Origin of the sequence: Rhizobium sp. CB3060, from assembly GCF_025200735.1 — a bacterium.
Lineage (GTDB): Bacteria > Pseudomonadota > Alphaproteobacteria > Rhizobiales > Rhizobiaceae > Rhizobium.
On the sequence record NZ_CP104159.1, the window covers coordinates 1,151,485 to 1,208,005 of the forward strand.

At 59.0% G+C, this 56,521-nt stretch carries 57 protein-coding genes (1 of these 57 cut by a window edge); 33 read left to right on the forward strand and 24 right to left on the reverse strand.

What is annotated here, in order from left to right:
* Positions 1-817, forward strand: partial view of a DUF72 domain-containing protein gene (locus N2601_RS24700; protein WP_260304016.1) — the 3' portion only. It extends 104 nt beyond the left edge of the window; only the last 817 of its 921 coding nucleotides appear in the window; the start codon falls outside the window, past its left edge; its stop codon occupies positions 815-817.
* 91 nt (positions 818-908) lie between these two features.
* Positions 909-1,193 (forward strand): DUF1236 domain-containing protein, encoded by a 285-nt coding sequence (locus tag N2601_RS24705; RefSeq protein ID WP_260304017.1) that lies wholly within the window; start codon positions 909-911, stop codon positions 1,191-1,193.
* Between the two features lie 126 nt (positions 1,194-1,319).
* On the opposite strand, the gene N2601_RS24710 is transcribed toward N2601_RS24705, so the two are convergent.
* Together N2601_RS24710 and N2601_RS24715 are read right to left on the reverse strand one after the other, a co-directional pair.
* Positions 1,320-1,565, reverse strand: a complete 246-nt coding sequence (locus N2601_RS24710; RefSeq protein ID WP_260304018.1) for a hypothetical protein — start codon at positions 1,563-1,565, stop codon at positions 1,320-1,322.
* Positions 1,566-1,695: 130 nt separating this feature from the next.
* Complete coding sequence (locus N2601_RS24715; protein ID WP_260304019.1) at positions 1,696-2,553, reverse strand: SDR family oxidoreductase; 858 nt, start codon at positions 2,551-2,553, stop codon at positions 1,696-1,698.
* Between the two features lie 220 nt (positions 2,554-2,773).
* On the opposite strand from N2601_RS24715, the gene N2601_RS24720 reads away from it, so the two are divergent.
* Positions 2,774-3,211 (forward strand): PPC domain-containing DNA-binding protein, encoded by a 438-nt coding sequence (locus tag N2601_RS24720; protein ID WP_260304020.1) that lies wholly within the window; start codon positions 2,774-2,776, stop codon positions 3,209-3,211.
* Positions 3,212-3,321: 110 nt separating this feature from the next.
* Here the strand turns inward: N2601_RS24720 and N2601_RS24725 are convergent, their stop codons facing one another.
* The 5 genes from N2601_RS24725 to N2601_RS24745 all read right to left on the reverse strand — a co-directional run bounded on the left by N2601_RS24725 (position 3,322) and on the right by N2601_RS24745 (position 8,799).
* A complete protein-coding gene (locus N2601_RS24725) occupies positions 3,322-4,068 on the reverse strand; it encodes an ATP-binding cassette domain-containing protein (protein ID WP_104826969.1) in 747 nt (248 codons plus the stop codon).
* Positions 4,061-5,125, reverse strand: coding sequence for an ABC transporter permease subunit (locus N2601_RS24730; RefSeq protein ID WP_260304021.1), 1,065 nt, complete (start codon positions 5,123-5,125; stop codon positions 4,061-4,063). Before N2601_RS24730 ends, N2601_RS24725 begins: the two co-directional genes overlap by 8 nt.
* Before the next feature lie 107 nt (positions 5,126-5,232).
* Positions 5,233-6,222, reverse strand: coding sequence for an ABC transporter substrate-binding protein (locus N2601_RS24735; RefSeq protein WP_260304022.1), 990 nt, complete (start codon positions 6,220-6,222; stop codon positions 5,233-5,235).
* 230 nt (positions 6,223-6,452) lie between these two features.
* Positions 6,453-7,865 carry an ROK family protein gene (locus N2601_RS24740; RefSeq protein ID WP_260304023.1) on the reverse strand — a complete coding sequence of 471 codons (1,413 nt, stop codon included), beginning with the start codon at positions 7,863-7,865 and terminating at the stop codon, positions 6,453-6,455.
* Positions 7,858-8,799 (reverse strand): tagatose-bisphosphate aldolase, encoded by a 942-nt coding sequence (locus tag N2601_RS24745; RefSeq protein WP_260304024.1) that lies wholly within the window; start codon positions 8,797-8,799, stop codon positions 7,858-7,860. Before N2601_RS24745 ends, N2601_RS24740 begins: the two co-directional genes overlap by 8 nt.
* 227 nt (positions 8,800-9,026) lie before the next feature.
* Between N2601_RS24745 and N2601_RS24750 the strand changes: the two genes are divergently transcribed.
* Both N2601_RS24750 and N2601_RS24755 read left to right on the forward strand, forming a co-directional pair.
* Entirely contained in the window at positions 9,027-9,941 is a 915-nt protein-coding gene (locus N2601_RS24750; RefSeq protein WP_445945013.1) for a sugar-binding transcriptional regulator, read from the forward strand.
* Between the two features lie 184 nt (positions 9,942-10,125).
* Positions 10,126-11,160 carry a LacI family DNA-binding transcriptional regulator gene (locus N2601_RS24755; RefSeq protein WP_260304025.1) on the forward strand — a complete coding sequence of 345 codons (1,035 nt, stop codon included), beginning with the start codon at positions 10,126-10,128 and terminating at the stop codon, positions 11,158-11,160.
* Positions 11,161-11,178: 18 nt separating this feature from the next.
* Here the strand turns inward: N2601_RS24755 and N2601_RS24760 are convergent, their stop codons facing one another.
* Both N2601_RS24760 and N2601_RS24765 read right to left on the reverse strand, forming a co-directional pair.
* Complete coding sequence (locus N2601_RS24760; protein WP_260304026.1) at positions 11,179-12,132, reverse strand: alpha/beta hydrolase; 954 nt, start codon at positions 12,130-12,132, stop codon at positions 11,179-11,181.
* 23 nt (positions 12,133-12,155) lie between these two features.
* Positions 12,156-13,304, reverse strand: coding sequence for a Gfo/Idh/MocA family protein (locus N2601_RS24765; RefSeq protein ID WP_260304027.1), 1,149 nt, complete (start codon positions 13,302-13,304; stop codon positions 12,156-12,158).
* Positions 13,305-13,483: 179 nt separating this feature from the next.
* On the opposite strand from N2601_RS24765, the gene N2601_RS24770 reads away from it, so the two are divergent.
* From N2601_RS24770 to N2601_RS24855, 18 genes are all read left to right on the forward strand, one after another.
* Positions 13,484-14,818 (forward strand): ABC transporter substrate-binding protein, encoded by a 1,335-nt coding sequence (locus N2601_RS24770; RefSeq protein ID WP_260304028.1) that lies wholly within the window; start codon positions 13,484-13,486, stop codon positions 14,816-14,818.
* A gap of 91 nt (positions 14,819-14,909) precedes the next feature.
* Positions 14,910-15,752, forward strand: coding sequence for a carbohydrate ABC transporter permease (locus tag N2601_RS24775; protein WP_445945039.1), 843 nt, complete (start codon positions 14,910-14,912; stop codon positions 15,750-15,752).
* Positions 15,749-16,585: a carbohydrate ABC transporter permease gene (locus N2601_RS24780; RefSeq protein WP_260304030.1), complete on the forward strand. Its 837-nt coding sequence runs from the start codon at positions 15,749-15,751 to the stop codon at positions 16,583-16,585. Before N2601_RS24775 ends, N2601_RS24780 begins: the two co-directional genes overlap by 4 nt.
* 4 nt (positions 16,586-16,589) lie before the next feature.
* Positions 16,590-17,408, forward strand: a complete 819-nt coding sequence (locus N2601_RS24785) for a sugar phosphate isomerase/epimerase family protein (RefSeq protein ID WP_260304031.1) — start codon at positions 16,590-16,592, stop codon at positions 17,406-17,408.
* 10 nt (positions 17,409-17,418) lie between these two features.
* Positions 17,419-18,495 carry a Gfo/Idh/MocA family protein gene (locus N2601_RS24790; protein WP_260304032.1) on the forward strand — a complete coding sequence of 359 codons (1,077 nt, stop codon included), beginning with the start codon at positions 17,419-17,421 and terminating at the stop codon, positions 18,493-18,495.
* Positions 18,495-19,313 carry a sugar phosphate isomerase/epimerase family protein gene (locus tag N2601_RS24795; RefSeq protein ID WP_260304033.1) on the forward strand — a complete coding sequence of 273 codons (819 nt, stop codon included), beginning with the start codon at positions 18,495-18,497 and terminating at the stop codon, positions 19,311-19,313. The genes N2601_RS24790 and N2601_RS24795 overlap by 1 nt, the downstream gene beginning before the upstream one ends.
* Entirely contained in the window at positions 19,313-20,140 is an 828-nt protein-coding gene (locus N2601_RS24800; RefSeq protein ID WP_260304034.1) for an alpha/beta fold hydrolase, read from the forward strand. The genes N2601_RS24795 and N2601_RS24800 overlap by 1 nt, the downstream gene beginning before the upstream one ends.
* Positions 20,137-20,862: a ribulose-phosphate 3-epimerase gene (locus N2601_RS24805; RefSeq protein WP_260304035.1), complete on the forward strand. Its 726-nt coding sequence runs from the start codon at positions 20,137-20,139 to the stop codon at positions 20,860-20,862. The genes N2601_RS24800 and N2601_RS24805 overlap by 4 nt, the downstream gene beginning before the upstream one ends.
* The gene (locus N2601_RS24810) at positions 20,859-21,842 is read left to right on the forward strand and encodes an ROK family protein (RefSeq protein ID WP_260304036.1); all 984 of its coding nucleotides are present in this window, start codon (positions 20,859-20,861) and stop codon (positions 21,840-21,842) included. Before N2601_RS24805 ends, N2601_RS24810 begins: the two co-directional genes overlap by 4 nt.
* Positions 21,843-21,975: 133 nt before the next feature.
* Entirely contained in the window at positions 21,976-22,860 is an 885-nt protein-coding gene (locus N2601_RS24815; protein WP_260304037.1) for a dihydrodipicolinate synthase family protein, read from the forward strand.
* 27 nt (positions 22,861-22,887) lie between these two features.
* On the forward strand, positions 22,888-23,547 hold the full coding sequence (locus N2601_RS24820; RefSeq protein WP_260304038.1) for a GntR family transcriptional regulator: 660 nt from the start codon (positions 22,888-22,890) through the stop codon (positions 23,545-23,547).
* A gap of 50 nt (positions 23,548-23,597) precedes the next feature.
* Positions 23,598-24,929, forward strand: coding sequence for an ABC transporter substrate-binding protein (locus N2601_RS24825; RefSeq protein WP_104826989.1), 1,332 nt, complete (start codon positions 23,598-23,600; stop codon positions 24,927-24,929).
* A complete protein-coding gene (locus N2601_RS24830; RefSeq protein ID WP_260304039.1) occupies positions 24,929-25,858 on the forward strand; it encodes a carbohydrate ABC transporter permease in 930 nt (309 codons plus the stop codon). Before N2601_RS24825 ends, N2601_RS24830 begins: the two co-directional genes overlap by 1 nt.
* An 8-nt stretch (positions 25,859-25,866) precedes the next feature.
* Positions 25,867-26,682, forward strand: coding sequence for a carbohydrate ABC transporter permease (locus tag N2601_RS24835; protein ID WP_260304040.1), 816 nt, complete (start codon positions 25,867-25,869; stop codon positions 26,680-26,682).
* A gap of 167 nt (positions 26,683-26,849) precedes the next feature.
* On the forward strand, positions 26,850-27,092 hold the full coding sequence (locus tag N2601_RS24840) for a hypothetical protein (protein WP_260304041.1): 243 nt from the start codon (positions 26,850-26,852) through the stop codon (positions 27,090-27,092).
* Positions 27,093-27,492: 400 nt separating this feature from the next.
* Complete coding sequence (locus N2601_RS24845; protein ID WP_104826995.1) at positions 27,493-28,437, forward strand: substrate-binding domain-containing protein; 945 nt, start codon at positions 27,493-27,495, stop codon at positions 28,435-28,437.
* A gap of 70 nt (positions 28,438-28,507) precedes the next feature.
* Entirely contained in the window at positions 28,508-29,491 is a 984-nt protein-coding gene (locus tag N2601_RS24850; RefSeq protein ID WP_104826996.1) for an ABC transporter permease, read from the forward strand.
* Positions 29,492-29,494: 3 nt separating this feature from the next.
* Entirely contained in the window at positions 29,495-30,262 is a 768-nt protein-coding gene (locus tag N2601_RS24855) for an ATP-binding cassette domain-containing protein (protein ID WP_260304042.1), read from the forward strand.
* Positions 30,263-30,324: 62 nt separating this feature from the next.
* Here N2601_RS24855 and N2601_RS24860 read toward each other — a convergent pair whose 3' ends face one another.
* Positions 30,325-30,672: a helix-turn-helix domain-containing protein gene (locus tag N2601_RS24860; protein ID WP_260304043.1), complete on the reverse strand. Its 348-nt coding sequence runs from the start codon at positions 30,670-30,672 to the stop codon at positions 30,325-30,327.
* A gap of 544 nt (positions 30,673-31,216) precedes the next feature.
* Positions 31,217-32,203 carry an AraC family transcriptional regulator gene (locus N2601_RS24865; protein WP_260304044.1) on the reverse strand — a complete coding sequence of 329 codons (987 nt, stop codon included), beginning with the start codon at positions 32,201-32,203 and terminating at the stop codon, positions 31,217-31,219.
* A 561-nt stretch (positions 32,204-32,764) separates the two neighbouring features.
* Here N2601_RS24865 and N2601_RS24870 point away from each other — a divergent pair.
* The 3 genes from N2601_RS24870 to N2601_RS24880 are packed head-to-tail and all read left to right on the forward strand — an operon-like array spanning position 32,765 to position 36,482.
* The gene (locus tag N2601_RS24870; protein ID WP_260304045.1) at positions 32,765-34,261 is read left to right on the forward strand and encodes a sugar ABC transporter ATP-binding protein; all 1,497 of its coding nucleotides are present in this window, start codon (positions 32,765-32,767) and stop codon (positions 34,259-34,261) included.
* Positions 34,262-34,277: 16 nt separating this feature from the next.
* Positions 34,278-35,348, forward strand: a complete 1,071-nt coding sequence (locus N2601_RS24875; protein WP_260304046.1) for an ABC transporter permease — start codon at positions 34,278-34,280, stop codon at positions 35,346-35,348.
* A gap of 39 nt (positions 35,349-35,387) precedes the next feature.
* Complete coding sequence (locus tag N2601_RS24880) at positions 35,388-36,482, forward strand: ABC transporter substrate-binding protein (protein ID WP_260304047.1); 1,095 nt, start codon at positions 35,388-35,390, stop codon at positions 36,480-36,482.
* 123 nt (positions 36,483-36,605) lie between these two features.
* On the opposite strand, the gene N2601_RS24885 is transcribed toward N2601_RS24880, so the two are convergent.
* The 9 genes from N2601_RS24885 to N2601_RS24925 form a co-directional block, all read right to left on the reverse strand.
* Positions 36,606-37,832, reverse strand: coding sequence for a dihydrolipoamide acetyltransferase family protein (locus N2601_RS24885; RefSeq protein WP_260304048.1), 1,227 nt, complete (start codon positions 37,830-37,832; stop codon positions 36,606-36,608).
* A 3-nt stretch (positions 37,833-37,835) separates the two neighbouring features.
* The gene (locus N2601_RS24890) at positions 37,836-38,849 is read right to left on the reverse strand and encodes an alpha-ketoacid dehydrogenase subunit beta (RefSeq protein ID WP_260304049.1); all 1,014 of its coding nucleotides are present in this window, start codon (positions 38,847-38,849) and stop codon (positions 37,836-37,838) included.
* Positions 38,850-38,851: 2 nt separating this feature from the next.
* Complete coding sequence (locus N2601_RS24895) at positions 38,852-40,084, reverse strand: 3-methyl-2-oxobutanoate dehydrogenase (2-methylpropanoyl-transferring) subunit alpha (protein ID WP_260304050.1); 1,233 nt, start codon at positions 40,082-40,084, stop codon at positions 38,852-38,854.
* Between the two features lie 65 nt (positions 40,085-40,149).
* Positions 40,150-41,277: an acyl-CoA dehydrogenase family protein gene (locus N2601_RS24900; RefSeq protein WP_104827006.1), complete on the reverse strand. Its 1,128-nt coding sequence runs from the start codon at positions 41,275-41,277 to the stop codon at positions 40,150-40,152.
* Between the two features lie 305 nt (positions 41,278-41,582).
* Positions 41,583-42,593: a LacI family DNA-binding transcriptional regulator gene (locus N2601_RS24905; RefSeq protein WP_104827007.1), complete on the reverse strand. Its 1,011-nt coding sequence runs from the start codon at positions 42,591-42,593 to the stop codon at positions 41,583-41,585.
* Between the two features lie 133 nt (positions 42,594-42,726).
* The gene (locus N2601_RS24910) at positions 42,727-43,059 is read right to left on the reverse strand and encodes a hypothetical protein (RefSeq protein WP_260304051.1); all 333 of its coding nucleotides are present in this window, start codon (positions 43,057-43,059) and stop codon (positions 42,727-42,729) included.
* On the reverse strand, positions 43,056-43,943 hold the full coding sequence (locus N2601_RS24915) for an NAD(P)-dependent oxidoreductase (protein WP_260304052.1): 888 nt from the start codon (positions 43,941-43,943) through the stop codon (positions 43,056-43,058). Before N2601_RS24915 ends, N2601_RS24910 begins: the two co-directional genes overlap by 4 nt.
* A complete protein-coding gene (locus N2601_RS24920; protein ID WP_260304053.1) occupies positions 43,940-44,422 on the reverse strand; it encodes a gluconokinase in 483 nt (160 codons plus the stop codon). Before N2601_RS24920 ends, N2601_RS24915 begins: the two co-directional genes overlap by 4 nt.
* Positions 44,423-44,450: 28 nt before the next feature.
* On the reverse strand, positions 44,451-45,209 hold the full coding sequence (locus N2601_RS24925; protein WP_260304054.1) for an SDR family oxidoreductase: 759 nt from the start codon (positions 45,207-45,209) through the stop codon (positions 44,451-44,453).
* 99 nt (positions 45,210-45,308) lie between these two features.
* Here N2601_RS24925 and N2601_RS24930 point away from each other — a divergent pair, with 99 nt between their 5' ends.
* The 4 genes from N2601_RS24930 to N2601_RS24945 all read left to right on the forward strand — a co-directional run bounded on the left by N2601_RS24930 (position 45,309) and on the right by N2601_RS24945 (position 49,576).
* Positions 45,309-46,256, forward strand: coding sequence for a 2-hydroxyacid dehydrogenase (locus N2601_RS24930; RefSeq protein WP_260304055.1), 948 nt, complete (start codon positions 45,309-45,311; stop codon positions 46,254-46,256).
* A 10-nt stretch (positions 46,257-46,266) separates the two neighbouring features.
* A complete protein-coding gene (locus N2601_RS24935; RefSeq protein ID WP_260304056.1) occupies positions 46,267-47,298 on the forward strand; it encodes an L-idonate 5-dehydrogenase in 1,032 nt (343 codons plus the stop codon).
* Positions 47,299-47,357: 59 nt separating this feature from the next.
* Positions 47,358-48,248 (forward strand): SMP-30/gluconolactonase/LRE family protein, encoded by an 891-nt coding sequence (locus tag N2601_RS24940; RefSeq protein ID WP_260304057.1) that lies wholly within the window; start codon positions 47,358-47,360, stop codon positions 48,246-48,248.
* A gap of 359 nt (positions 48,249-48,607) precedes the next feature.
* Positions 48,608-49,576, forward strand: coding sequence for an MBL fold metallo-hydrolase (locus N2601_RS24945; protein ID WP_260304058.1), 969 nt, complete (start codon positions 48,608-48,610; stop codon positions 49,574-49,576).
* A 152-nt stretch (positions 49,577-49,728) separates the two neighbouring features.
* On the opposite strand, the gene N2601_RS24950 is transcribed toward N2601_RS24945, so the two are convergent.
* The gene (locus tag N2601_RS24950) at positions 49,729-50,562 is read right to left on the reverse strand and encodes a sugar phosphate isomerase/epimerase family protein (RefSeq protein ID WP_260304059.1); all 834 of its coding nucleotides are present in this window, start codon (positions 50,560-50,562) and stop codon (positions 49,729-49,731) included.
* Positions 50,563-50,789: 227 nt separating this feature from the next.
* On the opposite strand from N2601_RS24950, the gene N2601_RS24955 reads away from it, so the two are divergent.
* Together N2601_RS24955 and N2601_RS24960 are read left to right on the forward strand one after the other, a co-directional pair.
* A complete protein-coding gene (locus tag N2601_RS24955; RefSeq protein ID WP_260304060.1) occupies positions 50,790-51,719 on the forward strand; it encodes a sugar ABC transporter substrate-binding protein in 930 nt (309 codons plus the stop codon).
* Positions 51,720-51,922: 203 nt separating this feature from the next.
* Positions 51,923-52,957: a sterol desaturase family protein gene (locus N2601_RS24960; RefSeq protein WP_260304061.1), complete on the forward strand. Its 1,035-nt coding sequence runs from the start codon at positions 51,923-51,925 to the stop codon at positions 52,955-52,957.
* A 344-nt stretch (positions 52,958-53,301) separates the two neighbouring features.
* On the opposite strand, the gene N2601_RS24965 is transcribed toward N2601_RS24960, so the two are convergent.
* The 3 genes from N2601_RS24965 to N2601_RS24975 form a co-directional block, all read right to left on the reverse strand.
* Complete coding sequence (locus tag N2601_RS24965; protein WP_283053806.1) at positions 53,302-53,874, reverse strand: nucleotidyl transferase AbiEii/AbiGii toxin family protein; 573 nt, start codon at positions 53,872-53,874, stop codon at positions 53,302-53,304.
* A 123-nt stretch (positions 53,875-53,997) separates the two neighbouring features.
* A complete protein-coding gene (locus tag N2601_RS24970; protein WP_104827035.1) occupies positions 53,998-54,267 on the reverse strand; it encodes a hypothetical protein in 270 nt (89 codons plus the stop codon).
* Positions 54,268-54,462: 195 nt separating this feature from the next.
* Positions 54,463-55,488 carry a LacI family DNA-binding transcriptional regulator gene (locus tag N2601_RS24975; RefSeq protein ID WP_260304063.1) on the reverse strand — a complete coding sequence of 342 codons (1,026 nt, stop codon included), beginning with the start codon at positions 55,486-55,488 and terminating at the stop codon, positions 54,463-54,465.
* Positions 55,489-55,700: 212 nt separating this feature from the next.
* On the opposite strand from N2601_RS24975, the gene N2601_RS24980 reads away from it, so the two are divergent.
* On the forward strand, positions 55,701-56,018 hold the full coding sequence (locus tag N2601_RS24980) for a MocE family 2Fe-2S type ferredoxin (protein WP_260304064.1): 318 nt from the start codon (positions 55,701-55,703) through the stop codon (positions 56,016-56,018).
* Positions 56,019-56,521: the final 503 nt, after the last annotated feature.

Here is a 56,521-nt window from a genome sequence, read left to right on the forward strand (position 1 = left end):
CTATGCCTCGCGGCAATTCCCTTCCATTGAAATCAACGGTACCTTCTACGGCCTGCAGCGCCCCGACGTCTTTGCCAGGTGGCGCGATGAGACGCCCGACGATTTCGTCTTTGCGGTAAAAGGCTCCCGTTACATCACCCATCTGCGCCGGCTTCGCGATGTCGAAACCCCGCTCGCCAATTTCATCGCCTCCGGGGTGCTACGCCTGGGAGCAAAGCTCGGACCAATCCTCTGGCAGTTTCCAGCGCGACAGCGTTTCGATCCCGATCTCTTTTCCGCTTTCATGAGAATGCTGCCGAAAGACACAGCCGCTGCAGCGAGGCTTGCCACGCGGCACGACGAACGGCTGAACGGTCGGGACTGGCTGAAGGCCGATGGCGAAAGACCTATCCGCCACGCATTCGAAATCCGCCACGAGAGCTTCGTCGACGCGGATTTCATCGACCTGCTTCGCGAGCATGAAATCGGGCTCGTTTGCGCCGACACGGTCGAATGGCCGCTGCTGATGGATGTGACGGCCGACTTCGTCTATTGCCGCCTCCATGGCTCCGAAGAGCTTTATGTCAGCGGCTATGACGACAAGGCGCTGGATATCTGGGCGGAGAGGATCGATGACTGGGCCCATGGTCGCGAGCCGGCAAATGCCAACCGCGTGCTCAAGCCGCTGAAGCCGGCGCGCAGTGGCCGCGATGTCTATGTTTATTTCGATAACGACGTGAAAGTACGAGCCCCCGCGGACGCACGGGCGCTTGCCGCACGGCTAGGATTGGCAAATCCCGCCACTGCCAAAAGACGCTCAAAATTGGCTGTGGCCTGATTTTAAGGCGGTTGCAACTGCCGACGCAGTTGCTGAGGAACCTTCACCCCCGGCGGCAGTTAGGAAGTCCATTGGACCAACGGAGGTTATGATGAAAAGGATTCTCGTTGCCGTGAGTGCGGCACTCTTCGCATCCGGGACAGCATTTGCTCAGAGCACGACGGTGGTTATACCCGGAGAGGTCAGGACGTATGTGACGGAACAAGACGTTCCATCGGTAGCTTATGAGGGCGACATCGTAGTCGGCAGCGAATTGCCAAGTTCGGTGGAAGTACACACCATTCCGAGTAACAGCGATTACGCCTATACGGTCGTCAATAAGAAGCGTGTGATCGTAAGCCAAAAGACTCATAAGATTATCGAAGTCGTGAAATAGCGAGGCACGAAGCCAGAATATGCCAGCCCTTCCTTTGTGGTTCTATCGTGGACGGGCTCCTAACGTTACGCGCACCCTTAGCGGTGCGCGTATTTTTGGTTTCGAGTCAATTCCTGCCTTGGTCGGTCAAGCGCCAGAGGCTTTACCTGGCGCCCCGTGAGCCGGACCTTCTTCCTTGACGTCACGCGGCGTAGGTGTGGTGATCGCGCCGTGGTCGGGGTCCTTTACATCCTGTCCCCTCGATCCGTCGGCGCCTGTTGCAAGTTCACGATCGCGGGTCTTCCGCCTGATGTCTCGCAAGGTCGTTGCTTCTTCGATCAGGGCGGTCAGTTCCTCTTCGGAAAGCTCTGAGAGATCAAAGGTCTTGGTCATAACAGTCTCCTAAATGGTCCGGTTTGTTCAGTGGCGAAAGGAAATCCCCCACACCCTCAATCGCGAGGATGCAGGGGCCGCGATCAAGGCCGGCAGAGGGGCATCCTTGCAATATGATCGAGAGCCGCTCCTACAGGATCGGCTTGCCTCCCGTCACGGCGACCGTAGTCCCTGAGACGTAGCTCGACAGCGGATCGGCTAGCATGACGTAGGTCGTAGCAAGCTCGGCGGGCTGGCCGGGGCGCTTCATTGGCACTTGCTTCCCGAAATTCTCGATCGCCTCCTTGGGCATGGTCGATGGAATGAGCAGCGTCCAGATCGGGCCGGGCGCCACGGCATTGGCGCGAATTCCCTTCTCAGCAAGCAATTGCGCGAGACCCGCGGTGAAATTCTGGATGGCGCCCTTGGTCGTGGCATAGGCAAGCAAGGTGGGATTGGGGCTGTCCGAATTGATCGAGGTAGTGTTGATGATGGAACTTCCCGGTTTCATATGCGGAACGGCGGCCTTGGTCAGATAAAACATGGCGTGAATATTGACCTTGAAGGTCAGTTCCCATTCCTGGTCGCTGATATCACCGATGTTGTGAAAGCTCGCCTGGTGAGCAGCATTGTTGACGAGAATATCGATCCCGCCGAGCTGCGCGACCGCCTTGTCCACGATTGCCCGGCAATGCTGCGGATCCTGGATGTCGCCGGGAACGAGAATGGCCTTGTGTCCCGCGTCTTCCACCCAGCGCCGGGTCTCCTCGGCGTCGTCGTCTTCATCCAGATAGGCAATGAGAACATCGGCACCTTCACGGGCAAAGGCGATTGCAACGGCACGGCCAATGCCGCTGTCGCCGCCGGTGATGATCGCCTTCTTGCCGGTAAGCCGGCCCGATCCTCGGTAAGACTTTTCGCCATGATCCGGTACCGGCCGCATGGCCGCGGTATGGCCAGGCATCGGCTGCTGTTGCGATGGGAACGGGGGCGTGGGATGGGTGGCCATGGCTTCCTCCTTGGTATCGGTGGTTCCCATTCTCAACCACGTGCCTCGCGCTTGGTTCCCGAAAAGAGCAAAATCAACAAGAAGCTGATGAAGATGACGCCACCATTTTCAAGGAACCTTCCCGCCCCGCTGCAGTTCTGAACTGGCACCAATATTCCAGTCGACGGAGGCATCTCCGCCTTCACCGGACAACCCGCACAGGGATAGCGAGTTCATTGCCATGAATTTCAAACAGATCAACGAAACGGACGGTCAGCGCACCTATATTGTCGTGCTCGATGCGAAGGAAGAAGCCTTCTCCACCCTCAGCAACTTCGCCACCACCTATGAAATGACCGCCGCCTCGGTCACCGCCATCGGCGCCTTCGAAAAGGCGACCGTCGGCTGGTTTGATTTCTCCGGCCGCAGCTACCGCAAGATTCCGGTCGAGGAGCAATGCGAAGTCCTGAGCCTTCTCGGCGATATCGCAACCGGCGACGACGGTAAGGCGAGCCTGCATCTTCACGCCGTTCTCGGCCTAAAAGACGGCTCCACGCGCGGCGGTCACTTCATCGACGGTATCGTACATCCCACTTTGGAAGTGACCATCATCGAGACCCCCGCCTACCTGCGCCGCCGGCATCACAAAGATCTCGGAATCTCCCTTATCGAACTCTGAGCCAACAACTTTGTGCGCCGTCGCGGACGCCCGCCTTGGATAGAGGGCATCGATGTGCATAGAGCAGATCGAGTTCATTCAGACATAGAGCGGGCAAACCATAAAATCGGCTAACCGCCGATCATCAGCTTGACGACTTCCTCGTGCGTCGTTTCACTGATCTTGCGCTCTCCGGCAACGATACCGCGGCGAAGGACGACGATGCGGTCGGAGACGGCGAAAATATCCTGTAGATTATGCGAGATGAAAATGACGCCGCGGCCCTGTGCCTTCAGTGATTTGATCAAGGCCACCACCTTGCGCTGTTCCGGTACGCCAAGTGCTGCGGTCGGCTCGTCCATGATCAGGATGCGAGCGTTCCAGTAGACCGCGCGCCCGATCGCGACCGCCTGGCGCTGGCCGCCGGAGAAGTTGCTGACCGGCGCATCGAGCCGTTTCACATGGAAATCGAGCTGCGCCATCGTGGCCCGCGCCGCTTCCGCCATGGCCTTCCGGTCGATCACCGGCAGGAAGCCAAAGAGCTTCTTCATCGGTTCGCGCCCAAGGAAGATGTTGGAGCCGATCGTCAGATTGTCGGCAAGCGCCAAATCCTGATAGATCGTCTCGATACCCTTTTCCCGCGCATCTTGTGGGGAGGAGAAGGTAACGGGCTTTCCTTCGATCAAGATCTCGCCGGCCGTCGGCGGATAGACGCCCGAAATCGTCTTGATCATCGTCGTTTTGCCCGCGCCATTGTCTCCCGCGAGCGCCACAACCTCGCCGGGGTGGACCACCATGGAGCAATTGTCCAAGGCTTGGACGGCGCCGAAGTAACGCGACAGGTTCCGGACTTCGAGAAGAGGCTCTGCGCTATTCATCCTGTTTTGCTCCGCTGAACCGGCGCTGTGCCTGGTCGATGAGCACCGAAATGATGATGACGATACCGACGGCGATGAACTGCCAGAACGGCTCCACATTCATGAAAACCAAGCCGTACTGAATGACGGCGATAACCAGCGCGCCGGCAATGGTGCCGATGATCGTGCCCGAGCCGCCAAACAGGCTGGCGCCGCCGATGACGACCGCGGCCACGCTGTCGAGCAGCAGCGGTTCGCCGGCCTGGGCAGCACCGGCGGTGAAGCGGGCGGCATAGAGAGCGCCGCCGAGACCGGCGCAGACCGCCGAAAGCATATAGAGCCGCAGGAGATGGGATTTTAGATCGATGCCGGCCCGCCTTGCTGCCTGCGCATTGGCGCCGATCGCATAATTGTGCTGGCCAAAGCGGGTCTGGCTCAGCAGGTAATGCATGATCACCACGAAAATCAGCGTGACGATGACGAGATAGGGCACGCCATAGAAGCGGCCGTTGCCGAGCTCAGCGAAATAGGAGTTCTTGACGGGCACGGTCGTGCCGCCGGCAAGAAGAAAGGCGGTGCCGCGCGCGACGCCGAACATGCCGAGCGTGCCGATGAAGGGCGGAACCTTGAGCCGGGAAATCAAAAGGCCGTTGATGCAGCCGGGCACCGTGGCCGCGAGCATCGCGACGAGTATTCCGAACACCATGGCTATCGGCAGCGGCATGTAAAGCCCGACCATATTGGTGACATGCGCGGCAACGACCGCAGCGAGACCCATGATGAAGCCTGTCGAAAGGTCGATACCGCCGGATATGATGACGAAGGTCTGGCCGATGGCAAGCAGCAGCGGCGCCACGGCAAAAACGGCGACCGACTGCCAGTTGAAGGCTGAGCCGACAAAGGTGCCGCCGAAATCGACACGCGCCCAGACCTCGAAAATTACGATCAGCGCGGCAAGGAAGAGCCATGCGCGCAACTGGGCGATGCGGTTGACGATGGTTTTTGCTTGATCGCCGTGGTCCGCCTCCGGCGCTACATGCTGGTCCGCCTGGCGGGCCTCGATATTGTCGATGCTCATGAATCAACCCGAACTTGAGCGAGAACGCACAGAAGTCGTCACGCCAGTCCCTCTACTATGATCAAAGATGCGCCTCGCCCTTGAGCGAGGCGCCAGACTTCATCCGATCAATCGGAGTAGATAAATTTCGCGACGTTCTTATCGGCGACATTCGATTTGTCGATGACGGTGAAACCGGTACCGATAGCGGTCGGGATCGAGTTGCCGGTCAGATGCGCATAGGCTGCCATCACGCCGAAGTAGCCAATTTCGGCCGGATGCTGGGCAATCGCGAGATCAACGAGGCCGGAATTGATATTGTCGACGATTGTCGTCGGTGCATCAAAGGCGACAACGCGGATTTTGCCTGTCTGGCCCGCCTGCTGCACCCCGTTTGCGGCGCCGAGAGCGGAGAAGAGGTTGGCACCGAAAACGCCGTCAAGATCCGAATTACGGGCATAGACGGCCTGGAGCTGCGACGCCGCTTTGTTCGCATCGTCGTCGTTGTATTGTGTTTCCAGAACAGTGATGTTCGGATATTTCTTCATCTCGTCCTTGAACCCTTGCTCGCGCTGGTCCGTCGTCGAGATACCTGGCTTGACGTTTGAAACGTAGACCTTGCCTTTTTCGTTGACGGCCTTTGCAAGTGCGCGCGCAGCAATGGCCCCACCGAGCAGGTTGTCCGAGGCAATGTAAGACAGCGGAAAATCGGCGTCGCCACTGCCCGTTTGATAAACCCCGGTACCGATGAACGTATCGACGGTGATGACCGGGATACCCGCATCGACAGCCTTCTTCAGCGGCTGGACCAACTGATCCTTGTCGGTCGGTGCAATCAGGATCGCATCCGGTTTCTTGGCAATGACGGCATCGAGAACCGGAACCTGTGTGACCGGATTGAAGTCGGATGCGCCCTGGAACATGAGCTGAGCACCCACCGCCTTGGCGGCAGCTTCAGCGCCCTTGCGCATGGTGATATAGAAGGCATCCGTCGTCAGGCCTGGAATAAGTGCAATCGTAAACTTCTTGTCTGCGGCTTTGGTGGTGCCGGCAACAGCCGAAACACCGGTGGCAAGCGTTGCCACAGCGGTGGCCTTAAGAAATGAACGGCGCTCCATAATTTCCTCCTCTTGAAACCAGACCTCCCCTGTCCGGCGCAATGGATAATCAGCGGCTTACAGCGGGCCGTCAAGTAATTTTTTTCTGTAACGAATTTCCACTATCTATTTGAAATAGCTAACCAATCAATGCGATTGGCAAAGCGACGCACCCTGCCGCCGACGGAGTGTCGCGCTGCGGTTTGAAGTCGGGATCTCGCTTTTGTCTGCCGCCTGGGAGGCGGGTATTTTCAAGCCCGGCCGAACACCGTCGAAATCCAGGCCGTTACTTCGTCCATGTCCGGTTCCTTTGTTTGGTCAACTGTCATCGATGGACCACATTCCATGGGTTCGGCACGATCGGCGAGCGCCACCAGTTCCGGGATATAGTCCGCTCCCGGATGGCCGGGCAGCCTGTCTCTCAAGCGATGGGCATAGCGTTCCCCGGCAACGACACCGGGCACCTTGCACCAAAGTTCTGCGACGCGATCGACGCCTGCATCTTTGATGTAGGCTTCGAGCACGGTTTTTGGCTGAAAGCCGAACCACGCGTCCACGATGAACGTGGAGCCGGCCGGAGCCTCGCGAATGGCCGACCAAATCGCCTGGTAGCTCGCCTTTCCGAGTGTCCGATTGAACTCCCGGTCGACGCCGCCAATGTGCTCCAGGAACGGGTTCTTGATGCCGTCGAGGGAAAGGACCGGCCATCCCGTGCGTTGCGACAGCAATTTGGCGAGGCGGCTTTTTCCCGAGGCCGGCACGCCATTGACCAGCACGACACGCTTTTCGACACAGCGGAAGGCGTCTGAAAACGTCGCCAGGCCGGCACCGACTATCCCGGCGTCATCTCCGAGCTTGGCCGGCAGGATCGCCGGACGAAACCATGGCGCCACCGCGGGGAGATCTGCGAGAGCTCGCGCCGCATCGGAACCGAGGCCCCCTCCCAATATGATGATTTCCGGATCCATCGTTGCAGCGATGTTGTCGAGCGCTGTACGCAAAGGTGCCGCCCAGGCGTGTAACACCGCCCTAGCCGTCGCATCTCCGTTTGAGGCCATTTCAAAAACATCGGCAATGGATGCTGCCGATAGACCCGCTTCGTTTATGTGCCGGCGCAGCGCCGTTCCCGAGCTGAAGGTTTCCACGCAACCGCGTCTTCCGCACGCGCATTCCGGACCATCATGTCGGACGCAGATATGGCCCAACTGCCCGGCAGTTCTGTGGCCATGATAGATCCTGCCGTCGTGGGCAACTGCGCCGCCGATCCCCGTTCCGATGGTCAGCATGGCAACGCTTTGAAAACCTCTTGCAGCACCGATACTCATTTCGGCTATGAGCGCCATGCTGCAATCATTTTCGATGACGACCCGCTTGCCGAGACTTGCCTCCAGTTGATCGACGAGGTCCATGCCGGCCAAATTCAAGATGCCGCCGGATAGGACCGAACGATTTGCAATGTCGACACGGCCAGGAATGCCTACGCCGAGCCCAACAACGCCAGCCGCACCGAGTTCTCTTGCCATCACCTTGACGCGCTCGAAGACCTGCCGGGGGTCGCTCGGTGTCCGCTCCGACAGTTTTTTGAGGATTTCGCCTCGTTTGGAGACGAGAGCCGCACGAATATTCGTGCCGCCAATGTCCACGCCAATGGCTAATTCAGACATCTGCTTTCTGTCCTTGGCCGAGACCTTCAGACTTGACGCCTTTGAAATGTGCCGCGATCACCGCTTGAATTTCGCGAAGCCGCGGAACAGCGACGGTTTCCAATCGGTCCTTCGTGACGGAACGGTCGAGCGAGATGCAGTCTTTCCATAGAGACCGGCCCGCGATGACACCGGATGCGCCGTTGCGCATGGCGTCTTCGACCTGCCGCAAGAACGTCGAATGGTCGACGCCGGCCGACAGCACCGCCCACGGCACGTCCCCCGCCAGCCGCGTGACCTCCGCACAGGCCTCAGCAGTGCCAGGATAGGGAATCTTTAGAACCTTCGATCCGCAGTCCAGGCAAATCTTGCTTCCTCCAACGACCAGCGACGGCAGCTTCGACTTGTAGTCCGCCTCATCTTCGTCCTCAAATCTGTATGTCAGGAATTCGACGACCAGCAGCAGGTCTTCGCGCGCGAAGTCCTCGATGCATTGGCGCAGGATGTCGATGTTGTGCCTGTTCGCTTCATCCCGGTCGGAGCGGAGATAGACCATGATCTTGCCGCCGGTGGCACCAAGCTGACGGACGCGACGGGCCGAAATGCCAGGCACCAGCTTGGAAAGGCGATATCCTTCCGGCGAGGTGTCCCAACCCGATGCGTCGAGGCCAATCAGAAGTGCGGTATCGCGCCTGATAATGCGGTCGTCCACCAATGCAGGAACAGCACAGATTGGATCGACGAGAACACAGGATGCCTTGCTTGCAAGAAACATGGCGATATCCGCCTTCGTGTCGCCGAGGGTCTTGTCGGAGATGGCGGCCTGCTCCTGCGGGTCGCTTGCAAGCAGACTGCGCATGCCGCCGCGCTGATCACAGGCGATAACCATCATGGCGCCGTCGTGACCGCAAATCTGCTGGTAACCTCGCATTTCGGCTGTCGTCAATCTCGACATCTGCTCCTCCCTTTAGCCCGTCCCAAACCGGATGCTGAAAGTGCGCCCACCCCAAACTTCTGAGGGATGGCCGACGAAACATTGAGAGCGCTCATGAGCCTGCATAATCGTTGCGAAACCGGCCGTTTTGAGCGATAACTCCTCACACGCCGAATGTGTAACACATTGCAGAAAGGAATTTCAATCTGAATTCGTCTCAGTCGCAGGACTCTGCAACGAACCGTGCCTTGCTGCATACGGTTGCGAAGCTGCATTACCAATCCGATATGTCGCAGGTTGATATCGCTAAAAAGCTAGGATTATCAACGGCTACAGTCTCGCGGCTGCTTCAGAAGGCACGCTCGGCCGGGATCGTTCGGATCGAGGTGATCGATCTTTCCCCCTCGGAAGATTTGGGGGCGGCCTTGGTTGACGGCCTGAAACTGCGCAACGCCATCGTGATCGACACACCGTCGTCGAACGTTCTCAGCGCCCTCGCCCCGCCGGTCGGATCAATGTTGCAGCAAGCGGGACTGCGATCGGGCTCAACGCTCGGCATCGGCTGGGGACGGGCTGTTCGCGAAGTTACCTTTGCGGGCTTGCCGCAGTTGCCTGGCATCGCAACCATTGCTCTCAACGGGGGAATGCAGCAGGCGGCTCCGCATTTTCAAATCAACGAGTTTGTGCGGCAGGCCGCAGAGCAAATGGGGGGAATTCCGCATTTTCTGCACGCCCCCTACATTTCATCTTCGGAATTGCGCGATGCTTTCCTCGCCGATCCCACCGTTCAGCAGGTCACGTCGCTGTGGAACAAGCTGGATGCTGCGATCGTCGGCGTCGGCTTAACGCATGTCGCAAGTTCCTCAGAAGCGACCGCGGCTCTCCCGGGAGAAAAAGCCTTAAGTCATGCGGCAGGTGACGTTTTGCGCCATTACGTAACCGAGGCCGGCGAACTCCTTCATTGGGATGGCGAGGAACGCATGATCGCCGCCTCCCCGCAGCAACTGCAACGAATTCCCTTGTGCATTGCGGTTGCCGCAACCCCTGCCAAGGCGCCCGGCATCATCGGGGCGGCACGATCGGGCATGATCAATGCTCTCGTGACAGATGCCAATACGGCGCAGGCCATTCTCGATCGCTTGTCCGCCGCCGATAAATCTTGAGAAAAATCTCTTGTGGTGGTCGACCAGGCAATTTTTGCGTCAATTAATAAAATTTACACACGTAACGTTCTGAGGTTACACAAGACCGGAAAAACTTGCTCGGAACTTACGTTTGCCCGTTGCGCCTCTTTTTGCGTCGACGCATCATGGACGGGCATAGCGGTTTGAAAACGGTCGACTTTCGATGAAAAAATTGACGCATAAGACAATGGAGGATTTTGCGAAATCCTGCGGCGTCTCCCGCCCAACCCTTTCCAAATATTTCGATGATCCGACGAGCGTGAAGCCGGCGACACGTGCGCTGATCGAAGCCGCACTTCGCGCATCGGACTACCAGCCAAATCTTTACGCACGGAACCTCAATCGAAAGAGGACCCGCAATGTCGGTATTCTCGTTCCGGCGCTGACGGACCCCTTTTATGCCGAAATGGTCAACCGCCTGGAACTGCGCCTGCGCGATGAAGGCTATTGGCCAATCGTGTTTTCCTCGCACGGTCTGCCGGAGCTGGAGGTCGAAGCCGTCAGCACGATGCTGTCATTGAAAGTGGCGGGCGCGATCGCCGCACCACTTGGGCAGAAATCCGATCCGCGCGCGTTTGAAAAACTCACGCAGAATGTTCCCCTCGTCTATTTCGATACCTACATCGAGGGCAACACGCCGTTCATCGGCAACAATAACTACCAGAGCGTAGCGACCATCGTGGAATATCTCTGCCGCTCTGGAGAGGCGCCGGTCTATCTCGACATTCCCCACGTCAATCACAATTCCCCGGAGAGATTGGCGAGCTATATTGCCACGATGGAGGCTTCGGGCCAGGAGCCCGTGGTGATCAAGACCATTGCCGCCTATACATGGGATTTCGAGCGCGTCGGCTACGAGCAGATGGACGCGATGCTCAAAGCCAAGAAGCTGTCATTCAAGACCCTCCTCTGCGCCAATGACCGTCTTGCCTTTGGTGTGATGGCTGCCGCTTTCGCGCATCGGCTAAAGGTCGGACGCAAGAAGGGCGACGACCTGCGCATAGCGGCCCATGACGACCATCCATTGAGCCGCTACACTTGCCCGCCACTGACGACGATGGCGCAGGATTTTGCCTCCATGACTGCAAACAGCGTCGACACGCTGCTGACGCTTCTCGGCGATACGGGTGCGCCGGCTCGCACGATCGCGGGCAAAGTTAGCCTCGATGGGACGTTGGTCATGCGCCAATCGGCATAAAACGGGTCGCAGTCTCGCTTAATCGGGAATTCCTTCAAAGCCGCGCCACGCCGCGACTGCGTCCTCCACCGCCTGCCGCGCGGCCGGTATGAATCTTCCCATCGAGACAAACCCGTGAATCTGCCCTGGCCAATCGCGCTGGACCACGTGAACTCCATCCTCCTGCAACCGCTTGGCATAGGCCATGCCTTCGTCAACGAGAATGTCGTGCCCGGCCGTGGCAATGAATGCCAGCGGTGCCCCTGCAACAGTTTCGGCCAGCGCGGGTGAGACCTTCCAATCCACGATATCGGCTGCGGTGCGAACATAATGGTCTCGAAACCATTTCATCGTCGCGGCGGTCAAACCGAAGCCTTCACCGTACCGGCGATAGCTGTCCGCCGTCTGCGTGGCGTCCGTGTTGGGGTAGATGAGCAGTTGAGCCGCAAGCCGCGGGGCGTCGCCTGAACGCGACATCAACGCCAGCACGGCCGCAAGATTGCCGCCGGCGCTGTCGCCGGCCACCGCAATTCGTTCGGGGTCGACGCCGATCTCCACGGCGGCCTGCGCCATGAATGCCAGCGTCGCAGCGCAATCCATCAGTCCGGCGGGAAATTTGTGTTCCGGCGCAAGGCGGTAATCCGGGCAGACCACCGTGCATTCGGCGAGGTTGGCAAACCATCGGCAAATCTCGTCGTGAGAGTCGAGATTGCCGATCACCCAGCCGCCGCCATGGAGATAGAGAAGACCCCGCCCCTCTTTGGAAGGCGCTCCGATGCCGCGATAGATGCGAAGGGTGATCGGGCCGTTGGGGCCGCTGATCCGGCGGTCCTCCACCGAAGCAACCGCCTCGCGAGCGCCCTGAAGCGCCGGGCTGCCAGCATTGTAGGCGATACGGGCCTCCAAGGGCGTGCCAGCTTCAAGCGGTCGCAGCTTCGCCGCCTTGCTGACATCGAGAACCCATTGCGCACCTTCGTCAAAGTATTCGGTCACGTCGCTTCTCCCCGTGCGGCGGTTTAGGCCAGAAAACTGCGCGCTTCGTCTTCGCCAAGAAGCGGCGGTCGCGCCAGGTCACCGGCGATGCTGACCGATTGCCCGCTCTGGCCGGAGGCGAGAATAGCCTCCATGATTTCGAGCACATGGAGAGCGAGTTCCCCCGATGCACGTGGCGGCCGGTTTTCCGCAAGTGCACGCGCTAGGTCGGCAACACCGAGCATACGGTAGTTCGCCCGATCCGGCGCGGCAAACGGCCAGTTTCGTTCGCCGTAGAGCTCCCCATCACTTTCGAAATTCCGCCACTCGGCACCCCGCTCGGACAGAGAGACCGTACCACCGAATGTATCGGGATCCGGCAGCCGCAGCGAGCCTTCGGTGCCGTGCAGCTCAATTGGGTGATTGGAATGGCGGAACACATCCCAGGACGCGCCGAAGTTGATGGTCGCACCGGATTGGAATTCGAGCAGCGACAGAACGTTGGTTGGCGTACCGACCTTGAACGTCGTATTCTTGAATGGCCCTTCCGCGGTGATGAGACGTTCGTCCTGACCTTTCGTCGCCATCGCCATGACGCGCACGACCGGACCGAGCAAATTCACCATCATGGTCAAGTAGTAAGGCCCCATATCGAAGACAGGGCCGCCGCCGGGCTGATAGTAGAATTGCGGATTGGGGTGCCAGTGCTCCATGCCGCGTCCCATCATGAAGGCGGTGCCGCTGACGGGGCGACCTATCGCACCCTCCTCCATCAGGCGACGCGCCCGCCGGCCCGCAGCGCCAAGGAAGGTATCCGGCGCGGAGCCGAGCAACAAAGCCCGGCTCTTCGCCTCCGCCACCAAAATCCGACCGTCGGCAGCCGATGTTGCAAGCGGCTTTTCCGTGAAGACGTGCTTGCCAGCGGACAAGGCCGACATGGTGATCTCGAAATGAACCGCCGGCACGGTCAGGTTAAGAACGAGATCGACTTCGGGATCTGCAAGTAGCTGATCGACGCTGACGCTGCGAATGCCGAACTCCTTTCCGCGCAGAGCCGCCGCATCAGCCGAAATATCGGCACAGGCGTGCACCTCAATACCGGCAAACAGCGAGGCATTACGCAGATAGGTCATCGATATGTTGCCGCAGCCGATGATCCCGATGCCAAGCGTTCCCTTTGTTTTTTCAGCCATATTTCTCAAACCTCTCCGGATTGGATAACCAACGCCTCCTCGACGGACGGCCTGAGCCGACGCGTTCCAAAGTGATTTAAAGCATCTTATTTCTTGACGCGCGACAATTTTTTATCGAACATATGCCAATGCTGGCGCGGAGATTTTTGGAGGACGCCAGTCTTTCCTGGGAGGGAAACATGACCGATTTCAAGAAAGCGCCGACCGCTTCGAATGTGGCTGCAGATTCCGCAATGCTTGACCGTCGTCACTTCCTGCTCGGAGCCGCGGGTGCGGCTACCCTCGGCATCGCATCGGGTCTTGGAATGCGCACAGCGCGCGCTGCCGATCGCACGGAGATCAGCTTTGCCAGTGCCAGCTTCTTCGGCAAGGAAGGTATCGGCGATCTCGTTAAGGCCTATAACGAGTCGCAGGACCGGATCATGGTCAAATTCATCGAACTTCCGCCGCCAAGTTCGTCGACCGAAGTCTACCAGGGCCTGATCCAGCAGCTCGCGCGTCGCAACGGAACGCCCGATGTCTTCAGCCAGGACGTGATCTGGATCGCCGGCTTTGCGGCGGCAGGCTGGGCGCTACCGCTCGATGAATATTTCCCGAAGGAGAAGCGCGCCGATTATTTCCCCGGAACGGTCGCCGCCTGCACTTACAACGAAAAGCTGACCGCGCTTCCTTGGTTCGTCGATTCCGGCATGTTCTACTACCGCAAGGATCTCGTGGAAAAGCATGGCGGCAAGGTTCCCGAAACCTGGGACGACATGGCAACCATGGCGGCTGCGGCCCAGAAGGCCGGCGACGCCAAGTTCGGCTATCTCTGGCAAGGCAAGCAGGCCGAGGTTCTGATCTGCGATGCCGTGGAAGTCATCACCTCGAACGGCGGCTCCATCCTGGCAGCCGACGGCAAATCGTCTGTTATCGGCGAGAAGGCCGCTGTCGAGGCGATCCAGTTCCTCTACGACACGATCAACAAGTCGAAAATCAGCCCGCAGAACGTTCTCTCTTGGGATGAAGAGCCTTCCCGTCAGCCCTTCACATCGGGCGAAGCGATGTTCATGCGCAACTGGTCCTATGTTTATCCGATCGCGCAGGATCCGAAAGCTTCGCACGTCGTCGACAAGGTTGCCGTTGCGCCGTTGCCGCATTTTGCCGGCGGGAAAAGTGCTGCGTGCCTCGGCGGCTATCAGCTTGGCGTCAACGCCAATTCCAAGAAGCGGGAAGCGGCGATCGAGTTCCTGACCTGGATGTCGTCTCCGGAAACCCAGACCCGTCTCGCCCTGAATTTCGGCCTCGCACCGTCACGCCCCGCAATCTTCGAAAATGCGAAGCTGAAGGCCGAGCAGCCGTTCATGGCAAGCCTGCAAAACGTCTTCACCGGCGCCACGCCCCGGCCGATCACGCCGCAATATGCCAAGGTGACGCTGGCGCTACAGTCGAGCATTTCCAAGGCCCTGGTCAGCGGCAACGTCCAGGCTGAACTCAAGGCTGCCGCTGAACAGATCAACAAGATCGTTGCCTGATATGGTCGCTGCATTGACGGCCCCCGCCGGCAGCAGGATGCAAAGGTCAATGGGGGCGCTTCCGAGCGCCCTCTGGCCCTGGCTCCTGCTGTTGCCGGCCTTCCTGTCGCTAGCATCGGTTTCCTTCTATCCGATCATCAATGGCGTCTATCTTTCCTTCACCAACCGTTCCCTGATTACGCAGGACAACGATTTCGTCGGCTTTGCCAATTATCTGCAACTCTTGGCGGATCCACCGTTCTGGAATGCGTGGTGGCATACGATCTGGTTCACCGCCGCCTCGACCGGGCTCGAGACCCTGATCGGCCTCGCCATGGCGCTGATCCTTTGCGAGACTTTCAGCGGCCGCGGCATGGTCCGCGCGGCGATGCTGGTTCCCTGGGCAATGCCAACCGTCGTCACCTCGAAAATGTTTGGATGGCTGTTCGACGGCCAGCACGGCATCATCAATTTCATCCTGCTTCAGCTCGATTTGATCGATCAGAATGTGAACTGGTATGGTTCGCCGCAAACGGCACTGACGACGATTATCCTTGCCGATGTCTGGAAAACGACACCGTTCATGGCGCTACTCCTACTGACCGGTCTTCAGACTGTTCCGAAATCGTTGATTGAGGCTGCCCGCATGGATGGCGCTGGCGCCTGGACGATCTTCTGGAATATCCGTCTGCCTCTGCTGCTGCCGACCCTGCTCATTGCCGGTCTTTTCAGGGCGCTGGATGCATTTCGCGTTTTCGATCTGGTCTATGTGCTCACCGGTGGCGGCCCGGCCGATTCCACCGAAACGCTTTCGACGCTGTCCTACAAGGTGCTCTTCTCAACGCTGCAGTTCGGTTACGGTTCGGCCGTTTCGACCGCAATGTTCATCACCGAAGGCGTGATCGCCCTGGTGTTCTGCCTCTTCCTCGTCAGACAACTGAGGAAGACGACATGAACGGCACCCGCTCCGCCTTTCAAAGCGTAATGATCTATGTTGGCGCGCTTCTCATTCTCGTCTGGTCCGCGGGCCCATTTCTATGGCAGTTCTCCACCTCGTTCCAGCTTGACAAGGCACTGACGGAAGGAACGCCGTCGCTCATCCCGAACCCATTCACGCTGGAGCATTATTACAATGCCTTCGTGGAAAAAGGCCTGCACCATTACGTCCTGAACTCACTCATCGTATCGCTCTCGACGACCGCTCTCTGCCTGATTGTCGGTTCGCTTGCCGCCTTTGCGCTGTCACGCCTTGATGTGAAGGGGCGGTTTGGAATTCTCATGGTCATCCTGTCGGTCTCGATGTTTCCGCAGATCGCGCTCGTCGGGCCACTCTACCTGATCGCGTCCGAGCTTGGACTTCTGGACACCTACAGAGCCTTGATCATCACCTATCTGGCGCTGGGGCTACCGCTCGTGACCTGGGTTCTCTTCGGCTATTTCGAAACGCTCCCGCGGGAGATCGACGAAGCCGCGCGCATGGATGGCGTCGGGGTGATCGGCCTGCTTTGGCACATCATCCTGCCGATGTCGCTCCCAAGTCTCGTGACCACTGGCTTGCTTGCCTTCATCACCGCCTGGAATGAGTTTCTGTTCGCACTGGCATTCACGTCGGACAGTGACCGCCAGACGATCCCGGTGGGCATCGCCAATTTCACCAACCAATACTACGTGCCCTGGGGAGACATTGCCGCCGCTTCAGCGGTGGTCACCGTGCCGCTGATTGTTTTGGTCCTGTTTTTCCAACGCCACATTATCGAAGGCCTGACGCAAGGCGGAATCAAGGAATGATGACATGACTAGGGATTTGAAGGTCGGCTGCCAGACGTTCACATGGGAAATGCTCGGTGAAGCCTGGACAGGCACGCCGGACGACCTGCTCTCCGCGATTTCCGCCGGCGGTTATGCGGGCATCGAAATTACCGACACGATGATCGGCCACTACGGCACAAAGCCCGCCGAATTCGCTGGGGCACTGAGGGATAAGGGGTTGCAACTCGTATCCTTCGCCTTCGGCTCCAAAAGCGGCTTCACGGTTGCCGATGCGATGGAAAAGGATCTGGCCACGGCGCAGCGCTGGATCGACTACGCCGCAGAGTTTCCGGGCGCGCTCGTCTCGATCGGCTCGGCAACCATCGTCTCGGAAGGGCCGCGGGAGGACAAGTTCGCAATCGCCGCCGAGTTCTACAATCGCGCCGGCGCGCTTGGCAAGGCATCGGGCGTTGAAGTCGCCGTACATCCGAGTTCGCATCACAATACCCTGTTGTTCAACCGAGCAGATTACGATCAGATCTTCGTGCGGCTTGATCCCGAACTGGTCGGCTGGGTTCCGGATACGGGCCACATCCTGCGTGGACATGACGATATCCTCGACACGATGCGCACCTACCGGGATCGCATACGCTATCTGCACCTCAAGGATGTCGACGCGCATGACCGATGGGCGATGCTGGGCAAGGGCGTTCTCGATATGCCGGCGATGATCGATCTCGTTTCACAGGCACCGCACTTCAACGGGTGGCTGGTGCTGGAAGAGGAATCCGAGACGGCAGCGGCCAATCCGGCCGCAGCCATAAAGGCCAACCGCGAGACGATGCGCACCCACGGCATTTAAGGAAAAGTCCATGATCGAAAAAGAAAATCGCCGTCTTCGCGTCGGTGTCCTGGGCTGCGGGCCGATCGCCCAGTTTGCGCATCTGGAATCCTGCGTGAAGGCCAGGAATGCCGATCTCTACGCGATCTGTGACGCAGCACCCGATCTGCTCGCACGCATGGGCGCCACCTATGAGCCGCGGAAAATGTTCAGCGACTACGACGCCATGCTGGCCGACCCCGATTTGGAGGCGGTCATCGTCGCCACCTCGGACGCCTATCATGTGCCGATGTCCATCAAGGCGCTCGAAGCCGGCAAGCACGTTCTGTGCGAAAAGCCGATCGGCGTCTCGGTCGAGGAAGGCGAGGAGCTGGCCGACGCCGTCAAGCGCTCGGGCAAGATCCTGCAGGTCGGGCACATGAAGCGTTTTGATCCCGCCCTTCAGGCCGCGCGTGACTTCGTTCACAACGATATCGGCCAGATCCTTGCGCTGAAGGCATGGTATTGCGATTCAACCCACCGCTACACCAACACCGATGCCGTGCAGCCGCTTCCCATCACCAGCAAGCTTGCGCGCAAACCGGCCGGCAACCCGAAAGCCGATCTCAGGCAATATTTCATGCTGGCGCATGGTTCGCATCTGGTCGACACCGCCCGCTTCTTCTGCGGCGATATCGTCGCCGTGCGCGCGCGCCTGCTGGAACGCGCCGGTGCCTATTGCTGGTTCGTGGAAACCGAATTCACCAATGGCGCCCTCGGCCATCTGGACCTCACGGTTGCCGTTCGCATGGATTGGCACGAGGGTCTCCAGCTCTACGGCGAAAATGGCTCCGTCCTCGCAAAGACCTTCAATCCCTGGTACCTCCGCTCCAGCGAAGTCGAGATCTTTCATGAGAAAGACGCAACAAGCAGGAAACCGCTTGGTGCGGACGGGCACTTCTTCCGCAGGCAGCTCGAAAGTCTCGCCGATGCCGCCCTGAAGGGTGCTCCCATGCGCGGCGCCAATGTCGAGGATGGTATCGCCTCCATTCGGGCGATGGTGGCGATCGCGCGGTCGGTGGAGACTGGCGAGCGCGTCGAGCTCGCGGCCGTGACGGGAGCCGTCTGATGCAGGTCGGGATCTTCGCCAAGACCTTTCCCGGAACCGATGCTCTCAGCGTGCTGTCTGCGGCACGCGATAGCGGCTGTGCGACCACGCAGTTCAATCTCGCCTGCTGCGGGCTGCCCTCCATGCCCGACACCGTTCCCGAGTCGGTCGTAGCAACTATCCGCGCTGCCTCGGAAACGGCGGGCGTCTCGCTTGCCGCCTTGTCGGGAACCTACAACATGGCGCATCCTGACATATCGATACGGCAAAAAGGCCTCAGCCAGCTCGCCGTCATCATCGAGACGGCGGCGGCACTTTCGATCCCGCTCGTCACGCTCTGCACCGGCACGCGTCATCCGAGCGATCAGTGGGCGCACCATCCAGAAAACCGCGATCCCACGGCCTGGGCCGACATGGCTACGGAGATGTCGAAGGCGCTGGCGCTGGCGGAAGACCATGGCGTCGATCTCGGCATCGAACCCGAACAGGCGAATATCGTAACCTCGGCGGCGGACGCCAAGCGACTGATCGCGGAGATGGGATCGGAAAGGCTGCGTATCGTCCTCGATCCGGCCAATCTTTTCGAAAGCGCCACGCCATTGGAAGCACGCGCCATTGTCGAGCGCGCGGTCGAGACTGCCGCCGGACACATCGCCATGGCACATGCCAAGGATCGTTATGCCGACGGACGTTTTGCCACGGCCGGCCAGGGCATCGTGGATTTTCCCGATTTTATCGCGCGGCTAAAAGCCGTCGGCTTCCATGGTCCCCTCGTCACGCATGGACTTTCGGCAGCGGAGGCACCGCACGTTGCGGCCTTTCTCAAGGAATTGGTTTGATGGGAGCAAGCGCGGCGTTCATGCATGGCGATGCCGGCTTGGCCGTTTTCGATAGCGGACAAGGGCTGCCGGTCCTCTTTCAGCACGGCTTGGGCGGCGATGAAGCACAGGTTGCGCAAACCTTTCCAATCGGAAAGGCGCGGCGCATCACCGTCGAATGTCGCGGACATGGTTCGTCGTCGCTCGGCGACATCAGGCCTTTTTCACTACGAATGTTTGCCGAGGATGTGCTGGCAGCGGCGACAGATCGCGGGTTCGAACGCTTTGTCGCCGGCGGCATTTCCATGGGGGCGGCAATTGCCCTCCACCTCGCTCACCACTATCCGGATCGCGTCGCAGCCCTCGCTCTCGTCCGCCCCGCCTGGAGCTTTGCCGCCGCGCCGGCTAATCTGGAGCCGGTCCGAACCGTCGCGGCCTTGCTCCGCTCGTATCCGATCGCGGAAGCCAGGGAACGCTTCGCCGGTTCGGAGATCGGCATGGGCATACGCGCGAACGCGCTCGATAATTTTGCCTCCCTGCTCGGCTATTTCGACCGGCCGAATGCCGTCGCTTTCGCATCCGTGCTGGCCGATATCGCGGCTGACGGCACGGGCGTGACTGAGGCAGAGACCGCTGCCTTCAAAATTCCTGCCCTCGTCATCGGCAACGAACAGGACGCGATCCATCCGCTCGCCTGCGCGCGAACGCTCGCTGACACCATCCCCGGCGCCAGCTTTGTCGAAGTCACCTCCAAGGCGGCCGACAAGGCACGGCATTTCGCTGAAGTTCAGGACGCTATCGCCACCTTTCTCGCATCCAAGACCATCCGGAGCCTCTTTCCATCATGACACGCAAAACTCTTTCTGGCCCCGCGGCCATAGCAGCGCTCCCCCGCAACCGGCTATTGGGCGAATTCTCGCTATGGTCGGCCGATCTTGCCAACATGGAGGCCGATCTCCGGCGCATTGAACCCTATGCCGACCTGCATCACATCGACGTCGCCGATGCGCGCTTTACGCCGGGATTCCTGTTCTTTCCGGATTTCGTCGCCCGCATCACAAAGGCAACCGCCAGGCCGATCCATGTTCATCTTATGGTCGAGGCCGAGATCGTCGAAGAGCAGACGCGTCAGTTCATCGAAGCGGGTGCGGATCTTATCAGCGTTCACGCCGAAAACGGCGAAGCGGGGTTACGCGCCATTGCGCTGGCAAAGGAACTGGGCGCCGAAGCCGGCGTCGTCCTGCGATTGGAGACCCCCGTTTCAGCGATCCGGCCGTTCATCGACCATGTCGCCTTCGTGACCCTGCTTGGCACATCGATCGGCGTCAAAGGCCAAAGCCTCTCCGAGAAGGCCTGCGACCGGCTGGTCGAGGCGCGCTCACTGCTGAAACAGTCCGGCCGGGAGGATCAGGTGATCTTGGCGGCCGATGGCGGCATTCGCGAGCAGACCGTACCGCTCCTGCGTGCCGCCGGAGCACAAACGGTCGTCCTCGGATCGCTGGCCTTCGGTGACAAGAACCTGGGCGACCGGATGGCTTGGCTCCATGGATTGGAGAGCCGTGTTTCGTGAAAAAGGTTGCCCTTGCATTTGATCTCGGTGGAACGGAGCTCCGCGCTGCGCTGGTGGATAGTCAGGGGAGCCTCCTGTCATTCTCCGCCGTGCCTACGCATGCGGCGGGGGGACCGTCCGCGGTCATCCAGCAGATCGAGCTACTGGCAGCCGCGGCGCTGGCGGAAACGCCTGATCTCCTTCCCGTCGGGATTGGCATCGGCGCCCCCGGGCCGCTCGATCCGGAAGCCGGCATCGTCATTGCCCCGCCGACGCTTGCCGGGTGGTACGAGGTTCCACTAGCAGACATTCTCTCTAGCCGGTTTCAACTGCCGGTCCGGCTTGAAAATGATGCGAACGCGGCCGCACTTGGCGAATGGCGGTACGGCGCCGGACGAGGCGCGCTTTCGATGGTCTTCGTCACCGTGTCGACCGGCATCGGCGGCGGCGTGATCGTTGACGGTCGAACCTTGCATGGCAGGCGCGGCCTGGCTGGGGAAATCGGCCACATGACGATCACCAGCGAAGGGGAACGATGCTTTTGCGGTGCGATCGGTTGTTTTGAAGCCGTAGCCTCGGGGACGGCCCTTGGCAGGCGGGCAACGGCGCGGACCCGGCAATCCGACGGCTCGATGCTGCGCAAGCTATCGGCCGATGCTGAAGTGACCGGGCGCCACGTTGTTGACGCCGCGCGAAATGGCGACGCACTTGCGCTGGAACTGCTGAGTGCGGAGGCTCGCTGGCTGGGGATCGGTTTCACCAATCTGCTCCATCTCTACTCCCCCGACATTCTGGTGATGGGCGGCGGGATATCTCACGGTTTCGATCTCCTGCACGACACCATTGCGGCGACGGTTCACGATCGCGCCATGCCGGCCTATCGCGACGTGCCGATCGTCCCCGCGCAACTCGGGCGTCACGCAGGCCTGATCGGAGCGGCCAGCCTCATCCTGGGAGATGATGCGAAAACCGACCCTGCGCCATCGGCTAGCGAGAGCTGATCTCAAGCTCCGCGGTGCCTGCCTCACCAGTCATCACAGATTTTTTCATGAGCCAATATGGCGCGCGCGATTCTGACTATACAACTAACATGTTAGTCGGTATGTACTGACAACACATCTGGAGGAATGGAACTTGTCTCGCAAATTCGGTCTGTCAGTCGCGCTTACGACGCCCTTCGATACCAACGGCGATATCGCGATCGGCCCCATGATCAAGCAGGCCGAGACAAGCCTTGCGTCGGGATGCTCGAGCGTCACGCTGTTCGGTACCACCGGCGAGGGCTCCTCCATCGGGACGCAGGAGCGCGAAGAGGTGCTCGACGCTTTCCTGGATGTGGGGATTGCGCCGAACCAGATTATCGTGGGCGTCATGGCGGATTCGGTCGAAAATGCCGCCGCGCAAGCATCATTTGCGCTCACGAAAGGCGTGCGCAATATCCTGCTAGCGCCACCTTTCTATTTCAAGAATGTCAGCGACGAAGGACTGTTTCGCTGGTTCTCGGCCGTATTCGCTCGGCTAGGCGACAGAGCGCGCGACATCATCGTCTACAACATTCCTTCCATTACCATGGTGCCGCTCTCGGTGGCGCTGATAGGCAGGCTGCGCAGCGCCTTTCCCGGCATTGTCGTTGGAGTCAAGGACTCCTCCGGCGATTGGCCGTTCACGGAGTCGCTATTGAAGGCGCATGGCGATCTCATCATCCTGATCGGCGACGAACGGCACCTCGCCAGGGGCGTTCGGTTGGGCGGCCAGGGGGCGATTTCCGGGATGGCAAATTTCGTGCCCCGCGAAATCCGGCTGATGGCTGAGGAGGGAAAGGATGATCCGCGCGTCGAGGATTTTGTTCCGGAGCTGCTGAAATTTCCGGTGACTGCGGCCGTCAAAGTTATGGTAGCACAACTCTCCGGGGATGAAATCTGGCTTGCTGTTCGCCCGCCGCTCGTTTCAATATCCGACGAAGGACAGGAACATCTTGCCGGCGCGTTCAATGCGCTTTTCAGATCCAAGGCGGCTTAAGCGGACCGGAGAGGGAGAGAGGGACGAATGGACGGCGTGAACGAGCAGCCGACCTTACGGGAAAAAGCCTATGCTAGCTTTACCCACCATCTGCTTGCTCGCGATGTGCGGCCGGGCGAATTCGTCTCGCAGCGCAGGCTCGTGGAACTCACAGGTTTACCGCTTGGCGCCATCCGTGAGCTGATCCCGCGGCTGGAAGCCGAAGGCTTGATCAAGACGGTGCCGCAACGCGGTCTCCAGATTGCCCATATCGATCTCAACCTGATCCGCGAGGCGTTTCAGCTACGCATCTTTCTGGAAAAGGAAGCGGTTGCGCTCTTCACCCATACGGCTTCCGACGAAACGATTGCCGAACTCTTGAAACAGCATCGCGATATCGCCGCCGCCATCCAGTCTGGCGATGCCTCGCAGGAGCTTGAGGTTCATGCGCAATCGGTGGATTGGGGCATGCACGATGCTTTTATCGACGCACTCGGTAACACGATTATTTCGAATGCCTATCGCGTCAATTCAATCAAGATGCGCCTGATCAGTCAGGATCGTTTCCGGATCAACGGCCATGTCGGGCCGGTCATGAACGAGCACCTGCAGGTGCTGGAGGCGATCGAAAGACGATCCGCGGAGGACGCGGTCGCATCTCTCGTTTCGCACATCAACGGGGCAAGGGATCGTGCATTGAAGATTTGAATGAAACAGGCCGCAAATGAGGAGATTTCGGCCAAAGGAGGAGGAACAGCATGTCATCGTCATTCATCAATCCCACACGCCGCCGCTTCATGGCGGGCACGGCAGCTTTGGGCGCGGCCAGCATGCTCGGCATGCGCACGGCATCGGCATCGGTGGACTGGAAGCGGTTTTCGGGAACCACGCTGGAAGTCAACCTGGTCAAAAGCCCGCGCAGCGAAACCATCCTCAAATATCTCAGCGAGTTCGAGGCGCTGACCGGCATCAAGGTGAATGCCGAAGCGACGCCCGAGCAGCAGCAGCGCCAGAAGACGACGATTGAGCTCAGCTCCGGAAAGCCGAGCTTCGACGTCGTGCACCTCAGCTATCACGTGCAGAAGCGGCAGTTCGAAAAGGGCGGCTGGCTCGCCGACATCAGCGGTTTCCTGAAGGATCCGTCCTTGACGGACCCATCGCTGGTCGAAAGCGATTTTGCCGAGGCAGGCTTGAAGTTCGCCAAGGATTCCAATGGCGTCCTGCGCTCCCTGCCCTTCTCGGTGGATTACTGGATCGTCTATTGGAACAAGGCGCTCTTCGAGAAGAAGGGGCTTACCTATCCGCAAACCTTTGACGACATGGCCAATGCCGCCGAAGCGCTCACGGATAAATCGACCAATACCTACGGCTTCGTCGCCCGCGGTCTCAAAAATGCCAACACGCCGGTCTGGACAGCCCTCATGCTCGGCTATGGCATGACGCCGCTTTCCCCCGACGGCAAATTGCGCACCACCTCGCCAGAAGCTGTCGAGGCTGCCAAGCTCTATCAGCGACTGATGACCAAGGCCGCACCTCCGGGCGTTTCCGGCTTCAACTGGGCCGAGTCTCAATCCGCGTTCCTGCAGGGCAAGATCGGCATGTGGCTCGACGGCGTCGGCTTTGCGCCGCCGATCGAAAATCCGGAAAAATCCCGCGTTGTCGGCCAGGTCGGCTATAGCGTCATTCCCAAGGGGCCTTCTGCACAAGCGGCCGCCACCTTTGGCGACGGTATCGGCGTGACGGCGGCGAGCCAGAAGAAGGAAGCCGCCTATCTCTTCTGCCAATGGGTGATCTCGCATGACATGGGCGCGCGGCTGCTACAGGCCGGCGCCGGCGTGCCCTTCCGCCAATCCGTCCTCGAGGATCAGAAGGTCCGTGAAGGCGTCAAGATGCCTGGGGCCTGGCTCGATGCCGTGGTCGGCTCCGGCAAAGTCTCCGCACTCGGCCTGCCGGTTATCATCCCCGTCACCGAGTTCCGTGACATCTACGGCGTGGCGCTTACCAACATGATCGGCGGTGCGGATCCCGCGAGCGAGCTAAAGAACGCAACCGCGCAGTTCGAGCCGGTGCTGGCCCGAAGCGAGGGGTGATGGTGTCCGTGCGCATCGAAGATACCACGGCGAGCAGCGTCAAGGAGAAGAGCAAGCCGACAAATCGGCTTGCTCCCAACTATTGGCCCTTCGTCATTCCGGCCCTGGTGGTCATTGCCGCGGTTATTGTTTTTCCGTGGGTTTTCACCCTATGGATGAGCGTGAATAGCTGGACCCTTGGGCAATCCCAGACCTTTGCGGGCTTTGCCAACTACCTTCGCCTGGCGACCGACGCCCGCTTCTGGGAGGCGCTGTGGCACACGGTTCTCTATACAGGGCTCTCGGTCATCGCACCGGTTTTCCTGGGCACGCTCGCCGCCCTAATCTTCGATGCGCAATTCCCCTTCCGCGGCTTTCTGCGCGGCATTTTCGTCATGCCGATGATGGCGACGCCCGTCGCCATCGCGCTCGTCTGGACCATGATGTTTCATCCGCAGCTCGGAGTGCTCAACTATCTTTTGTCCTTCATAGGCATTGGTCCGCAGGAATGGATCTACAATCAATTCAGCGTCATCCCGTCGCTGGTCGTGGTGGAGACCTGGCAATGGACACCGCTCGTCATGCTGATCGTGCTCGGCGGCCTCGCCGCCGTTCCGCGCGAACCCTATGAAAGCGCCGAGATCGACGGCGCCAATGCATGGCAGAAGTTTCGTTATCTTACCCTGCCGATGATCGCGCCCTTCCTGATGATCGCCGTGATTATTCGCAGCATCGATGCGATCAAGAGCTTCGACATCATCTATGCGATGACGCAGGGCGGACCGGGCACGGCCTCCGAGACGATCAACATCTATCTCTACAACACCGCCTTCTCCTACTATGACATCGGCTACGGCTCGGCCATGGCGGTCATCTTCTTCATCCTCATCGTCGTGCTCTCCTTCGTCCTGCTGATGGCGAGACAGCGCGCGAACTGGTCGGATAGGTAGGCACTTCGATGAAACGCAAGACGCTCGACCGGATCGGTCTTCTCTTCGTGGCGCTGGTGATGATTTCGCCGGTGGTCCTATTCTTCCTGTGGATGATCTCGCTCTCGTTGAAATACGAAATCGATAACGGCGCCTATCCGCCGATCTTTATTCCCGAGCGCTTCGCCTGGTCGAACTACCTCAAGGTTTTCGAGGAGAACAACTTCTTCCTCTATTTCTGGAACTCCATTCTGGTGACCGGATCCGCGACATTGCTCGCGCTGCTGATCGGCGTTCCGGCCGGCTACGGCATCGCACGCCTCAAGGCGGAGAAGTCGGCGATCGTCATCATGATCGCGCGAATGACGCCCGGCCTTTCCTTCCTCATTCCGCTGTTTCTGCTCTTCCAATGGCTGAACCTTTTGGGAACGCTTTGGCCGCAGATCATCATACATCTGGTCGTGACGGTCCCGATCGTCGTCTGGATCATGATCGGCTATTTCGAGACGACACCGATGGAGCTGGAGGAAGCGGCCGCTATCGACGGGGCAACGCCGTGGCAGATCTTCCGGCTGGTGGCCCTGCCGATCGCCAAGCCGGGGATCGTCGTTGCCTTCATCCTCTCGGTCATCTTCTCATGGAACAATTTCGTCTTCGGCATCGTGCTCGCCAGCCGCGAGACGCGCACCTTGCCGGTCGCCGTCTACAACATGTTGTCATTCGAGCAGGTGAGCTGGGGACCGCTTGCGGCGGCAGCGCTGATCGTGACGCTGCCGGTGCTCGTTCTGACGATATTTGCCCAGAAGCAGATCGTTGCCGGCCTGACCGCTGGCGCCGTCAAGTGAGTTGAATGCAGGCCCTACTTCGCCGCGCCGCTCGGAAGCTACCGATCGGCGAATTGTTCATGAAGCTCAGATTAACGTAACCGTCAGCTCTCGTTCACTCCCCCGGGATTAGCTTAGAACCAACGTCGCAAAGCGACGTTCGTGTAAGATGTAACCGGAGGAAACTCATGAGCAAGTTCTTCATCGTGTCTGCAATCGCCCTTGCTTCGCTTGCAGCCACAAGTCTTCCATCCCAGGCCGCCTCGGTAGAAATTACGACAGGTGGCGGTCCCTATTATCATCATCGCCATCACTACGACGACCGCGACGACTGGTATTATCGTCATCACCATCGGCACTGCTTTACCAGGGTGGTAAAGGAATGGCACCACGGGCACAGAGTTGTCACGAGGGAGCGGATTTGCCGCTAATCGCCATTGTGTCGGCCCGGCCTTGCGCCGGGCCTATGTAAACCTGGATCAGCTTTATTGCCGCCAGCCTTCATCAGGCCTGACGGGAAGCTTCAGAGACAGCGAACCTCCGCTATCGCGTAAAACCACGGGACATAGATACTCCCCGACGATTTTCCGCCCGGCAATCGCCAATCATCATGGCCGATTACTTCAAAGCAATGGCTTAGTTCATTCCCGATTTTGTATTCTGCTCCGCCGGCTCGGATTCGTGACCGGATTCACTTGACATCTCTCTCTACCTCCGGCTGGCTTTTAAGCATCAAAATGAACGCAGGATGCGAAGCATTTTGATGTTGACTGGGGAGGTCAGCAATCAAGCCGACCGGTCAACCAACCGGACCAAGGGAGGAGTTTTCACATGCTAAGGAAAGCTATTACCTTACTCGCGGCGATCTTCATTGCCGCTGGAGCGGGTTTCATTTCGACAGCCTATGCGCAGGGCAAAACCTATTATTGGATATCGCACGGCTCTCCGGCGGATCCTGTGTGGACCTATTTTCTAGCCGGGGCCAAGCTCTGGGCCGAAGACACCGGCAACAAGGTCAACACATCGTTCCACAACGGTGATGTTCCGGCGCAACAGGAGGCCGTGAGGGCTGCAATTTCGGCGGGGGCTGCCGGCATCGTGACCACCAGCCCGGATCCGGGCAGCCTCGTCCAAGTCGTGAAGGAAGCCAATGCCGCCAAGATCCCGATCATCAACTTCAACACGCCCGATCCCCAAGCGAGCTTCAACGCCTATGTCGGGGGTGACAACAAGAGCTTCGGCCATAACTGGGCGCAATATCTGGTCGACAAGAAGCTCGTGAAATCCGGTGACTTCGTCTGGATGCCGGTGGAGGTTCCCGGTGCGACTTATGGCGTGCAGGAAGAAGAGGGAATAGCCAGCGTCTTCAAGCCACTAAATATTACCTGGGAAATCACAGACTCCACATTGGACCAGGCTGAAATCATTACTCGCATGTCAGATTACCTCACCGCCAATCGCTCGAAAATCAAGGCGATTATCGGGCTTGGCGACCTCGTCACCGGAAGCATCAAGCGGGTGTTTGATCAGGTCGGCGTAAAGCCGGGCGAAATTCCCGTCGTCGGCTGGGGCAACTCGCCCGATACGACACAGGAAGTCCTGACGGGTTACGTGAATGCCGCTCAGTGGCAGGACCCGCAAGCAACCAGCTACATGGCTCTATCAATCGCAGCCATGGCCGCCAGCAAGATCCCGCCCGGCTTTAACATCATTACCGGCGCTCTTTATGAAAAGGACAAAGCCGAGATCTACGACAAAATTCTCTCGGGCAAGTAACGTCGTCGAAAGTCGTACCGGCTGCGCCATCCGGTTCAAACCGGGTGGCCACCCCAATCGGTGAGCGCCCATGCAACATTCCTTTGTTCAACGCTTCGTTTCGAAACCCGAATTCGGCCCGCTGGTACTGCTGGTGCTTGAGCTTGTGGTCTTCTGGTCCTTCAATTCGGACTTTCTCTCGCTTCCAAACATCAGCAACACGCTCTCGTTTACCGTCGAACTCGGGCTGATCGCGTTGGCGATGACCTTGCTGATGACCGCAGGGGAATTCGATTTGTCGGTGGGATCGGTGTTCGGCTTCTCCGCCGTTTTAATGTGGACGGTGTTCAATGGCAATCTGATGCCGCTCGGCGCCGCCTTCCTCGTCACACTCGCACTCAGCCTCTTCATTGGCTTTGTTAACGGGTGGTTCGTCACGAAGCTGAACATTCCGTCCTTTCTGGTGACGCTCGGTATGCTCCTGGTGGTGCGCGGCACTGCCCTTTACGTCACCGACGGCTTTCCCCAACACACCTGGACTGCCGGAAACAACTGGTTTGCCAACCTCTTGGCTGGCAGCTTCTTCATCGGCAGCTTCCGAATGTACATGTCGGTGCTGTGGTTCGCGCTAGCGGCATTCGCCGCCCACTTTGTTCTCACTCAAACGAAAATCGGCAATTGGATACAGGCGTCCGGCGGCAATCCGAATGCGGCGCGTGCCCGCGGCGTCAATGTCAGCCGAACCAAGATCTATTTGTTCATGACGTCTTCGGCCATGGCCTCGCTTGCAGGGGTGATCAGCTCGATCCGCACGTCGGCGGCAAATCCAAATAGCGGAACGGGCTATGAGCTCGAGGTGATCGCAATGGTCGTCATCGGCGGAACGGTGCTGACGGGCGGACGGGGGACCATCATCGGAACAGTGCTTGGCATCTTCATTCTGCGCATCATGCGAAACGGCATCGTGATGGTGGGAGTGCCTGGGCTTGCCTATAATATTTTCATCGGAGCAATCATCCTCGGCATGATGGCGCTTCATTCATGGCTTGAACGTCGACATAGCGCGGGAGTGTAGACGATGGCCGAAGACCTCGTTCGAATGGAGAAAATCAACAAGTTCTACGGCCGCATCCATGCGCTTCGCGACGTCAGTCTTTCCGTCAAAACGCACGAAGTGGTGGGCTTGCTCGGCGACAATGGTGCGGGAAAATCAACCCTGATCAAGGTCTTATCCGGCGCTGTACCGCTGACGAGCGGGGAGATCATAATCAAAGGGAAAAAGGTCGAACTCAAAAACACAGCCGAGGCGATTGCGCATGGAATTGAAACGATTTTTCAAGATTCCGCCCTCGTTCCGCAGCTATCGATCGCCCGAAATCTCTTTCTTGGGCGGGAGCCAATCAAGGGAAGCCGCTTTTTTGGCCGATTGGACCAATCCGCAATGAATGCGTCCGCTCGAGACTTGTTGAAGCGGGTCGGGATTACGAAGGATATTCCGCCAGAGACCGCAATCTCCGCGTTATCGGGGGGCGAACGCCAGGCAGTCGCAATCGCCCGCGCCATGCAGTTTGATAGCGATCTGATCATCCTGGATGAGCCTACCAACAATCTGGGCGTTGCCGAAACGCAAGGGGTTCTCCGTTTCGTTCGCGAAGCGCGCGATACCGGACACTCCTGCATCTTCATCGCCCACAATATCCACCATGTGTTTCAGGTGGTCGACCGCATCATCGTGATGCGCGGCGGGAGGGTTGTCGCAGACGACATAGATCCGAAACAGACGACGATCGCTCAGGTCGAAAGGATTATCACCGGCGAGGAAATGCTCAACGCCATCACAAGCTGATCGCGTCCGCAGCGCCAAATTCTGGCCTCCTGATGCTTGTGAAGGCATCAGGACATGCACCATCAGCTATAGGGACCGACCAGCGACTTAACCAGACTCACGACCTTAAGCCGCGTCCTTGCGTCCTTGATCTTGGCGAAGGCGCGGTTTAGCTCGATGCCCTCCCCCGAAGCCAGGAAGCCCGCTAAGTCACTGCCGGAGGTAAAAATTTCTTCTCCAGCGCTTTCCGAAAGCTCAGAGACGCCCTCGAAGAAAAACGAAACCGGCACGTCGAGACAATCTGCGACGCTTTGCAGCCGGCTGGCGCCGACCCGGTTTTTACCTTTTTCATATTTCTGGACTTGCTGGAACGTCACATTCAGCCCTTCGGCGAGCGTCGTCTGACTCATGCCCAATATGCGGCGTCGCATTCGGATGCGTCTCCCGACCTCGACATCAATCGGGCTCGGATCCTTTTGGTTTGGCCCCTTATGCACGGTTCTCTCTTTCTGGCAGACAGTGCCTCGCGCTTAACGACCTAGCAATCTTCATGGGAAAATGACGGGTCGCACGAGCCGACCTGTTGAGTTCCCGCTTTACCGCCAACAATGTTGAAATTGTTGACTCCATCCCGGCGAAGCTTGCTCAATCGAAAGTCTGAATGGACAAAAAGACCGCCCATCGAACCTGGGGAGCCGATGGGCGGGGGGCTGCTCCGGAACCTACTCGCATCATGCTCGCAAGTCCCACCACCATGACTGCCGTGTCAAATCGCAAACTTCAATGCGTTAGCGTCATGCGATGAACGTACGTTCTGTTTTCCTGCGTATTCGGGATAATAGTTGCGTTATGCGAATATACCGCGTCAGCCAACACGCCGGATGTCAGTCGATATCCACAGGCACAGCCGATCGACGACCGTAGTGCCGCCGCCATGGCTTCGATTGCTGTCAAAACGGCTGCAGACGAATGCGTTTACTTGCCCTCGCCTCGGCGCAGTTTCGCTGCGTTGGACGGCATTTCGCCGAAGGATTGCTGATAGAGCGCTGCGAAACGTCCCATATGGGAGAATCCCCAGCTCCGCGCGACTTCGGCAACCGAGAGAGAGGTGGCCGGATCCGTCAGCGCTTTGCGCACGCCTTCCAGGCGGATTATCCGCAGATAGTTTAAAGGCGTCGTGTCCTTGAACTGCTGAAAAGCCGCCTGCAAGGCCCGCACGCTTGTGCCGGACGCCTCGGCGATATCGGCGATACTCATCGGAGACGAAACATTGGCATGCATATATTCGATCGCTCTCTTCAAGCGCTTTGGTATTGCAGGGGACGTCGGTTTTGCCAGCCGTGCGGAATAGTTATTCGGGACAGTTTCTAAAAGCGTGATCATCATCGCCTGCAACAGGCGCTCGACGAACGTCGACGAGGTCTGATGCTCATCTTCGACGTCCAGGCAATTCCAGATAAGATTTCCGAGTGTGGTTATCCGCGATCCTTTTACGGTTGCCAAATCGACGGTGTCAGCGAAATCGATGTCGCCGTCGACCGGCGCATCAAGCAGTTCACTCAGTTGACGGATCATTGCGGATTTTTCGAACGCGATGCCGATATGACTGCGGTCTTCGTGAAGGACCAGCTTGTCGAAGCGCGACATATCACCCAAGAGGCCTGCCGCCGGTTCCGATACGAGCTGCGTTCGACCCGAGTCGATTGCCATCACGCCGGAGGATGGCAGGTAAAGAGCGTACGCGTCAGGTCCGCTGGGAAGGGTGACCCTCATCCCGGAATGGCACCTTCCATTCCAGACATTGAAGCGCCCAACGGCGTAATGCCGGTCTTCCACCGAGATCAGCGAGCCTCGGTGAAGCGGCTCGACCGTCGCGGGCGATAAGGTCCTTGCATAATGTTCCGTCATTTCGTCGGCATCGGCATCAACGATCTTGAAGACGGAATGAGTGACGTACCTCATTATTTTCCCCAAATGAGCGATCCCGAGACGCTCTCAAGGGCCACCCAAATCCCAAGAAAGCAGACGTAGATCGTATTACTACCTACTAATACTGAGCAAACCGCAACGCGACTGCATCCCCTGCAGAAACACTATCCAAGACGCGCATTTTACTACTTAAAATAAGTAATATGCCGAACGACATCTGCGCGTCTCGGTTGCGCATGAAAACTCCACTTCCTGCGCGCATATCGCTGATTCCATTGAGTTTTATGAACATCCCTTAAGCGCTCTGAATCCTCTACTGAAGCGTCGCTCCCTTTCGTTGCATGAATATTCAGATAATGAAAGCTAGAAAGAAGTTAAATAATGTAAATGCCATGCGGCTCTCGCAAATGTATTTTAAGTATTAAATAATGCCGTTCATATCTGCGCTCCACTTAGCCGGGCATGACTTAGCTGTCCTGAATATGGCGGCTCGGCGCCATCCACAGCCCGAATCCGCGATGACAACGACGAGGCTCTTGACGGAATGTTATCGATAACATAGCCTCTTCTCACCTGAACTTTGGGAGGAGCAGGATGGACGACGGAAAGCTGCTCGAATTTTGCGACATCACCAAAGAATTTGGTGGAACGCGCGCATTGTCGAATGTCTCGCTGGATCTGAAACCGGGAGAAATTCTGGCTCTTCTTGGTGAGAACGGCGCGGGAAAGTCGACCCTCATCAAGACGCTGGCGGGCATCTACAGACCGGATGGCGGACAAATTCTGTTTCGCGGCAAACCATATCATCACCGCCCGCCGCGGCCAAACCAGCGCCAGCCGATCGCCTTCATTCATCAGGATCTCGGACTGATCGAATGGATGACGGTTGGCGAAAATGTTGGTCTCGCACAGGGCTATTCGCTGCGCGGCCGGCTGATCGACTGGCGCGCGACCGAACGCCGTACGGCGGAGGCCCTGAAGCTTGTGGGCTGCGATTTCGATCCGTCGACACGGATTCAAGAACTGACCCGAACCGAAAAGTCGCTTGTCGCGATAGCGCGTGCTCTCGCCGTCGAGGCAGACGTTCTCGTTCTCGACGAGCCGACGGCAAGCCTGCCCGCCGATGAAGTCGAAAAGCTGTTTGCCGCCATCCGCCCGCTCAAGGAACGTGGTGTTGCGATGATCTATGTCTCGCATCGGCTGGATGAGATCTTCAGGATCGCCGATCGCGTTGCGGTGCTCCGCGATGGCCAACTGGTCGGGCAAAAACCAGTTTCCGACACGTCGCCGGACGAGCTGATCCGAATGATCGTCGGACGCAAGGCCGACCAGCTCTTCGTCAAGGCCGAACGGACCGCAGGGCCTGCCATTGTTTCGGTCAGGGATCTTACCTGCCGCGGCGCAGGACCGGTGTCCTTCGACATTCGCCAAGGAGAGCTTCTCGGTCTCGTCGGACTGAGAGGCGCGGGCCAGGAATTGATCGGACGCGCGCTCTTTGGTTGCGAGCCCGCCAGCGGAGCGGTCCTGCTGAACGGTGCGCGACCCGATCTTTCCAGCCCCGTCTCAGCCATGGCTTCCGGTATCGGCCTGATCGCCAGGGATCGCACCGAAGAATCCGTCGCCATGTCCCTCAGCCTGAGGGAAAACACCTTTCTCAATCCCGGCGCATCCGGACGGGGCATGATGTCCTTCCTGCCGCCGCAGCGCGAGGCCGAAATGGCCTATTCGCTCGGCAGCCGCGTTGGCCTTAGACCCAATGATCAGAACCTGGCGATCGAAGCCTTATCCGGCGGAAACCAGCAGAAGGTGGTCGTGGGCCGGTGGCTCGCGACAGGCCGGAAGCTGTTGATCGCAGAAGACCCGACAGCCGGCGTGGATGTCGGCGCCAAAGCGGACATCTACAAGCTGATCGCCGAGGCCGTCGAGGAAGGGCTGGCCGTGCTCGTCGTCTCCACCGACTTCGAAGAAATCGCTCATATCTGCCATCGCGCCCTGGTGTTTTCTCGCGGTCAAATCGTGCGGGAACTGAGCGGCGCCGACTTAACAACACCGGCGGTCATCGCCGCAGCATCCGCATCCGAAGCGGCCTGATCCAGGGAGGAACCTCATGCAATCGATCGAATCCAATGCGCTCGAACCGACCAGCGCCGAGCTGGCGGGAATGAGCTTTGGCCAGAAAATCCAGCGCCTACTGCCGGTCTATGGCCTCGTTATTCTCACAGCCCTTCTGATCCTGCTGTTTTCCATTCTGCTGCCGCAGACCTTTCCGACGCTGCTCAATCTGCGTTCGATCATCTCTGACAAGACGATCATCGCCATTCTGTCGCTTGCCGCAATGATCCCGATGGCGGCAGGACGCATCGACCTGACGATCGGTTACGGCATCGTGCTCTGGCACGTTCTGGCGATTAGCTTGCAGACGATGTTCGGCCTGCCCTGGCCGGTGGCTGTGCTCATCGTCATCCTGCTCGGCGCGCTGACCGGCTTCCTGAACGGGCTGCTGGTGGAAATCGCCAAGATCGACAGCTTCATCGCGACGCTCGGCACGGGCACCGTGCTTTATGCCATTGCTCTTTGGCATACCGGCGGGCGACAGGTGGTCGGCATGCTTCCCCAGGGCTTTTATGCGCTCAACGGCACGATGGTCTTCGGGCTGCCGATCACAGGGATCTATGTGCTTGGCCTCGCCTTCGTCATGTGGATCGTGCTCGAATATCTGCCGATCGGCCGTTACATCTATGCCATCGGCGCCAATCCGAAGGCGGCCGCATTGAACGGCATCCCCGTCCGTCGCTTCGTCATCGGCGCCTTCGTGACGTCAGGCACCCTCGCCGCCATCGCAGGCGTATTGCTCGCCTCCAAGCTGCGCATCGGCCAGGCCAGCGTCGGGCTGGAATATCTTCTGCCGGCACTCGTCGGGGCCTTCCTGGGTTCCACGACCATCAAGCCCGGTCGCGTCAACGTGTGGGGCACCATGATTGGCGTCATCATCCTGGCGGTCGGCATCGCAGGCATCCAGCAGTTCGGGGGCTCGTTCTACGTGGAGCCGCTTTTCAACGGCGTGACCCTGCTGGTCGCCATCGGCATCGCTGGCTATGCGCAGCGCCGGCGGAGCCATGCCGGACGCATGGCTCCAGTACAAAAGCCGCAGCTATCAGCTAAGGCGACCGACAACTGAAGATCATTTTGGTTTAATTTTCAAAGGGAGGAGAATGAAATGAAACGCAGATTTTTCCTGCAGGCGACCACAGGCTTGTTGATGCTGTGTGCAAGCCACGCCTATGCCGATCCGATGGCGGATGCAAAAGCCGTCGTCGACAAATATGCGACGCCGGTCACCAAATGGGACGGCCCGACCACCGGTCCGAAGGCACAGGCGGGCAAGACCATCGTCGTATTGGCCGGCGACCTTAAGAATGGCGGCATTCTCGGCGTCAGCAACGGTGTCGAGGAAGCAGCAAAGGCGATTGGCTGGCAGGTAAAGGTTCTCGATGGCGCGGGCTCCATCGGCGGACGCACGGCTGCCTTCGGTCAGGCCATAGCGCTGCAGCCTGCCGGCATCATCATCGATGGCTTCGATGCAGTCGAGCAGGCCCCGGCTCTGGAACAGGCAAAGGCCGCCAAGATCCCGTTGGTCGCCTGGCATGCCGGCCCGGTCATCGGTCCCGATGACAAGAACGGCCTCTTTGCCAATGTCAGCACCGATGCGATGGAAGTCTCGAAAGCGGCTGCCGACTGGGCCTTTGCCGATGCCAAGGGCAAGCCAGGCGTGATCATCTTCACGGACTCCACCTATGCGATCGCCATCGCCAAGGCGGACAGGATGAAGCAGGAGATCGAACGGCTAGGCGGCAAGGTGCTCGAATATGTCGATACGCCGATCGCCGAGACCTCGCAGCGCATGCCCCAGCTAACCACCTCGCTCCTGCAGAAATATGGCGATAGCTGGACCCATTCGCTTGCGATCAACGACCTCTATTTCGACTTCATGGGCCCGTCGCTCGCTTCCGCCGGCAAGAGCGGCACCGATGCGCCGATCAATGTCGCCGCCGGCGACGGCTCGCAATCGGCCTATGAACGCATCCGCGCCGGTCAATTCCAGAAGGTCACGGTGGCCGAACCGCTCAATCTCCAGGGCTGGCAATTGGTCGACGAACTCAATCGTGCTTTCGCCGGTGAAAAATGGTCCGGTTACCTCTCGCCGCTGCATGTGGTCACGGCAGACAATATCCAGTCCGACGGCGGTCCGAAGAATACGTTTGATCCGGATAACGGCTACAAGGATCAATACAAGAAGATCTGGGGCAAATGATCCCTTCTTGAAGTTGAGAACAGCGCGGCCTTCGGGCCGCGCTCAGCCTGCCGATAAGCCCCGGCGTCGACAGCAGAACCAACGGCTCTGCATACGACAAGAGTTTCGAACCCTTTGATGATATCAGCCTTCGATGAAAATGAGCGCCGGTGTTTCGAGCAGTGTGCGGACGCGCTGCACGAAGGTCGCCGCATCCCAGCCGTCAACAATGCGATGATCGAAGCTGGATGACAGATTCATCATCTTGCGCGGCACGAACTGCGTGCCGTCCCAGACCGGCCGTGTGGCGATCTTGTTGACGCCGATAATCGCCACCTCCGGATGATTGATAATAGGCGTGGAGACGATCCCGCCGAGCGCGCCGAGCGAGCTGATGGTGATCGTCGAGCCGGAAAGCTCTTCACGCGTTGCAGTGCCCGAGCGCGCCGCCTCTGCCAGCCGGTTCATCTCAGCGGCGCAATCCCAGATACCGCGTGCTTCCGCATGCCGCATGACAGGCACGGTCAAACCCGCCGGCGTCTGTGTTGCGATACCCATATGGACCGCGCCATAGCGTGTGACGATGCCGGCTTCGTCGTCAAAAGTGGCGTTGACATTGGGCTGCTCGGAAATGGCCTTCACCACGGCCTGTACCAGGAAAGGCAGAACCGTGAGTTTCGGATGATCCGCCTTGCGGTCAGCGTTCATGATGGCACGCAACTCCTCGAGCGAGGTCATGTCCACCTCCTCCACATAGGTAATGTGAGGAATACGCGAGGCGGAAAGTGCCATTTTCTCGGCGATCCGGCGGCGCAGCCCGGTCAACTTGATCTCTTCGGTCGCAGTCTTCTGGGTAAGGCCGCCCATTGACATCGTGGGAGCGGCTCCGTGGTTCAAAAGTTGCTCGATATCCTCTCGCAGGATACGGCCCGCTGGTCCGGTCCCCTGCACTTGTGCGAGGTCGATGCCGCTTTCCTTGGCGAAGAGCCGCACCGGGGGTGCGGCAAGCGGCTTTTCGGTCCGCGGCGTCACAGGATCCGACACTGTTGGAGCAAGCTTCGGAAATTCCGCCGTCGACACTTCGGCAGTCGTCTGTGCGATCTCTGCGGACCGAGCCCCGCCGGCATCTCCGGTCGTTTCGATCCGCACCAGCGGAGCCCTCACCGCGATACGCTCTCCGACCTCACCGGCAAGCCAGGTGACGATGCCGTTGACGGGAGACGGGATTTCTACGGTGGCCTTGTCCGTCATGACGGCGACAATCACCATGTCCTCGCGAACGGGATCTCCTGGCTTCACGAACCACTCGACCAGCTCGGCCTCGGCGACTCCCTCCCCCACATCAGGCATCTCGATGACAAATTCGCTCATGGCTCAAGCCCCCATGACTTCGGCAAGCGCCCGCCCGAGACGGCCAGGACCTGGGAAGTAATCCCACTCCTGCGCATGCGGATAGGGCGTGTCCCAGCCGGCAACGCGCACGACTGGCGCCTCTAGATGGTAAAAGCAATATTCCTGCACCAGCGCGACGACCTCGGCGCCAAAGCCCGAAGTCAGCGTTGCCTCATGCACGACGACACATCGCCCTGTCTTCCGGACCGAATTGATGATCGTATCCAGATCAAGCGGCAGCAGACTTCGGAGGTCGATCACTTCGGCATCAATGTCGACATCCTCGGCCGCGGCGAGCGCCACATGCACCATCGTACCATAGGCGATCACAGTCACCGCCGAGCCTGCGCGCCGGATCTCAGCCTTGCCGATAGGTATCGTATAGTGGCCGTCAGGCACCTCTCCGAGATCATGTTTAGACCAAGGCGTCACAGGCCGCTCGTGATGGCCGTCAAAGGGGCCGTTATAGAGCCGCTTCGGCTCCAGGAACATTACCGGATCCGGATCTTCGATCGCAGCAATCAGCAGGCCTTTGGCGTCATAGGGATTGGATGGCACGATCACCTTTAGCCCGGAGACATGGGTGAAGAGCGCCTCCGGGCTCTGACTGTGCGTCTGGCCGCCAAAGATGCCGCCGCCTGTCGGCATGCGCACGACGATCGGACAGGTAAAATCGCCGTTGGAACGGTAGCGGATACGAGCCGCCTCCTGGGTTAGCTGGTCATAGGCCGGATACATGTAATCGGCGAACTGGATCTCGACACAGGGCTTCAGGCCATAGGCGGCCATACCGATCGCCGTGCCGACGATGCCCGACTCGCTTATCGGCGTGTCGAAGCAGCGCGTCTTGCCATATTTTGCCTGAAGCCCCTGCGTGCATCGGAAAACGCCACCGAAATAGCCTACATCCTCACCAAAAACGACGACATTGTCATCCTGCGCCATCGAAACGTCCATGGCGCTACGCACCGCCTCGATCATCGTCATCCTGGCCATTCTCAGTACCCTGCCTTCTGCCGCTGGCGCCGGATGTGCGGCGGCATCTCGGCATAGACGCCTTCGAAAATGTCCCGAACCGAAGGCTTGCCGCCGGCATGCAATGTGCCGTGCTGCTCCGCCTGGCGCTGCGCCTCCATTACCTCGTCCATGATTTCAGCTTCTGCCTGCACATGCCGCTCCTCAGACCATTTGCCCCGGACGATCAGATGTTTCTTCAACCTCAGTACGGGATCGCCAAGTGGCCAGGCCTCCGATTCCGTCTTCGGACGATAAGCATTCGGATCGTCCGAGGTCGAATGCGCCCCGACACGATACGTCACATATTCGATCAGCGTCGGCCCGAGATTGCGCCGGGCACGCTCAGCTGCCCAGCAGGCAACGGCATGGACGGCGAGATAGTCGTTTCCATCGACTCTCAGCGCGGGAATGCCGAAGCCGAGGCCGCGGGCGGCGAACGTTCCGGAGCCGCCGCGCGCGATGCCCTGAAAGGTAGAGATCGCCCACTGATTGTTGACGATGTTGAGAATGACAGGTGCCTTATAGGTCGAGGCGAAGACGAGCGCTGAATGGAAGTCGGATTCCGCCGTCGAGCCATCGCCGATCCAGCCCGCGGCGATGCGGCTGTCATTCTTGATTGCGGAGGCCATGGCCCAGCCCACGGCCTGCACATACTGAGTGGCGAGGTTACCGGAGATGGTAAAAAATCCGTGCTCCTTGGAGGAATACATGATCGGTAGCTGCCGCCCGTGCAGGGGATCGCTCTCGTTCGAGTAGATCTGATTCATCATTTCGACCATCGGATAATCGTCGGCAATCAGAAGGCCTGCCTGACGATAGGTCGGAAAATTCATGTCTCCCTTCTTGAGCGCCTTGCGGAAAGCACAACTGACAGCCTCCTCGCCGAGATGCTGCATGTAGAAGGACGTCTTGCCCTGCCGCTGAGCCATCAGCATGCGGGCGTCGAATGCGCGCAGCTTCATCATGTTGCGAAGGCCGGTCAGCAACTCCTCATCGGAGAGCGTGCCAGCCCAGGGACCGACCGCCTCGCCCTCGCGGTTCAGCACGCGGATGATGGAATAGGCAAGATCACGGATCTCCTCGGATGCGACATCTACTTCCGGCCGCGGCACGGAACCGGCTTTGGCGATCTTGACGTTGGAAAAGTCTGGCTGGCCGCCCGGGCGGACGGCGGGTTCGGGGACATGCAGAGCCAATTGAGAAGAATCCACCATGTCTAGTCTTTCCTCCTGCGCCGGCCTTGCTCCTCTCCTCCAGAAGCGGGGGCCGCATGTGGTTCTCACAGATTGCGGGCGATCACCATGCGCTGCACGTCGCTCGTTCCTTCATAGATCTGACAGATGCGCACATCGCGATAGATGCGCTCGACCGGGTAATCGGCCATGTAGCCATAGCCGCCATGTATCTGGATGGCGTCGGAGCAGACGCGCTCCGCCATTTCCGAGGCAAAGAGCTTAGCCATCGAGGCTTCCGACAGGCAGGGCAGCCCGGCTTCCCTTAAGGAGGCGGCGTGAAAAACGAGTTGCCGGGCCGCCTCGATCCGCACCTTCATGTCGGCAAGGCGGAATGCGACAGCCTGATGCTCGATGATCGCCTTGCCGAAGGCCGTGCGCTCGCGAGCATAGTCGCGCGCCGCCTCAAAGGCCGCCCGCGCCATGCCGACTGCCTGAGCCGCAATGCCGATCCGGCCGCCCTCGAGATTGGCGAGTGCTATGCGGTAGCCTTCGCCTTCTGAACCGAGCCTCAACTCGATCGGAACGCGCACGCCATTGAAGGCGATCTGGCAGGTGTCAGAGGAATGCAGCCCAAGCTTTTCCTCTACGCGCATCACCTCATAGCCTGCGATGTCCGTTGGAACGATGAAGGCAGTGATGCCTTTTTTGCCGGCGCCAGGGTCGGTAACGGCAAAGACGATGATGACATGGCCGTTCTTGCCTGAGGTGATGAATTGCTTGGCCCCATCAAGTACATAATGATCGCCATCGCGCCTTGCCCTGGTCTTCAGGTTCGAGGCATCAGAGCCAGCCTGTGGCTCGGTGAGCGCGAAGCCGCCAATCCATTCGCCGCTCGCCAGTTTCGGCAGGAAGCGCTGCCGTTGCTCCTCGGTACCGAACTTCAAGATCGGCACGCAGCCGACCGAGCTATGCACGCTCATGATCGTGGAGCACGTGCCGTCACCTGCGGCAATCTCCTCAAGCGCCATGGCATAGGCGACGACACCCGCATCCGACCCGCCATAGGCTTCCGGTACCAGCATGCCGAGCAAACCCAGTTCGCCCATCTCCTTCAGTTCTTCGCGCGGGAAGAGATGCTCCCGATCACGCTTGGCTGCGCCTGGCGCCAGGCGCTCGCGGGCAAAGTCGCGGGCAAGATCGCGAATCTGCTGCTGGAGTTCGGAAAAGATCATCTGTTCCTTCCCTTTCCGCTCGCGCTGCTTGGTTGCGACAGCGGTCGCCTGTTGTAGCCGCCACGGGTCTTATCAAGGAGATAGGGCGCTTTCGTCGTGCTTTCCATGCCCCCGCAACGACAACCGAGGCGAACATTTCGTTGACCTTGGTGGCTCACGTGGATTGCCAAGAGTTCCGGAATCTTCCGGCGGGAGGGAGCAGTTCTTCCCCAAACGGATTGGGACCGCAATCGATTGCGTGCAATTCAACGGTTCCGCAATACCTTCAGGCGTTGCTCTTTTTCGGCGAGCCTATCAGCAAGAATTTATCGGCTGCTGTCGCGTACAATCAGTTCGGGCGAGATCCTGACATCGACGCCCTCGTTGCCATCAAGGATATCGAGGATCAAACGCGCGGTCTTTTCTCCGATTTCCCGTGCGAAGGCATTGATCGTGGTCAGCGTGGGTACGCAGACTTCGCCGATCTCGTAATTGCCGAACCCGCCAATCGCAAAACGTTCCGGGACGGGAACGCCCAAACGACGACACTCGGTCAGCGCGCCATAGGCCGCAAGGTCGGACACGCAGACGACCGCCTCAGTATCCGGATAGGTTTCGATCAATTTCGCCATAGCATTGGCGCCTTCGCGCATCGAAATGGGCGGCAGGCCGGCGGCGATCAGGCGCGATGCATCAAGCCCATGCGCTTGCATGGCGGCAGAGAAGCCGACCCGCCGCTCACTACCGCGCGTATCGCGCCCGACATCACCGCCGATGAAGGCGATGCGGCGATAGCCGGAGCGGACGAAGTGGTCCACCATGTCGCGAACGGCACCGGCGTTGGAAAATCCGACGTAATGGTCGATCGGTTCGGCGGGAATATCCCAGGTCTCGATCACGGGGATATTGATCGTTTCCAACAGACGTCGCCCGCGTTCCGTATGCTTGCCGCCGGTCACGACAATCGCCTGCGGCTTACGGCGCAAGAGCTGCTCGATGAGCCGCTCCTCCTCCTGCGTGTTGTAGTTCGTATAACCCAACAGGATCTGCATGTCGCGCGCGGCCAGCGTATCGGAAAGCCCGCCGACGGTATCGGCGAAATTGGCGTTGTTGATCGAAGGAATCGTAACCGCGACGAAACCGGACTTCTGTGAGCGCAGGTTGGAGGCCGTGCTGTCGAAAACGTAACCGAGATCCTCGGCAGCCTGGAGGATGGCCTCTCTTCTCTCCTTACTGATCAGACTGTCGGCCTTGAATGCACGCGACACCGTCATCGGGGAAACCCCCGTCACGCGGGCTACGTCTGCCATGGTCGGCGGTTTGCGATTTTTGCTCATCTATGGCCCGTGTTATCGTTACCATGAGAGTAATATGCCTTTACTTCGAATGGCAAGAGGAACCCTTCGCCATCCCGAAATGAAAATGCGGAGCCTTTCGGCTCCGCATCCAACTCGTCAGCGCAGAATGAGTTCAGAGCGCGAATTCGTGGGCGACCGTGACATGGTGATGAATACGCCCTTCAAAGAACCGGGACAGGACGGCTTCGGTCGCCGCGCGGGCTTCCGCACGAACAGGGCTCGCGAGCGCGGCTTCCACCGTAGCCAAGTCCGGATAGTTGACGGCGAGAATCATCGGGTATTCCGGTGCACCTTCGTCTCGTGCTTCGGCGAAGGTCACCCGCACATCGAGAGCACCGGGAAATTGCTTCCATTTCGGCAGGATGGTCTCCATCACCGCGTTGCGAAATGCATCTGCCTCACCGTCCTTAACCTTGCCTTCGAATAATGCGTATCGGGTAATCATTCGGCGATCTCCTTGTTCGGCCCCTTGAAAAATTCCATCAATGCGGCCTGGTCCTCGCCGCCGAGGCCGGCTGCCGTCAGCATGCGGTGCACTTCAGCGCAGACGGCCGTCAGCGGCATGGCGGTGTTTGTGCGCCGGGCGAGATCTTGCGCACCGTTCAGATCCTTGACCATGTTGTCGATGCGGCCTGTCCGGCGGTAGTCCTTGGCGACGTAACGCGGCATGTATTCCTGGAGAATGGCGCTGTCGGCTCGTCCCCCTTTCAGTGCCTGGGGGATCTTGGCAGCATCAACACCGGCATCGAGCGCCAGTTGGGTTGCTTCCGCGACTGCGAGAAAGTTCAGCGCGCAGAGCACCTGGTTGATCAGTTTCGTGGTCTGGCCGGCGCCGGGCGGGCCCATATGGGTGTAGTTCGAGGCGACATGCCGAAGCACCTCATACGCATCCTTGACGTCCTCATCGCGGCCGCCGGCCATCAGTGTCAATTCGCCGATCAGAGCCTTTGGCGCACCGCCGGAGAGCGGGCTATCCACCCATCGCAGACCCTTTTCTTGCGCGTCCGCGGCCAGCGCCTTGGTCGCATCGGGATCGATGGAGGACATGTCGATAATCAGCGTTCCGGGCTTGGCGCCCTCGGCAACGCCGCCGGGGCCGAAGACCGCGGCACGCACGATCCGTGGCGAGTTCAAGCTGAGAATGACATAGTCCGATACCGAAGCCGCTGTGGCAGCGCTCACCGCGGCACTGGCTCCCTTGGCAGTGAGTGCGGCCACCTTTTCCTTGTCGAGATCGAAGACCGTCAGATGATTTCCCGTCTCCACAAGTCGCGCACCGATGGCTCCGCCCATCGCGCCTGCGCCGATCAGCGCAATTTTGCTACTCATAGCTCTTCCTCCTCCAACGCGGCGATAATAGCCGCTATGACCGCATCAAACGGTTGATCGATATCGACGGTGATTGCCTGCTCAGCCGGTCCAGGCGGCTCAAGTGCAGCGAACTGGCTTTCGAGCAAGGCGGCCGGCATAAAATGCCCCTGCCGCGCTTGCAGGCGAGCGGCAATTACTTCCTTTTTTCCAGCAAGATGAATGAAGCGCACAGGCCCTTCGACCGCCGCACGGATCTTGTCGCGATAAGTCTGCTTCAGTGCTGAACACCCAATCAGCACCGTTTCGTCTGCTTGCGCAAGACAGTCCCCGACGCTGTTCAGCCAGGGCCATCGATCCGCATCGGTGAGCGGCATCCCCGCACTCATCTTGGCGACGTTCGCCGCCGGATGAAGGTCGTCGCCATCGATGTAGATGCCGGACAGACGATAGGCGAGCGCTGCGCCAACAGACGACTTGCCGCAGCCGGAAACTCCCATGATGACGAACCGTCGCGGCCGCACGGCCTCAGAGTGACGCTGTGATACCGCCGTCGACATAAAGCACGTGCCCGTTGACAAAAGAGGATGCTTCGGAGGCAAGGAAGATACAGGCGCCGACCAGTTCTTCGACCCGTCCCCAGCGCCCGGCCGGCGTGCGCTTCTGAAGCCATGCTGAGAAATCGGCATCGGCGACCAGCGCCGCATTTAATGGCGTGTCGAAGTAGCCTGGTGCGATGGCATTGCATTGCAGTCCGTATTTCGCCCAATCCGTCGCCATGCCCTTGGTGAGATTGCCGACTGCGCCTTTGGTTGCGGTATAGGGTGCGATAGAGGGCCGCGCCAGCGCAGTCTGGACGCTGGCAATATTGATGATCTTGCCGGCGCCACGTTTGATCATGTGGCGAGCAACAGCCTGACCGACGTTGAAAACGCTCGATATATTGGTTCGAAGAAGCCGTTCGAACGCATCTGCGGGAAAATCTTCGAGCGGCGTGCGGAACTGCATGCCTGCATTGTTGACCAATATCTCGATGGCGCCGGTTTTGGCTTCGAAATCATCGATGGCATGCCGCGCAGCCTCGTGATCCGTCGCGTCGAAGGGCAGGATGTGGACGGTGCCGTCAAACAGAGCCGCGGCTTTCTTCAGCTTTTCCACGTCGCGGCCATTGAGCACCAGCTCGGCTCCCGCGGCCGCCAGTCCTTGGGCAAGAGCCAGGCCGATGCCTTGCGACGAACCCGTCACAAGCGCGCGCCGCCCTTTTAGATCGAAGAGGCCAAGAGACACGATTTTCTCCTTTTTTCATCTCGACAAATGCCGGTATGCTTGTTTATGTTATCGATAACATCTGGTGTCAAGGCCAGTATCAAGGGAGGAAACGAAAAGATGGAAAAGCCCACTATCCTGCAGGTAGGCCCCTATCCGCAATGGGATCAGGAACCCCTCGACGCGGCGTTTCATGTCCACCGCTATTTCGCGGCCGAGGACAAAGCTGCGCTTCTGACGGAGGTCGGGCCATCGGTAAGGGCAATTGCCACGCGCGGCGAACTCGGTGCTAACAGGGCCATGATCGAAGCCTGCCCCAACCTCGAACTGATTTCGGTCTATGGCGTCGGCTTCGATGCGGTCGATCTTGGGGCCTGCCGGGAGCGAGGCATTCGCGTGACGAATACCCCCGACGTTTTAACCAACGATGTTGCCGATTTAGGTGTCGCCATGATGCTCTGCCAATCGCGCGGCATGCTCGGCGCCGAGACATGGGTGCGAGATGGAAGCTGGGTCGGCAAGGGCCTTTATCCGTTGAAGCGGCGTGTATGGGGACGGCGGGCCGGCGTTCTGGGCCTTGGCCGGATTGGCTTCGAGGTCGCCAAGCGGTTGAAAGGCTTCGACATGCAGATCGCCTACTCCGACGTCGAAGCGAAACCTTACGCAAACGACATGGAATTCGTCGCCGATCCGGTTAAACTTGCAGAGCAATCCGATTTTCTTTTCGTGACGCTGGCGGCCTCTGCCGCGACACGCCATATCGTGGGACGGCAGGTCATTGAAGCGCTCGGTCCGGAAGGCATGCTGATCAACATCTCGCGCGCCTCCAACATCGATGAGGAAGCGTTGCTGGATGCTCTGGAGACGGGCAAGCTCGGTTCGGCGGCGCTCGATGTCTTCGAAGGCGAGCCGAAGCTCAATCCGCGTTTTCTGGCGCTGGACAATGTGCTTCTGCAGCCCCACCATGCCTCGGGCACGATCGAGACACGCAAGGCCATGGGCCAGCTTGTCCGCGATAATCTGACCGCCCATTTTGCCGGTCAGCCGCTGCCCACCCCCGTTCTTTGAGGAGAAAGACATGAAGGCCATCGTCGCTCACGCCGCCAAGGATTTGCGGATCGAGGAGTATCCGGACGAAGAGCCGGGTGCGGGCGAGGTCAAGCTGCGGCTCGCCACGGGCGGTATCTGCGGCAGTGACCTGCATTACTATAACCACGGCGGCTTCGGCACCGTGCGCCTGAAGCAGCCGATGATCCTGGGACACGAGGTCAGTGCAACGGTCCTGGCCCTTGGCGCCGGCGTTCAGGGGCTCGAAGTCGGCCAACTCGTCGCCGTTTCGCCGTCGCGGCCCTGCCGGACCTGCCGCTATTGCCAGCAAGGCTTGCACAATCAGTGCCTGAACATGCGCTTCTACGGCAGCGCCATGCCTTTCCCGCATATTCAGGGCGCATTCCGCGAAATATTGGTTGCCGATGCCATTCAATGCGTCCCCGCCGACGGCCTCACGGCTGGCGAAGCGGCGATGGCCGAACCGCTGGCCGTCACCCTGCACGCGACGAAGCGCGCCGGCGAAATGCTGGGCAAGCGGGTTCTCGTGACCGGCTGCGGACCGATCGGCGTTTTGTCCATCCTGGCCGCCCGCCGGGCCGGTGCAGCGGAAATCGTTGCAACCGATCTCTCAGACTTCACACTTTCGCTTGCCAAGGAGGCCGGCGCGGACCGGGTCATCAATACGAAGGAAGAACCGGAGGCGCTTAGCGCCTATTCGGCCGACAAGGGAACCTTCGATGTTCTCTATGAATGCTCGGGGGCTGCCGCCGCTCTTACCAGCGGGATTGCGGCGCTCAGACCTCGCGGGATCATCATACAACTGGGTCTTGGAGGCGACATGACCTTGCCGATGCAGACTATCACCGCCAAGGAACTGGATCTGCGCGGCTCTTTCCGCTTCCATGAGGAATTCGCCACGGGCGTTGAATTGGTGCGCAAGCGCCTGATCGATGTCAGGCCGCTGATCACCCATTCCGTGCCGCTCGCGGACGCCATCGGCGCTTTCGAGATCGCCTCGGACCGCAGCCGAGCCATGAAGGCGCAGATCGTATTCTCCTGAGACACGGCTCGCCGGTCGATCAATGCCTTGCTGCTGTATGATGAGAGGTAATGTAAGAGATGTCGTTTTTCGAAATCATCGATCCGGCTTTCGGCCGGTTCGTCCTTGGCAATGCGCCCGTCAAACAAATCGCCAGCGGATTTGATTGGGTTGAGGGGCCCGTCTGGTTCGGCGACCTCAACTGCCTCCTCTTTTCCGACATTCCGAACAATCGCATCATGCGGTGGATCCCGGGTGTCGGCACCAGCGTCTTTCGCGAGCCATCGAACTTTGCCAACGGCCACACGCGCGATCGGCAGGGCCGTCTCGTGAGCTGCGAGCACGGCAGCCGGAGCGTGACCCGCACGGAATTTGACGGCTCCATCACGGTGATCGCCGAGCGCTATCAGGGCAAGCGGCTGAATTCGCCGAACGACGTCATCGTGGCTTCCGACGGCGCCATCTGGTTTACCGACCCGCATTACGGCATCGCCACGGATTACGAAGGATACAAAAGCGAGCAGGAACTGCCTTGCAACGTCTATCGCGTCGATCCTTCAGGTTCGATCGCAGCCGTGCTCACCGATTTCAATTGCCCGAACGGGCTGGCGTTCAGCCCGGATGAAAAGAAGCTTTATGTTGCAGACACCGGCCGTATGCACACCGACGATCCACGTCATATTCGCGTCTTTGACGTCGCAGAAAATTGGCGCCTGACCGGCGGCGATGTCTTTCATGCAATCTCGCCAGGGTGTGCGGACGGGATGCGGATAGACAGCGACGGCAATCTTTGGTCCTCGGCCGGCGACGGCGTCCATTGCGTTGCGCCGGACGGACATCTGATGGGTAAGCTCCTCGTCCCCGAAACCGTCTCCAATCTCTGCTTTGGCGGACGTGGCAAACACAAGCTCTTCGTCACGGCGACGACGAGCGTTTACGCGATTTCGCTCAACAGGCGCGGAGCGCTTTGATTTGAGACGCTCATGAGGGCGTAGGGAAGGCGGTCGGCGTGGAGGACTAGCAACTGCTCCTGACCATCCTTCCTGCTCGAAACAGCATTTACAGAGTGTCGCGGAAATAAAAGACACCGAGCGGCTTTGAACCAACGCCGAGCGCGGGGCACCGTTCGGCGGGCGAATGCGTCTGCTCCTTCATCCCAGCTCTTCCACACCAAATCTTCCCTGCGATCCGCTGAGGGTACAGCCTGCCCTGTCCTCAGGTGTAGCCTTCCCTCTCCCTTGACCCGATCGATCGCCAATTCGCTTCAACATAAAGTCCGCGACGTGGCTCGTAGCCGACACGTCTCGTTCACGCAAAATAGGAGCGCATCATGTCGCAGGCAGAAACAAAACCCCGCACGATTGATCAGCAGGAAACAAAGATGAGATTGGATAACGCATCTCAACCCGTCAAATCGGGCCCCGATGATCTGGTTCCGTCGCGCTATGCGGTGCGGATCGGCGAGATTGACGTACTGGTGGTCAGCGACGGGGTGCTACCGCTCCCGACCACGATGCTGGGACATAATGCCGAGGCGGCCGACCGCGCGGCCTGGCTGAACGATATGTTCCTGCCGCCGGACGCTTTCGACTGGTCGCTGAACGTGGTTCTGGTACGCAGCGGTGGGAAGACCATCCTCATCGACGCCGGGCTCGGGTTGGATCCGAACCTGAACCTGCCGCGGGCTGGTCAGTTGATCAAGCGATTGGAGTCCGCCGGTATCGATCTTGCGTCCGTGACCGACGTGGTGCTGACCCATATGCACATGGACCACATTGGCGGCCTCCTCGTCGAGGGGGTGAAGGATCGCCTGCGTCCGGACCTGCGAATCCACGTGGCTGCCGCCGAGGTCAAGTTTTGGGAGGCGCCCGACTTCAGCCATGTCGCCATGCCGCCAGGCTTCCCGGACGCGCTTCGGGCGACAGCCAAGCACTTCGTAGAAGAGTATCGCAGCCATTTCCGGCTGTTTGATGATGAATACGAGGTGGCACCTGGGGTGATCGTTCGTCGCACCGGCGGCCACACCCCCGGCCACAGTGTAGTCCGCCTGGCATCCGGCGGAGATCGGCTGACATTTGCCGGCGACGCCGTGTTCGCGGTCGGCTTCGAACATCCCGACTGGTACAACGGCTTCGAACATGACCCCGAAGAGGCCGCCCGCGTCCGCGTCCGTCTTTTGACAGAGCTGGCGACGACCGGCGAACAGTTGGTCGCTACGCATTTGCCCTTCCCGTCCGTCGGCCGGGTGGCAATCGACGGCGATCACTTTCGCTGGGTACCGGTCTTCTGGGACTACTGACCGCTTGCCGGGTTGAGGCCAAACTAGACGGCCGCATGCGTTTGAATATCCGGCGATCGCTGCCTCGCAGAGATCGCCGCCAGCTTCGGCTTCGGCGACCCAACAATTGGGTCGCCTTCGGAGAGCAAAGCGTACATTCAGCGAACCTCGCGTCAGCCGGCAGTTCTCGCCCAGAGCGCACGCACCTCCTGCATCAGAAGAAGAGATTCCTCCCATCGGTCCGTGGTGTCCTCGCCATCCCTTCCCGTGATCGCATAGGGCTTCGGTCCTAACTCGCAGGTGAAAGCGAGGACATCGTCGCTGCCTGCGCGTTTTCGCCAGCTTCTGAAGCCGTATTCCCACCAGCCGAGAAAGAGATCGACCCAGGGGCGGTGATGCGGAAAGGAGATTTCGATCTGGACCTGCTCACGCGAGGCGACCCGGCCGTGGAAGGCCCAGGAACTGTCGAGTATCCGGTGGATGAGCGCATGATTTTCGTCGGATACCGGCCAGGCGAATTCCCGGCCGACGAGAAAATGAGAGACATCCCCCAAAAGCCGCAAATCCGGAAAGCGATCGAGCAGATCGAGCGTGAAGAATAGATCGGTCGTCATACGGTCGCGGTGTGTCTCGATGAGGACATCGATGCCGGCCTCCTCGCCCAGCCGCTGCCAGCCCTCAAGCAAGGGAAGGCAATCCCCCAGGCGCCGTAACCGCACGTCGGGCTGCAGGCAGAGGTGATGCACGTTGCATTCGGCGGCGATCTCAAGCACCGGCTTCAGATCGTCGACAGTCTTCGGAAAGCATTGTCCTTCGGCCTGCAGACCATGATGCCTGAGCAGGCCGGCAATTCGGCGCACTGCGTCACGGTCGGACCAATGGGCGCTGATGCCGTCGAAGCCAGCGGCGGCGATCTTGTCCAAATTCTCTTCGAGAGTGAGCTCCGGATATTTCGCGCTGCGTCGCTCCATGGCCCAAAGCGACTGGAATATGAGCATGTCCTGCATGGCGCCTCCCCTCCATGGGCTGCACAGATCACGAATTCCATGCCTTTGCGAGACCGTCCGGTGATGGGTTTTGATCATAGCGATATTTCATTGCAAAGCGGATGTGCTTGCGCGCGGCGAGCCGCGAGCCTTGAGGTTTTTTCATCAAAATACTCTCGGACGTTAACAGGCGCTGTCGGTAACTTTTTCCAGCGACTGATTGGGTCGTTGTTTCCTGGGAGGAGAACATGCTGAAATTTCTTGGCGCAAGTGCGCTGGTGCTCGTGCTGTCGTCGCAAGCCTATGCCGCCGATCGGATCGGCGTTTCGATGGGCTATCTGACGACCAATTTTCAAACCCTGATCGCCAACGGCATGCAGGACTACGCCAAGACCAAAGGCATCGATCTGCAGGTGGAAGACGCCGCCAACGACGTCAACAAGCAGTTGGATCAGGTGCGGAACTTCGCGGCTGGCGGCGTCTCGGCCATCATCGTTGATCCTGTGGATTCCGACGGTACACCGGCAATGAGCAAGATCGCAGAAGCGGCAGGCATTCCGCTGATCTATGTCAATATACAGCCGACCGATTTGACGAGCCTTGGCAAGAAGCAGGCCTTCGTGGGATCGAACGAAACAGAATCTGGAACGCTGCAGACCAAGGAAGTCTGTCGCATGCTGGGTGGAAAGGGCGACATCGTCATCATGATCGGCGACCTCACCAGCCAAGCAGCCCGACAGAGGACTGCGGACGTGCATGACGTCTTGAAGTCCGGTGAGTGCGGCGGCATCAAGGTCCTTCGCGAGCAGGTCGGCAACTGGAGCCGTGTCGACGGCGCCGACCTTGTTTCGAACTGGCTGACCAGCGGCCTGAAATTCGATGCCGTGATCGCCAACAATGACGAGATGGCGCTTGGCGCGATTGCCGCGATCAAGAACGCCGGCGGCTCAACGGACAAGACCCTCGTTGCGGGCATCGACGCCACGCCAGACGCCCTTCAGGCGATGAAGGCCGGCGACCTCAAGGTCACCGTGTTCCAGGATGCCAAGGCGCAGGGTCGAGGCGCTGTCGACACCGCGGTGAAGGCTATCAAGGGTGACCAGATCGACAGGGAAGTCTGGATCCCTTTCAAGCTGGTGACGAACCAGAACATGGTCCAGTTCGAGCATCTCAACTGAGCTGAACCTGACGACATTCTATCAGTGGCAACGCTAGGGTGACGCACATGGGGAGGCCGGCGGCCTCCCTTCTCACCCGCCGCCACCTGATAGAGCAAAGTCCTCACGGTTGGTCTGAGTAATTTTCATCAAAACTCTGCTGTCGTTTCGAACCGGCGTCGGTGAGACTGATCGCATGCATTCCGGAAATTGGGAGGAACACGATGGATGACACGCTCTACGGCACGCGCGACAAACGAGGGGACTGGAAGCCCAACAAGCTTCTCAAATATCCTCCTGTCTTCATCTGGCCGGCCCAGCCGGCCGCCTTCCTGAAATGGTTCTTTGGATATCCGGGGTATCTCATGCCTTGGAACGCCGTCTATGCTGTCGTCGCAACGCTACTGTGGTTCTATGCGACACCCTCGATGGAGACGATGAAGACCCTTGAGCCGGGCTGGATAGCCTGTCTTCTCGCGCGCAATGCCACCCTCGTCTTCCTGTTCTTCGGTGCGTTTCATTTGCGGCTTTACATGCAGAAGAAGCAGGGCACGAGTTTCAAATATAACGGCAAGTGGCCGTCCAAAAACAATTCGGCATTTCTCTTCAGCAATCAGACCATCGACAATGTGATCTGGACATTCGCAAGCGCGGTCCCGCTTTGGACTGCCTTCGAAGTCCTGACCCTATGGGCTTTCGCGAACGGCATCATTCCCTATGTCGATTTCGCCGAACATCCGGTTTACTGCACTGTGATCATGCTTTTGATCCCGGCATTCCGCGACCTGCATTTCTATCTGGTCCATCGCCTCATTCACTGGCCGCCGCTCTATCATGCCGTTCACAAGCTGCATCATAACAATGTCAACCCCGGCCCGTGGTCTGGCCTTGCGATGCACCCCGTAGAGCATCTGCTGTATTTCTCGGGCGCGCTCATCCATTGGATCGTACCCTCCAATCCGATCCATGCCCTCTTCCATCTAACCCATGCAGCCCTCGCGCCGGCCCCTGGCCATGCGGGCTTCGATAAGATCGTGATCGCAGACGATGCCGCCATCGACACCCACGCCTACGACCACTACCTGCATCACAAGTTCTTCGAGTGCAATTACGCCGATGGCGTCATCCCGCTCGACAAGTGGTTCGGCACGTTCCATGACGGCTCGAAAGAGGCCGAAGACCGCATGAACAGACGCTTTATGGAGCGGGCACGAAAATACGCCGAAAAGCAGGCGCGCAGCTCCGGAAGCACGAGCTAGCTCAAGGCCTTATCCCGTCCGGGATCGTCCTGGTCGAGCAACGATCTCAAGGGCCTGGCGACAGCGCGCATGCTTCATAGGCGCAATTTGGTTCTCCCCCGCCTGAGAGGCCTACTTAAGGCGGGAAATGCCGGAGCCTGCGACCCCTCCTTCGCAGGCTCCGCCTTGGCCGTTCACGCTGGCGACGAAAAATGCCCGATATGTTCCGTAGATAGCACCGCCACCAATCAGATTCACCCGCGTTCGGGTCGCCAGACGCACCATGGGCAGGGCGTTCACCCAAAGGTCCATCGATAATAACAGGTACTTTGTCGGCCCCGTTGTCGGGTAATTAAGTTACTATACTATGTGCTGGGCTGTGCGCCTGTTGGAAGGGCGCAGACAGTCTCCAGAAGCTCAACTGTCATTGCCTGCGCCTCTGCCGGAATCTCAGAGAAGCTCTCGCGGTACAGTAGCTTCTTCATGATGGCCTCCGCGAACTGCGGGTTCATCTGGCGAGCGACGTTCAGAGCCTTCTCGCATCCATCTCTAAAGGGTGACAGGGTCTTGACGACATAGTCTGTTCCGAGGGCCTTCACCACGCAGGCGAGATCGAACATGTCACGTGGCTGCATAGACGCCCCGCGATAATATATCTTCTTTGCGATAATTTCCGCGGGAGTTTCGAGCAGGACGTCTCGCCCGCGCACCCGTGCCTCTATCGTTGGGTTATCGGTCAAACTTGGGGCGCAGATAAAGTCGAGCTCGCCGACACCTTCGAAGACGATCTTTAATGCTCTCGATCCGTCGGATTCGTATCCGTCCGGGCTGATATCGAGTTCATATCCCTGTGTCTGCGGATTGAGATACGGCAAAAGTTGCGGATCTTGAACGAAGATGTCGACGTCAAAGCTTTCGCGGTGATCGATCTGGAGCATCAGCGCCGTACCGCCCCCAAAGGTCCAACTGTCGATTAAGTTGAATTCGCGGTTTGCTTGGTCGATGATGCTGGTGGCCTGGTCAAAGAGATCGGCCCATTTGCTTTCAGCGTATTTAATCAACTATGCCACCCGCGCCAGAGGCAGCGTATAACCAGCGAGTACCGAGAACTTCCGGGCAAGATCGGAGGCTATCACTCGATCGATATGCATTTCGTCCAGAAACAAGTTTTGCAGGCCCTCATCCACTTCTGAAAAAAAGGAGAAGGCCGACGGATCGAAATAGTCGGCGCTGGCAGGATCTGAAATCTTTGATGCCAACTGCTCAGCCGAAAGCGCCGTCCCATAAGGGGCGTTGACAGTGGATAGAACTTTTACTGCAACAATCGACATCTTCCACACTACCGAACTTCCCTCTAACGAATGTAGCGTCGTAGTGCTTGAGAAACAAGGATCGCTGGTGGACACGTACGGGGGAACGATTGAACTACATTCTCAACGAACCCTGCTGATAGCGTTTTCGGCTTTGTCAAAGAGAGCGGCAATTCATCTTCCAGAGATCGAGACTTCAATCCTGGGCAGTGCGCGCTATTTAACTGCAATATTTTCCGCCGTATACGTCAAGAACGGAACCGGATCCCGGCTAACAGGCACGTCGATGACACCCAATCTCGAAAGAACGGTGTCCAATGCGCGTCTCGCCTGAGTTTCCGGAGCTTGATCCAAAACAAGCGTCATCAGCCCTGAAACGATGAAGCGGCGCGTTTCGTCGTTGAGTTCATGTGTGATCCAGATGAACTCCCTCTTTTCCTGCTGCTGATAGCGCTGAAGAACCGATCCAACACCGAGATTGGCGCCGCCGGCATTGTAGATGCCGGCGATGTCCGTCCCGCGACGCAACGCCTGTCTCAGCAGTTCGGCGGATCTCACATCGTCATCCAGACCGAATATAACCTCCGAAAACTGATGCGCCGGGTTGCCGTGGGCGGCGAAGTAATCGGAAAAGCCGCGAATGCGCTCCTTATGAATTTGATAGGCCCAGCTATGACAGATGGCGACGATGCTTCCCGCCGCCGGTCGAAGCATTCGCGACATATAGAAGCCTGCGGTTCGTCCGGCCGCGTAATTATCGATGCCCACGAACACATCGTCCCTGCCGGACGTATAGGAAACGATCTGGACGACTTCTATGCCGGCACTACGGGCGTGATCAAGGCTCTGCCTGACTTTCGGATGGTCGAGGCCGACAACAATCAGGGCGTGGCGGCGGATAGCGCTGTTGGATATGTGGGCGGCAAACTTCTCGGGATCGTTCTCCTCGACGAAGGTTCTGTGAACGGCAATCGAGCTGTCCAGCGAGGCGGCAATCCGTTCAAATGCGCGATTGAGCCTGCTGAAGAACGGCGACTCAGGTCTCACAAGGATGACCTCGATGCGGATCGTTCCGCGATAGAGATTCGGGATCACTCCCTTATACCCCAGCCGCTTGGCGGCCAGCACCACCTTCTCTGCCGTCTGGGGCTTGACCCCTCCTCGCTCATTAAGAACGCGCTCGACGGTTGCAATGCCGACGCCTGCGGCGGCCGCAATATCGACCAAGCGAGCTTTCTTCATTCTGTTTCTCCCCTGATCAAAAATGATCATAATCGGCGTGGAATGTGAAGCGCTATTTCGCGCATGGTCGATGTTGCTCGGGGAGGAAAAGCTGAGCGAGATCAAGGCTCAAGGACAGCGCCCCTGAGTCCCAGCGCGACGCTCCTCCCGCAAGACAACATCTTTTGCGCTTGGTGGCGAGCCGCCGGCGGGCAATAGCGAGGAGACGATAAATGACGACATGGATCGACGCGTGTGCACCCGACGATATCGATCAGGAGGACGTCCTCCGGTTTGATCACGCCGGACGAACATTCGCGATCTACCGAAGCCCGGACGACGAATTTTTCGCAACCGACGGGCTGTGCACCCATGAAAAGATTCACCTGGCCGACGGGCTTGTCATGGATGACATCATCGAGTGTCCAAAACACAATGGACGCTTCAGCTACAAGACGGGAGAGGCTCGTGGTGCGCCGGTATGCATCAATCTGAGAACCTATCCGGTCAAGCTGGAAGGCGATCGCATCATGATCGAAATCGGCGCATGAGCGACGACGCCGGCATCATCATCGTCAGCGCGTGAACGCAGCGCCCGCGGCGCGCTAAGCTTGCGAGAACGGCTGCCGTCATCACATCACGGTCAGGCCGTGTATTGTTTTCGTATTGCTCGCGGGTCCCGATGGATGCTCGCGAAAACAGTGCCAAAACTATGATTGCGCTGTTGGAAACATCAAATTGAACTAGATGTTTTCTTGTATCTCGACGCTATCTTCGGTTGCCATCGCGGATCGCTTTTTCGGCTGGGCGATGAACGTCATCGTGGAGCGTGCAAGGCCGTCACTAATCCTTTTGCCCGAGGTGACGAGCCGATTCATTCTACTTTAGGTGAAATTGTTCTGCAGATTGTGAAGCATTAGCGTGCCGCGTTAGGTCCGCGCCTCCGCCTTCAATCAGGTGGCGATCGCGCCGAGGCCGATCCGCAGTGCCGCCAGGGGACGGAAAGGTGATTGCGGCTATTACCATAAGGACATTGCTCGAACGTTGGGGGCGA

Bases quoted from the DNA above. Each gene is read 5' to 3' on its own strand.
- N2601_RS24845 (WP_104826995.1), top strand. From the start codon at position 27,493: ATGCTAAGGAAAGCTATTACCTTACTCGCGGCGATCTTCATTGCCGCT.
- N2601_RS24980 (WP_260304064.1), top strand. From the start codon at position 55,701: ATGACGACATGGATCGACGCGTGTGCACCCGACGATATCGATCAGGAG.
- N2601_RS24895 (WP_260304050.1), bottom strand. From the start codon at position 40,084: ATGGTGGATTCTTCTCAATTGGCTCTGCATGTCCCCGAACCCGCCGTC.
- N2601_RS24865 (WP_260304044.1), bottom strand. From the start codon at position 32,203: ATGAGGTACGTCACTCATTCCGTCTTCAAGATCGTTGATGCCGATGCC.
- N2601_RS24930 (WP_260304055.1), top strand. From the start codon at position 45,309: ATGGAAAAGCCCACTATCCTGCAGGTAGGCCCCTATCCGCAATGGGAT.
- N2601_RS24765 (WP_260304027.1), bottom strand. From the start codon at position 13,304: ATGGCTGAAAAAACAAAGGGAACGCTTGGCATCGGGATCATCGGCTGC.
- N2601_RS24975 (WP_260304063.1), bottom strand. From the start codon at position 55,488: ATGAAGAAAGCTCGCTTGGTCGATATTGCGGCCGCCGCAGGCGTCGGC.
- N2601_RS24755 (WP_260304025.1), top strand. From the start codon at position 10,126: ATGAAAAAATTGACGCATAAGACAATGGAGGATTTTGCGAAATCCTGC.
- N2601_RS24870 (WP_260304045.1), top strand. From the start codon at position 32,765: ATGGACGACGGAAAGCTGCTCGAATTTTGCGACATCACCAAAGAATTT.
- N2601_RS24770 (WP_260304028.1), top strand. From the start codon at position 13,484: ATGACCGATTTCAAGAAAGCGCCGACCGCTTCGAATGTGGCTGCAGAT.
- N2601_RS24920 (WP_260304053.1), bottom strand. From the start codon at position 44,422: ATGGGAGTTTCCGGCTGCGGCAAGTCGTCTGTTGGCGCAGCGCTCGCC.
- N2601_RS24715 (WP_260304019.1), bottom strand. From the start codon at position 2,553: ATGGCCACCCATCCCACGCCCCCGTTCCCATCGCAACAGCAGCCGATG.
- N2601_RS24820 (WP_260304038.1), top strand. From the start codon at position 22,888: ATGGACGGCGTGAACGAGCAGCCGACCTTACGGGAAAAAGCCTATGCT.
- N2601_RS24725 (WP_104826969.1), bottom strand. From the start codon at position 4,068: ATGAATAGCGCAGAGCCTCTTCTCGAAGTCCGGAACCTGTCGCGTTAC.
- N2601_RS24940 (WP_260304057.1), top strand. From the start codon at position 47,358: ATGTCGTTTTTCGAAATCATCGATCCGGCTTTCGGCCGGTTCGTCCTT.
- N2601_RS24965 (WP_283053806.1), bottom strand. From the start codon at position 53,874: ATGCTCCAGATCGATCACCGCGAAAGCTTTGACGTCGACATCTTCGTT.
- N2601_RS24890 (WP_260304049.1), bottom strand. From the start codon at position 38,849: ATGGCCAGGATGACGATGATCGAGGCGGTGCGTAGCGCCATGGACGTT.
- N2601_RS24970 (WP_104827035.1), bottom strand. From the start codon at position 54,267: ATGTCGATTGTTGCAGTAAAAGTTCTATCCACTGTCAACGCCCCTTAT.
- N2601_RS24875 (WP_260304046.1), top strand. From the start codon at position 34,278: ATGCAATCGATCGAATCCAATGCGCTCGAACCGACCAGCGCCGAGCTG.
- N2601_RS24730 (WP_260304021.1), bottom strand. From the start codon at position 5,125: ATGAGCATCGACAATATCGAGGCCCGCCAGGCGGACCAGCATGTAGCG.
- N2601_RS24740 (WP_260304023.1), bottom strand. From the start codon at position 7,865: ATGTCTGAATTAGCCATTGGCGTGGACATTGGCGGCACGAATATTCGT.
- N2601_RS24800 (WP_260304034.1), top strand. From the start codon at position 19,313: ATGGGAGCAAGCGCGGCGTTCATGCATGGCGATGCCGGCTTGGCCGTT.
- N2601_RS24855 (WP_260304042.1), top strand. From the start codon at position 29,495: ATGGCCGAAGACCTCGTTCGAATGGAGAAAATCAACAAGTTCTACGGC.
- N2601_RS24705 (WP_260304017.1), top strand. From the start codon at position 909: ATGAAAAGGATTCTCGTTGCCGTGAGTGCGGCACTCTTCGCATCCGGG.
- N2601_RS24905 (WP_104827007.1), bottom strand. From the start codon at position 42,593: ATGAGCAAAAATCGCAAACCGCCGACCATGGCAGACGTAGCCCGCGTG.
- N2601_RS24880 (WP_260304047.1), top strand. From the start codon at position 35,388: ATGAAACGCAGATTTTTCCTGCAGGCGACCACAGGCTTGTTGATGCTG.
- N2601_RS24935 (WP_260304056.1), top strand. From the start codon at position 46,267: ATGAAGGCCATCGTCGCTCACGCCGCCAAGGATTTGCGGATCGAGGAG.
- N2601_RS24780 (WP_260304030.1), top strand. From the start codon at position 15,749: ATGAACGGCACCCGCTCCGCCTTTCAAAGCGTAATGATCTATGTTGGC.
- N2601_RS24720 (WP_260304020.1), top strand. From the start codon at position 2,774: ATGAATTTCAAACAGATCAACGAAACGGACGGTCAGCGCACCTATATT.
- N2601_RS24795 (WP_260304033.1), top strand. From the start codon at position 18,495: ATGCAGGTCGGGATCTTCGCCAAGACCTTTCCCGGAACCGATGCTCTC.
- N2601_RS24790 (WP_260304032.1), top strand. From the start codon at position 17,419: ATGATCGAAAAAGAAAATCGCCGTCTTCGCGTCGGTGTCCTGGGCTGC.
- N2601_RS24850 (WP_104826996.1), top strand. From the start codon at position 28,508: ATGCAACATTCCTTTGTTCAACGCTTCGTTTCGAAACCCGAATTCGGC.
- N2601_RS24915 (WP_260304052.1), bottom strand. From the start codon at position 43,943: ATGAGTAGCAAAATTGCGCTGATCGGCGCAGGCGCGATGGGCGGAGCC.
- N2601_RS24835 (WP_260304040.1), top strand. From the start codon at position 25,867: ATGAAACGCAAGACGCTCGACCGGATCGGTCTTCTCTTCGTGGCGCTG.
- N2601_RS24825 (WP_104826989.1), top strand. From the start codon at position 23,598: ATGTCATCGTCATTCATCAATCCCACACGCCGCCGCTTCATGGCGGGC.
- N2601_RS24885 (WP_260304048.1), bottom strand. From the start codon at position 37,832: ATGAGCGAATTTGTCATCGAGATGCCTGATGTGGGGGAGGGAGTCGCC.
- N2601_RS24955 (WP_260304060.1), top strand. From the start codon at position 50,790: ATGCTGAAATTTCTTGGCGCAAGTGCGCTGGTGCTCGTGCTGTCGTCG.
- N2601_RS24900 (WP_104827006.1), bottom strand. From the start codon at position 41,277: ATGATCTTTTCCGAACTCCAGCAGCAGATTCGCGATCTTGCCCGCGAC.
- N2601_RS24830 (WP_260304039.1), top strand. From the start codon at position 24,929: ATGGTGTCCGTGCGCATCGAAGATACCACGGCGAGCAGCGTCAAGGAG.
- N2601_RS24960 (WP_260304061.1), top strand. From the start codon at position 51,923: ATGGATGACACGCTCTACGGCACGCGCGACAAACGAGGGGACTGGAAG.
- N2601_RS24805 (WP_260304035.1), top strand. From the start codon at position 20,137: ATGACACGCAAAACTCTTTCTGGCCCCGCGGCCATAGCAGCGCTCCCC.
- N2601_RS24910 (WP_260304051.1), bottom strand. From the start codon at position 43,059: ATGATTACCCGATACGCATTATTCGAAGGCAAGGTTAAGGACGGTGAG.
- N2601_RS24950 (WP_260304059.1), bottom strand. From the start codon at position 50,562: ATGCAGGACATGCTCATATTCCAGTCGCTTTGGGCCATGGAGCGACGC.
- N2601_RS24745 (WP_260304024.1), bottom strand. From the start codon at position 8,799: ATGTCGAGATTGACGACAGCCGAAATGCGAGGTTACCAGCAGATTTGC.
- N2601_RS24785 (WP_260304031.1), top strand. From the start codon at position 16,590: ATGACTAGGGATTTGAAGGTCGGCTGCCAGACGTTCACATGGGAAATG.
- N2601_RS24860 (WP_260304043.1), bottom strand. From the start codon at position 30,672: ATGCGACGCCGCATATTGGGCATGAGTCAGACGACGCTCGCCGAAGGG.
- N2601_RS24945 (WP_260304058.1), top strand. From the start codon at position 48,608: ATGTCGCAGGCAGAAACAAAACCCCGCACGATTGATCAGCAGGAAACA.
- N2601_RS24840 (WP_260304041.1), top strand. From the start codon at position 26,850: ATGAGCAAGTTCTTCATCGTGTCTGCAATCGCCCTTGCTTCGCTTGCA.
- N2601_RS24735 (WP_260304022.1), bottom strand. From the start codon at position 6,222: ATGGAGCGCCGTTCATTTCTTAAGGCCACCGCTGTGGCAACGCTTGCC.
- N2601_RS24710 (WP_260304018.1), bottom strand. From the start codon at position 1,565: ATGACCAAGACCTTTGATCTCTCAGAGCTTTCCGAAGAGGAACTGACC.